The organism is Flavobacterium plurextorum, assembly GCF_002217395.1.
In the GTDB taxonomy this organism is placed as follows: Bacteria; Bacteroidota; Bacteroidia; order Flavobacteriales; family Flavobacteriaceae; genus Flavobacterium; species Flavobacterium plurextorum.
Genome location: NZ_MUHD01000003.1, coordinates 167,403 through 225,073, shown reverse-complemented (window position 1 = coordinate 225,073; position 57,671 = coordinate 167,403). Strand labels below are relative to the sequence as shown.

General features: G+C 34.5%; 43 protein-coding genes (2 of these 43 cut by a window edge). 18 read left to right on the top strand and 25 right to left on the bottom strand.

From position 1 onward, the window contains the following. Positions 1 to 387: the 3' portion of a Pr6Pr family membrane protein gene (locus B0A81_RS01900; protein ID WP_089056435.1), read on the top strand. The gene continues 261 nt to the left of window position 1, outside the view; the window shows 387 of its 648 coding nt (coding positions 262-648); the start codon falls outside the window, past its left edge; its stop codon occupies positions 385 to 387. A gap of 123 nt (positions 388 to 510) precedes the next feature. Here the strand turns inward: B0A81_RS01900 and B0A81_RS01895 are convergent, their stop codons facing one another. The 6 genes from B0A81_RS01895 to B0A81_RS01870 form a co-directional block, all read right to left on the bottom strand. After that, the gene (locus tag B0A81_RS01895) at positions 511 to 1,845 is read right to left on the bottom strand and encodes a hypothetical protein (RefSeq protein WP_089056434.1); all 1,335 of its coding nucleotides are present in this window, start codon (positions 1,843 to 1,845) and stop codon (positions 511 to 513) included. Between the two features lie 33 nt (positions 1,846 to 1,878). Beyond that, on the bottom strand, positions 1,879 to 4,248 hold the full coding sequence (locus tag B0A81_RS01890; RefSeq protein ID WP_089056433.1) for a TonB-dependent receptor: 2,370 nt from the start codon (positions 4,246 to 4,248) through the stop codon (positions 1,879 to 1,881). 318 nt (positions 4,249 to 4,566) lie between these two features. Then, positions 4,567 to 5,574, bottom strand: coding sequence for an FAD:protein FMN transferase (locus tag B0A81_RS01885; protein WP_089056432.1), 1,008 nt, complete (start codon positions 5,572 to 5,574; stop codon positions 4,567 to 4,569). 247 nt (positions 5,575 to 5,821) lie between these two features. Continuing rightward, positions 5,822 to 8,005 carry a PepSY domain-containing protein gene (locus tag B0A81_RS01880; protein ID WP_089056431.1) on the bottom strand — a complete coding sequence of 728 codons (2,184 nt, stop codon included), beginning with the start codon at positions 8,003 to 8,005 and terminating at the stop codon, positions 5,822 to 5,824. 97 nt (positions 8,006 to 8,102) lie between these two features. Further along, a complete protein-coding gene (locus tag B0A81_RS01875) occupies positions 8,103 to 8,585 on the bottom strand; it encodes a DUF2271 domain-containing protein (protein ID WP_089056430.1) in 483 nt (160 codons plus the stop codon). A 112-nt stretch (positions 8,586 to 8,697) separates the two neighbouring features. Continuing rightward, complete coding sequence (locus tag B0A81_RS01870; RefSeq protein WP_089056429.1) at positions 8,698 to 10,197, bottom strand: ankyrin repeat domain-containing protein; 1,500 nt, start codon at positions 10,195 to 10,197, stop codon at positions 8,698 to 8,700. A 724-nt stretch (positions 10,198 to 10,921) separates the two neighbouring features. Here B0A81_RS01870 and B0A81_RS01865 point away from each other — a divergent pair. Then, positions 10,922 to 11,896 carry a ribonucleotide-diphosphate reductase subunit beta gene (locus B0A81_RS01865; RefSeq protein WP_089056428.1) on the top strand — a complete coding sequence of 325 codons (975 nt, stop codon included), beginning with the start codon at positions 10,922 to 10,924 and terminating at the stop codon, positions 11,894 to 11,896. Positions 11,897 to 11,911: 15 nt separating this feature from the next. Then, positions 11,912 to 13,609: a ribonucleoside-diphosphate reductase subunit alpha gene (locus B0A81_RS01860; RefSeq protein WP_089056427.1), complete on the top strand. Its 1,698-nt coding sequence runs from the start codon at positions 11,912 to 11,914 to the stop codon at positions 13,607 to 13,609. Between the two features lie 174 nt (positions 13,610 to 13,783). On the opposite strand, the gene B0A81_RS01855 is transcribed toward B0A81_RS01860, so the two are convergent. Next, positions 13,784 to 14,356: a Crp/Fnr family transcriptional regulator gene (locus tag B0A81_RS01855; protein WP_199170230.1), complete on the bottom strand. Its 573-nt coding sequence runs from the start codon at positions 14,354 to 14,356 to the stop codon at positions 13,784 to 13,786. Position 14,357: 1 nt separating this feature from the next. Continuing rightward, complete coding sequence (ribB, locus tag B0A81_RS01850) at positions 14,358 to 15,020, bottom strand: 3,4-dihydroxy-2-butanone-4-phosphate synthase (RefSeq protein ID WP_089056426.1); 663 nt, start codon at positions 15,018 to 15,020, stop codon at positions 14,358 to 14,360. 326 nt (positions 15,021 to 15,346) lie between these two features. On the opposite strand from ribB, the gene B0A81_RS01845 reads away from it, so the two are divergent. From B0A81_RS01845 to B0A81_RS01825, 5 genes are all read left to right on the top strand, one after another. Further along, positions 15,347 to 16,948, top strand: a complete 1,602-nt coding sequence (locus B0A81_RS01845) for a Na+/H+ antiporter (protein WP_089056425.1) — start codon at positions 15,347 to 15,349, stop codon at positions 16,946 to 16,948. A 296-nt stretch (positions 16,949 to 17,244) separates the two neighbouring features. Further along, positions 17,245 to 18,276 carry a methionine ABC transporter ATP-binding protein MetN gene (gene metN / locus B0A81_RS01840; protein WP_089056424.1) on the top strand — a complete coding sequence of 344 codons (1,032 nt, stop codon included), beginning with the start codon at positions 17,245 to 17,247 and terminating at the stop codon, positions 18,274 to 18,276. Further along, complete coding sequence (gene metI / locus B0A81_RS01835; RefSeq protein ID WP_089054837.1) at positions 18,269 to 18,922, top strand: methionine ABC transporter permease MetI; 654 nt, start codon at positions 18,269 to 18,271, stop codon at positions 18,920 to 18,922. Before metN ends, metI begins: the two co-directional genes overlap by 8 nt. Positions 18,923 to 18,963: 41 nt before the next feature. Continuing rightward, positions 18,964 to 19,782, top strand: a complete 819-nt coding sequence (gene metQ / locus B0A81_RS01830) for a methionine ABC transporter substrate-binding lipoprotein MetQ (protein WP_089056423.1) — start codon at positions 18,964 to 18,966, stop codon at positions 19,780 to 19,782. Positions 19,783 to 20,025: 243 nt separating this feature from the next. Continuing rightward, the gene (locus tag B0A81_RS01825) at positions 20,026 to 20,625 is read left to right on the top strand and encodes a murein L,D-transpeptidase catalytic domain-containing protein (protein ID WP_089056422.1); all 600 of its coding nucleotides are present in this window, start codon (positions 20,026 to 20,028) and stop codon (positions 20,623 to 20,625) included. 216 nt (positions 20,626 to 20,841) lie between these two features. On the opposite strand, the gene B0A81_RS01815 is transcribed toward B0A81_RS01825, so the two are convergent. From B0A81_RS01815 to B0A81_RS01775, 10 genes are all read right to left on the bottom strand, one after another. Further along, positions 20,842 to 21,288: a CopD family protein gene (locus tag B0A81_RS01815; protein WP_089056420.1), complete on the bottom strand. Its 447-nt coding sequence runs from the start codon at positions 21,286 to 21,288 to the stop codon at positions 20,842 to 20,844. 50 nt (positions 21,289 to 21,338) lie between these two features. After that, the gene (locus B0A81_RS01810; protein WP_244281227.1) at positions 21,339 to 22,067 is read right to left on the bottom strand and encodes an anaerobic ribonucleoside-triphosphate reductase activating protein; all 729 of its coding nucleotides are present in this window, start codon (positions 22,065 to 22,067) and stop codon (positions 21,339 to 21,341) included. After that, positions 22,009 to 22,176 (bottom strand): anaerobic ribonucleoside-triphosphate reductase, encoded by a 168-nt coding sequence (gene nrdD / locus B0A81_RS21930; protein WP_123922147.1) that lies wholly within the window; start codon positions 22,174 to 22,176, stop codon positions 22,009 to 22,011. Before nrdD ends, B0A81_RS01810 begins: the two co-directional genes overlap by 59 nt. Continuing rightward, on the bottom strand, positions 22,157 to 24,280 hold the full coding sequence (locus B0A81_RS01805; RefSeq protein WP_089056419.1) for a ribonucleoside triphosphate reductase: 2,124 nt from the start codon (positions 24,278 to 24,280) through the stop codon (positions 22,157 to 22,159). Before B0A81_RS01805 ends, nrdD begins: the two co-directional genes overlap by 20 nt. An 11-nt stretch (positions 24,281 to 24,291) precedes the next feature. Further along, on the bottom strand, positions 24,292 to 25,023 hold the full coding sequence (ric, locus tag B0A81_RS01800) for an iron-sulfur cluster repair di-iron protein (RefSeq protein WP_089056418.1): 732 nt from the start codon (positions 25,021 to 25,023) through the stop codon (positions 24,292 to 24,294). A gap of 23 nt (positions 25,024 to 25,046) precedes the next feature. Beyond that, positions 25,047 to 26,561, bottom strand: a complete 1,515-nt coding sequence (gene nadB / locus B0A81_RS01795; RefSeq protein WP_089056417.1) for an L-aspartate oxidase — start codon at positions 26,559 to 26,561, stop codon at positions 25,047 to 25,049. 18 nt (positions 26,562 to 26,579) lie between these two features. Then, positions 26,580 to 27,512: a quinolinate synthase NadA gene (gene nadA, locus B0A81_RS01790; RefSeq protein WP_089056416.1), complete on the bottom strand. Its 933-nt coding sequence runs from the start codon at positions 27,510 to 27,512 to the stop codon at positions 26,580 to 26,582. A gap of 244 nt (positions 27,513 to 27,756) precedes the next feature. Continuing rightward, positions 27,757 to 29,751, bottom strand: a complete 1,995-nt coding sequence (locus B0A81_RS01785) for a TonB-dependent receptor domain-containing protein (protein WP_089056415.1) — start codon at positions 29,749 to 29,751, stop codon at positions 27,757 to 27,759. Positions 29,752 to 29,830: 79 nt separating this feature from the next. Next, positions 29,831 to 30,682, bottom strand: coding sequence for a FixH family protein (locus B0A81_RS01780; protein ID WP_089056414.1), 852 nt, complete (start codon positions 30,680 to 30,682; stop codon positions 29,831 to 29,833). An 80-nt stretch (positions 30,683 to 30,762) separates the two neighbouring features. Further along, a complete protein-coding gene (locus tag B0A81_RS01775) occupies positions 30,763 to 31,134 on the bottom strand; it encodes a C1 family peptidase (protein WP_244281226.1) in 372 nt (123 codons plus the stop codon). Between the two features lie 125 nt (positions 31,135 to 31,259). Between B0A81_RS01775 and B0A81_RS01770 the strand changes: the two genes are divergently transcribed. The 7 genes from B0A81_RS01770 to B0A81_RS01740 all read left to right on the top strand — a co-directional run bounded on the left by B0A81_RS01770 (position 31,260) and on the right by B0A81_RS01740 (position 37,959). Next, a complete protein-coding gene (locus tag B0A81_RS01770; protein ID WP_089056412.1) occupies positions 31,260 to 31,736 on the top strand; it encodes a c-type cytochrome in 477 nt (158 codons plus the stop codon). A 34-nt stretch (positions 31,737 to 31,770) separates the two neighbouring features. Continuing rightward, a complete protein-coding gene (gene nosZ, locus B0A81_RS01765) occupies positions 31,771 to 33,744 on the top strand; it encodes a Sec-dependent nitrous-oxide reductase (RefSeq protein WP_089056411.1) in 1,974 nt (657 codons plus the stop codon). Positions 33,745 to 33,806: 62 nt separating this feature from the next. Then, a complete protein-coding gene (locus tag B0A81_RS01760) occupies positions 33,807 to 34,814 on the top strand; it encodes a nitrous oxide reductase accessory protein NosL (RefSeq protein WP_089056410.1) in 1,008 nt (335 codons plus the stop codon). A 33-nt stretch (positions 34,815 to 34,847) separates the two neighbouring features. Beyond that, on the top strand, positions 34,848 to 36,080 hold the full coding sequence (locus tag B0A81_RS01755) for a nitrous oxide reductase family maturation protein NosD (RefSeq protein WP_089056409.1): 1,233 nt from the start codon (positions 34,848 to 34,850) through the stop codon (positions 36,078 to 36,080). Beyond that, entirely contained in the window at positions 36,077 to 36,799 is a 723-nt protein-coding gene (locus B0A81_RS01750) for an ABC transporter ATP-binding protein (protein WP_089056408.1), read from the top strand. The genes B0A81_RS01755 and B0A81_RS01750 overlap by 4 nt, the downstream gene beginning before the upstream one ends. Further along, positions 36,783 to 37,550 (top strand): ABC transporter permease subunit, encoded by a 768-nt coding sequence (locus B0A81_RS01745; protein ID WP_089056407.1) that lies wholly within the window; start codon positions 36,783 to 36,785, stop codon positions 37,548 to 37,550. Before B0A81_RS01750 ends, B0A81_RS01745 begins: the two co-directional genes overlap by 17 nt. A 37-nt stretch (positions 37,551 to 37,587) precedes the next feature. Next, positions 37,588 to 37,959: a group III truncated hemoglobin gene (locus B0A81_RS01740; RefSeq protein WP_089056406.1), complete on the top strand. Its 372-nt coding sequence runs from the start codon at positions 37,588 to 37,590 to the stop codon at positions 37,957 to 37,959. A 152-nt stretch (positions 37,960 to 38,111) separates the two neighbouring features. Here B0A81_RS01740 and B0A81_RS01735 read toward each other — a convergent pair whose 3' ends face one another. After that, positions 38,112 to 38,708: a Crp/Fnr family transcriptional regulator gene (locus B0A81_RS01735; RefSeq protein WP_089056405.1), complete on the bottom strand. Its 597-nt coding sequence runs from the start codon at positions 38,706 to 38,708 to the stop codon at positions 38,112 to 38,114. 548 nt (positions 38,709 to 39,256) lie between these two features. Between B0A81_RS01735 and B0A81_RS01730 the strand changes: the two genes are divergently transcribed. Together B0A81_RS01730 and B0A81_RS01725 are read left to right on the top strand one after the other, a co-directional pair. Next, complete coding sequence (locus tag B0A81_RS01730; RefSeq protein WP_089056404.1) at positions 39,257 to 41,071, top strand: type VI secretion system Vgr family protein; 1,815 nt, start codon at positions 39,257 to 39,259, stop codon at positions 41,069 to 41,071. Positions 41,072 to 41,116: 45 nt separating this feature from the next. Next, positions 41,117 to 42,094, top strand: coding sequence for a hypothetical protein (locus B0A81_RS01725; RefSeq protein ID WP_089056403.1), 978 nt, complete (start codon positions 41,117 to 41,119; stop codon positions 42,092 to 42,094). 761 nt (positions 42,095 to 42,855) lie between these two features. On the opposite strand, the gene B0A81_RS01715 is transcribed toward B0A81_RS01725, so the two are convergent. The 3 genes from B0A81_RS01715 to B0A81_RS01705 are packed head-to-tail and all read right to left on the bottom strand — an operon-like array spanning position 42,856 to position 44,906. Further along, positions 42,856 to 44,085, bottom strand: a complete 1,230-nt coding sequence (locus B0A81_RS01715) for an MFS transporter (RefSeq protein WP_089056401.1) — start codon at positions 44,083 to 44,085, stop codon at positions 42,856 to 42,858. Positions 44,086 to 44,090: 5 nt separating this feature from the next. After that, positions 44,091 to 44,300, bottom strand: coding sequence for a hypothetical protein (locus tag B0A81_RS01710; protein WP_089056400.1), 210 nt, complete (start codon positions 44,298 to 44,300; stop codon positions 44,091 to 44,093). A 12-nt stretch (positions 44,301 to 44,312) separates the two neighbouring features. Then, a complete protein-coding gene (locus tag B0A81_RS01705) occupies positions 44,313 to 44,906 on the bottom strand; it encodes a TetR/AcrR family transcriptional regulator (RefSeq protein ID WP_208861296.1) in 594 nt (197 codons plus the stop codon). Between the two features lie 226 nt (positions 44,907 to 45,132). On the opposite strand from B0A81_RS01705, the gene B0A81_RS01700 reads away from it, so the two are divergent. Next, positions 45,133 to 45,534, top strand: coding sequence for a DoxX family protein (locus tag B0A81_RS01700; protein ID WP_089056399.1), 402 nt, complete (start codon positions 45,133 to 45,135; stop codon positions 45,532 to 45,534). Between the two features lie 90 nt (positions 45,535 to 45,624). Here the strand turns inward: B0A81_RS01700 and B0A81_RS01695 are convergent, their stop codons facing one another. The 3 genes in view from B0A81_RS01695 to B0A81_RS01685 are tightly spaced (at most 28 nt apart) and all read right to left on the bottom strand, a layout consistent with a single transcriptional unit that may run on beyond the window. Further along, complete coding sequence (locus B0A81_RS01695; protein WP_089056398.1) at positions 45,625 to 47,553, bottom strand: OmpA family protein; 1,929 nt, start codon at positions 47,551 to 47,553, stop codon at positions 45,625 to 45,627. Positions 47,554 to 47,564: 11 nt separating this feature from the next. Next, positions 47,565 to 48,488: a PorP/SprF family type IX secretion system membrane protein gene (locus B0A81_RS01690; RefSeq protein WP_089056397.1), complete on the bottom strand. Its 924-nt coding sequence runs from the start codon at positions 48,486 to 48,488 to the stop codon at positions 47,565 to 47,567. Between the two features lie 28 nt (positions 48,489 to 48,516). Then, positions 48,517 to 57,671, bottom strand: partial view of a PKD domain-containing protein gene (locus B0A81_RS01685; RefSeq protein WP_244281219.1) — the 3' portion only. It continues 802 nt past the right edge of the window; the window shows 9,155 of its 9,957 coding nt (coding positions 803-9,957); the start codon falls outside the window, past its right edge; its stop codon occupies positions 48,517 to 48,519.

The window sequence follows — 57,671 nt, the reverse complement described above, 5'->3', positions numbered from 1 at the left end:
ATTACCGTTTATATTTTGATTGTTGGAATCGTTTTTAATTTACTTCTTCGTTCAATTACTGATTTAAAAGGACATCACCGTATCGTGAGTGAAATATTTCATGCGGTTGTCCCTATTTTATTTTTCTTTTATTGGCTGTTTTTTGTAAGCCCAGAAAAAATCTCTTTTAAAGTTATTCTCTATTGGCTGGTATATCCAATCTTGTATATGATTTATACAATATTTCATGGCTTTTTATCCAGCTTTTATCCTTACCCTTTTATAGATGTTACTAAATTGGGATTAAAAACGGCTCTTGTAAACGGATTATTTGTTCTAATTGCTTTTATAATTTTGTCCTTGATTTTAGTTTCAATTTCTAAAATCAGAAGTAAGGATTCTGCTTAATTGTTTTTGTAAAAGCAATTTTTAGAAACTATCAAAAAAAAATATTCCGCCCCAAAATAGGAGCGGAATATTTACCATTTAAAAAAAAATCAAGAATTATCGCTATAACTCAAGTTATCGTTCTTAGAAAACACCAATGTAGTGGTTTCCTGGTTTGTTTACCAATTTAGCACCTTTAGTAACTGCGCCTGTTGGAATATCAATAATATAGATGTTACCGTCTTTACCAACTGGTGTAACTGCAATGTATAAATCGTTTCCGTCTACTACAAAACCTTGGTATTGACCAAAATCTAAAGCAGCATCATATGCAATACCTTCAACTAATTTAGCTGTTTTTGCATTAAGGTCGATTCTTGCAACAAAACCTTGTCCATTAGATGCATCATGAGTATATAAAGCATAAGCAATTCCGTTTCCAGCATATCTCCAAGCATCAATATAAGATCCTTTAACTCCAAGTGCAGTATCTAAACTGAAAGAATAAGAGTTGTCGTATTGATTGCTTTGGTTGATTTTTAAGATGTATGATCCGTTTTTAGTATCTCTTTGAGTAGCTTGATAAATATTACCATCAGTACCTACAAAACTATTAAAACTTCTGAAACCGCTTGTGTCACCAAATGCAACTGTTGAAGTAATAATTTGAGGGTTTTGTAATGATGGGTAATCAACAACTATTGACTTAGAACCTAAACGATCAAATGCAGCTTCGATTTTTCCTGTTGCAGGATCAGTTTTACGCATCCAAGTACCGATGATTAGTTTGTTTCCAGCTTTATTAAGTGTAGGAGCATCTAAACGGAAAATGTGGTGTCCTTTTGCTTCTTCTTCAGCTGCTAATGGAAGTTCATATTGTTTGAATGCTGAGATTAAGATATTTTGTAAATCTAATGATAAAACTGTAGCTGTACCTCTAGTGTATTTGTACGTTTTTCCATCTGCTTGCGTAACTACAGCCGGTGCTGTAACATTTACTGCTACTCCTGTTTTATCTCCGTCAAAAAGTTTGTTCCATCTTGGAGAAGTTCCTGCATATTGTGAAATATTTACTGTAGTTCCAGATTGAACAAAGTTTTTAGCTCCGTTTACTTTATAGGTCATAAATTCACCTCCATTAGCTCCAGTATAAGTAATATTGAAAAGCGTGCTTCCATCTACAGATGATTGTAAACGTGCTGTTCTGCTAGATTGTACAGGTGCTCCATTTTCGTAAACGTCGATAGAAAAGTTTGGATTTTTTGCGTCAGCTTTACTTACAGAAAATACTTTAGTTCCTCCGTTACCATCACCTGGTTCCGTTTGCATTAATGCTCCAGCAATGGTTATCCAACGGTCTTTAGTTTCTGGATTTACTGGTGTTTCATTTTTGTTGTCATCACTGCTGCAGCTTGTAGTAAGAGCAAATGTGGTTAAAACCAATCCACATGCAAGTAATTTAAATGTACTTCTTTTCATATTTATAGCATTAAAAAATTAAATAATTAGGTATTAAAACTTGTTTAGAGTATAGTTAAGCTTCAAGTAAAAAGCTCTTCCGGGTTTTTGCACAGCAAAATTGTCGTAGACTTGTTCGTCTGTGATATTTTTGGCATCAAAGCTTACAATGAATTTTTTATTAGGAAATGCATAACTGATTCCTAAATCATGTGGAAACTGCGCTGTTGTTTTGTCTATTTCAAGCCAAGTCGTGTAAAATTCGCCTACATATCCAAAATTGTAATACAGATTTAATTCTGAATTTTTTTGAAGGATATCTTTAAAATTGTATTGTGCATTTCCATTAACAGTAAAATAAGGCTCATTTGGAAGCTGTTTGTCATAATGCGGCAATACATTACCATTGATGTCGTATTTGTCTTTGAAAAGTGAGTTAAACTTTGACATATTCATACCAACAAACAATCTGTTGTTGTAAGAGTATTCGAAAGAAGCTTCGTAACCTATTGACTGCGCTTTTCCTAAGTTTACAGAAGGTGTAGTCTGCAAGGCTTCATTTAAACGATTACTAAACTGACGAACGATTTTGTCTTTTGAGTTTCTCCAAAAACCAGATCCTCCAATGCTGAATTTATGATCGTTAATTTTATAAGGACCAAATCGTAATCCAACATTTAAATTGTTACTTTGTTCTGGTTTTAAAGAACTGTTTCCTATTAGATTTTCTGCGGGATCTCCAAATATTTCATTCTCATTAGGCATTCTAATTGCTTTTTCTGCTGATAAGGTGAACATCATTTTTGGCAGAATAAAGTAAGAAGAGGCAAATCCGTAACCGTAGAAAGAAATGTCATTCTTCTTTACCACTTCAACAATTTTATTTTGACCGTTTTCAGTAACAATAATCGGATCTCTTTCTTCTGTTTTTTGCCCGTAGCGTTTTCCAAAAACATTGACTCTTAAACGTGATTCAAAAGCTTGAAGTTCATAACCCAATGAAAGTACATTTTTTTGTAAATCACGTGTTGGAAGAAAACTGCTTGTTAAGGGTGATAACTCGTCAAATTGCTCTCTCTCAACAGTATAAAGCATACTATTGAAAACTAATCTGTTTTTTTCATTCACGTTATAAATCAAACCTGCTCTTGTGCTGAAAATATTGCTGTTGATGTGTTGTATTGTTTTTGGACCTTGCTGTGCTCCAGTTGGAGATAAAATAGGATCTCCATAAAGACCTAAAGCTTTTTCTCCAAACCAGTTGTAATTCCATTTAACAGTATCGTTGACTACCTCGTTTCTTTGGCTGAAAACAGAGTTTACTGAAAACTCAAGACCTTTAGCAAGAAAATCTTTTTTAGTATAATTAAGACTAATAACTCTTGCAGTTGCTTCAGAAAAACGACCTTTATAAGGCTTAGTCATCGATTGACCATGTTGAATTTCGTTAAAATCTTCTGAAGCATTAAAGCCTATCAAAAATGTATCGGCCCAGCTTACATCTGTAAAACCAGCTTCAACTCGTCCGCCAAAAGAACGGTACGCATCATTGAAACGTTTTGCTTTTACATATTCATATCGTCCGTTTGGTGAGATATTGTAAACAAATTTTCCCCAAACTTCATAATCGTTATCAGAGTAATTATAAAAACCAGAACCTTTTAAAGTGAAACCTGATTTATCGCGAAATGTGGTGTTGAAATTTGATTGTGTAGTATTAAACGAACCATAAGATACAGAAGCGTTCAGGGTATTTTTAGCTCCTTTTTTCAAAATTACATTGATTGCACCGCCTAAAGCATCATCTGCCAAATGAGCTGGAACAACACCTTTATAAACTTCGATGCGCTCAATTAATGCTGGTGGAATACTGTTTAAACTGAATGAAGATCCGTATGTTGAAATTGGAATTCCATCAATAAATATTCGGATTGAATTGCCTGACATTCCATTTAGATTGTAGTTAACGCTGGAACCTAATCCTCCGTTTTGTCTTACTCGAACACCAGCCGATTGCGCTAATAAATCATTAGTTTGAATGTTTCTTTTTGCAGCATCTTGTGTTTCGATTACATTTACAGAAAAACCTTTATCTATAATCTCTTTTTTAGCCGTCTTTTTAGTAATTACTACTTCATTTAAATGTTTAGTATCATTTTTTTTCTCTAATGTAATAGTAACTTGGTGTGAAGAACGATTTAAGTGAACTTCTACCATTTTTGTATTTGCTTCTAATGAAGAAACTTCTAAAGTGTATTTTTTAAAGGGAAGGCCTTTAATTTGAAATTTACCCTCATTATCAACAACAGCGAATTTTTGTGTGCCTGAAACTAATACGGTTGCTCCAAAAGCTGTTTCATGTTTACCAAAAGTTACTTTTCCAGTAATTGTTCCGGTTTGGGACCATCCGGTAATTGTTATCATTAAAAAGATAAAATAAATAAACCTCATAACTGCGTGTACTAAATAAATTGTGCAACAAACTTATGAGTTTATTTAAATTTAATCTAAATAAACGAATTAGAAAATCATTAGAATTACATTAGAAAATCATTAGAACAAAATTAGAGTTTCTAATGTTGGGAAAACAAGGAAAACAGAGGTCTAAAGATAAAATGTAAGTATCTTGTTGTTAGTTTTTTACCTGTTTTGTGTATGGTGAAATAGAGCAGATAAAACGAGAAAACAATTTAAAAAGTATCAATAATCGAATATTTTAATCTTTAAAATTAGAGACTTTCATTAAAGTTTTGTCTTGAAATGTTTAATGTTGAAGTTCTTCGATTTGATTACTTTTCCGTTGTCCGTAATCATAAGGCAGCTGTATTCTGGGAATTTTTGCAGCAGGAGCAGACCGTTCTTTTGACCTAGTATCATTAATGAAGTACTTAATCCGTTTGCAGTTTCTGCATTTGGACCAAAGATTGTAACACTGCATAATCCAGTTACAGGATAACCGGTTGCAGGATTTATAATATGAGAATATCGTTTGCCATTAAAAACTACAAACTTTTCATAAGTGCCTGAGGTAGTTACGGCACCTTGATTTAAAGGCACAACTGCCAAGAGTTTTTCTGGCTTAAACGGATTTGTAATACCTATTTTCCAGTCTTCGCCATTAGGTTGTTTTCCCCAAGTACTCATATCACCAGAACCGTTTATAATACCGGCTTTAATGCCTTTTTCAAGCATCATTGTTCGGCATTTATCAGTTGCATAGCCTTCACCTAAAGCGCCAAAACCAATTTTCATTCCCTTTAGTTTTAGAAAAATAGTCGATTGCACACTGTCGAGAATAATGTTTTTGTAACCTACTTTTTCTACTGATTTTTTTATGGCTTCTGCCGAAGGCATTTCGGTCATCGAGCCGTCAAATTTCCAGATTCTGTCCATAGCAGCAAAACTTACATCAAAACCTCCGTTTGTCAGTTCAGAGAATTTAATTGCTCTTTGCGTGAGTTCAAAAACTTCTCGGTCGACTTTAATTGGTTTTATTCCCGCATTTTGATTGACTTCAGAAACTTGCGAAGTTGATTTCCAATCCGAAATTAAATTTTCAATTCGGGTAATTTCGGCAATTACTTCAGTTATATTTTTTTCAGCAGTTAGAGAATCTTTAGCAACAATACTAATATCAAAACGACCGCCCATAAGAAGTGTAGTTCTTTTACGCAAAACCTGCGAATGTGCAGACAAACTAAATAGTAGGACAGAAAGAATTAAATAAGTATTGAGGTTTTTTCTAAGCATGAAAAATCTTTTTTGATAGCATTTTTTATTTTTAGCGCCAGCGAGCTTGATATTTATAGATAGTTAATCTGTTTGCCAAAAAGAAGCTTCATCAAAACGATATTTAACGATTAAAATATGTCACCCCGATGGCTCTTGGTTGAAATTGAAACTAGATCTATAATATGTCATCCCTCTGGATTTGTATTGTCTATTTCGAAAATCAAGATTTAAAAATCAACCATTACAATTATCAATTATCAATTAACTAATAGCAATCCGTTAATAACTGTCCATTATTTTTATAATGCAGGAGATCTTTGGTTCCATTTACCACACACAATTCATCAAGAATGGTTTCTACATCTTTTTGCATAGCAAGTGAACCACAGATCATAATTACGCCGCCTTGTTTTAGTAAATCTACAAAAAATACAGCATCTCTTTTTATAAGATCCATTACATAAATATGTTCCGCTTCTCGTGAAAATGCCAAATGAAAACTTGACAGCTTTTGTTTCTCAATCATTTCGTCTGTAAACGTTTTGTAACCCGTTACAGTTTCTGTTTCCATTCTAAAGCCACAATACAAATGTGTTTCAGTTTTCTTCTTGTTTTGCTCAATCATTCCAAGAAAAGGAGCAATACCAGTTCCGTTTGATATTAAAGCCGCTTTTGGAGCTTTTATCGGAAAATGAAAAGCTTTATTATTGATGATTCTCGCTTTAATTACATTTCCTGGAGTAAGATCATTTAGATAACCAGAACCCAATCCGTGTGGATGCAATTTTACAACTAATTGTATGTTTCCAGAATGATTTCCAATCGAGTAGAGGCGTTCTCGAGTATCATTAGCGGGATAAACAGCCAATAAATCGCCAGAATTAAATTTGGCGCGCATATTGGCTCGTAATGTTACTAGAAAAGTATGTTCTTCTTCAGAAATTGCGGTTTTATCTAAAACCATTAATTTCTGTAAACCTTTTGGAACATGATTGTATAAAGAAGGTGTTGTGGCTAAAGGAATTCCAGTTTTGGCACTCCATGACTTTACCCAGTTTACAAACTCAACAGCCGACTTGTCATTTACAGTCTGAAGTTCTAAAATACGTTCTGTCCAGTTTTGATTTTCTAAAAGCTGATCGATTTCAACAGCAAACTTGCAAAAATCAGGATATGCCGTAGAACCAAAACCAACTACCGAGAACTTAATCTTTTGCTCTTGATTTTGTTTTTGCAGCAGCGCTTTAAATTTATTTCCGTTTGATGGCGGATCTCCCAAACCATGAGTTGAAGAGAAAACTATAATATGTTCTGCTTTTGGATATACCGAAAAACTATTCAATTCTGCGATAAAAGCTTTTTGTCCTTGATCTATTAATTGTTTATGAATTGCGTTTGCAAATCTAAAAGAGCTTCCGTTTTCAGAACCTACTAAAAGTATGTAATTGCTTTCGTGTGCTTTGAATTTGTTTTTGATTCGGCTTGATCTGCGTTTTAAAGTAATCGCAAAACCCGAGTAAATAAAGAAAAGAATATTAATACAAGCAATTGCTAATATTACAGCCCAAACAGCATTAATTCTTCCTGTATGAAGATCAAGGCTCAAAGCTGCAAATTGAGCAGTTATTGGCGATTGTTTCGCTGTAATTACTGCACCAGTAACTTGGTTTACTTCAATTTCTTTATTTTTTAATGCTATGATATAAAACTCTTCTGGATCATCAGTAAAAGGAAATTCGATTTTTTTTACGTCAGAAAGAAGTGTGGTTTTAAAGATTGAAGTTTTTTTAGCTTCAGCTGAAAGTTCTGTTTTTACAGGTTTAGCTTTTTCATCGCCCATGAAGAAGTTGAATCTTTCAAGCGTTAAATAAGTTCCTGTTAATGCGATAATCAAAATCGGAATTAAAGTCAATCGCCCTAAAACAACATGGTAATATTGAGCGAAATATTCCTTTATGACTTTTGAGAAAAAATTACGAATTCCTCTTTGTCTATTTAGAACAAGCGCAAAGCCGGAAATAGAAATAAGGACTAATAAAAAAGAAATAACACCAACAAAAAAACGACCAGCTTCATGCAGAAATAAAGAGCGGTGAAAAGCAGTTATCCATTGAATAAATTCGCTTTTTTTTGCAGGTGTTCCTAAAGTTTTTCCTGTTCTTGGATCAATGTAAGCGTTAATATCATTTCCATCTTCATCAATTGCCTGAAGTGTTACAAATTGATTATAATCAACGCTCAGTTCTGTAATTTCTGGATACGCTTTTTTTAATGCCGGCAGCGTTTGTTCTAAGGTTATTGCATCAAAATTTTCAACTTTATACGGAAGTGTTTTTTCCTGTACAGCATCAACGGCAAGAATAATACCTGTTACAGAAGCTAAAAGCAGAAATATTGAAGAAAATAGGGCTAAGGCCAAATGTGCGTAACGCCAGAATGAAAGAGTCATTGAGTGTAATCTATTGAAATGTAATCAAATGTTTTAAGCTTTGTCAAAGTTTAAAACCTTGACAAAGCTTGAATTTTGAGCAAATTATTTGCTTGAATTATATTTTATTCAGTCTCACGTATCTGATATAACCTTTACCATCTGTTTTTGCGGCTAAACCTTCAGTAGTAAGAGGAATTTCAAGATCGCTTACATAATATTTTTGATCTTCAACAGCTGATTCAAATCTTAATTTGTAACCTTTGTTTATCTTAGAATTTTCAATTTCTATTGTTGTTATGCTTCGATCTCCGCCAGTTACAGAAGCACCCGTTTTGGCACTAATATCTTCGTTTTTTTTAGTTTGAAACTTATTCCATTCTTTTAACGATTTATACCATTTTTTATCGTCTCCCATTACATAAAGAGTCTTTTCATAGTCGCCGTTAGCATTAACAAGTGATACCACAATATATGCTCCTTCGCCCATATAGTTAGCCATTTGAAGCATGCATTTGTATTTGCTTGTTTGTGCATTTGCCTGGAATGAAATTAGGCAGATAAGAGCGCCTGTAAGAGCGATTTTAAGTATTGATTTCATTGAATTATGAGTTATTTATAAGTTATGAATTATTAGTTTTGATTTATATTTGAGATGAAAAATTTGAATTTATATGTAAACTTACAACTCAAAACTCAAAACTTTTTAAGTGTTATTTTAAAAATTCTACTGAGACGTTATTTTTTGTAAGCGATTCGTTTTCTTTTGCTAATGCGTAAGCACTTTCGTCAAATTCTGTAGTAACCTCTTTTTTAGCACCTGCAGAAACAAGATACTTTAAAATAGAATCATCTTTTGCAACCATAGCTGCTCTGTGCAATGCTGTTAAACCATCTTTGTTTTTAGCATTTACATCAACTTTTAAGTCCGTTATTTTTTTAAGTAGAGAAATATCATTTTTTGGAATTGCTAAATGATACAAAGTATTACCGTCTTTTTGAGCAGCAGCTAAATTTAATCCTTTGTCTTGAAGTAATTTTGCTTTAGCATCAAAAGGATCTTGTTTTGGTGCAGCTTCTCTGTCTCTTCCAGCTGGTCTGTAAGATTGAACAAGATAAACACCTAAATTATTTCCGTCTTTATCAGTAACATTTACATCAGCACCTTTACTCAATAATAAAGATACAGCTTCAGGAGTTCCTGAACGTACAGCATAAGTTAAAGCCGATTCTCCTTTTAGGTTTTGAGAATTTACATTTTTTGCAAGTGGAAGCAACAATTCTAATATAGAAGTATCTTTTGCCGAAGCAGCAATCATTAATGGTGTTGTACCTTCTTTATTCGCCTTATTTGCATCTGCACCTTTGCTTAAAAAGTATTTTACAATTTCAGTTTGATTTGGTTTTCCAGCCAAGAAATGAAGTACATTTTCGCCTGCTTTGTTTTCTGTAGTAGCTTTGATTTTTACTTCTTCAACTAAATATTTATAAGTTTCAAGAGTGTTAGATTCTCTACGACTTCCTTGCGCTGCAAAAAGCAAAGCATTGTCAGTAGGTTTTACACCTTTTGCTAAAAGTTTCTTTAAAAGATCAATATTTCCAGTTCTTGCTGCATAAGTAAAAGCAGTGTTTCCGTCGTTGTCAACATCTTTAAGAGACATTCCTTTAGTAGTAAAATAGTCAGCCGCTTTTAAATCTTTATCAGCAGGAATAGCTAAAAGTAATAAGTTAGCACCTCCTTGGTATTTTTTCTTCGGATTAACACCTGCTTTAAAGAAAGCTTCGTACAAAGCAGGATCAGATTGACCATTTGATGCTGCAAAATCAATTGGAGTTGTACCATGACTGTCTTCATAATTTACATCAGAACCTTTTGCAATCAAATATTGTACTAATTCTGTATTACCTCTATATGCAGCCCAATGCAGGTAAATACGGTTATCATGAGTCATTTTATTTATCGGATTCCCAGATTGGTCTAATAAGAATTTGATGGTTGCGATAGGAGCGTCGTTGTTAATCGCTAAAGTCGTAACATCAAAAGCATTTGCATTTGCTTCTGCAGGATTGCTGCCTTTTGCTATTTCTGCTTTTACTACAGTTACATCAGGTGAGTTTTTCCAGAAAGATTGCTCTAGTAAGGTGTTTTTTTGCTGTGCATTAACATACAAAACAGCTGTTAAAGCCAATGAAATAAAAAGATTCTTTTTCATAATTTATTATTGTTGTTTAACGTCCCTTTATATATGGGGGATAATGGTCTATTTAGAATAAATAAAAATAAAGGACAAATGTAAAGATTTATAACTTTAAATCAAGTTTTATTGCTGTCAAAAAAAATAATTCTAATGATTTTTTAATGTTGACTTATTAGACGCTTTTATAAAACAGTAAATTCTCTTTTTTAGAAAGCTTAGATGTAAATAGCATAGTTTGGTTTAAAGAGATTTATCTGTTTTTTACTTTTTCAATTTAAATATTTGATATATAGTAATTTAAGTTTTTTATTTTCTGGATCAGCGGATCTTTATTTGGTCTGCATTTTACAAATTTGAGATACTTTTTGATACTATTATTGACGTTTGGATTTTGTTTGATAACAGATTTTTTGAGAGAAAATTTAAGGTAAGATGTTGATAAGTGTTTTTGAAAATTGGATATTATTTGAAATTTAATTGTTGAAAACTCTATTTAGATTTAGTTTAAATAGCTGATATGTCAGCAAGTACTGAAAATTATGCGGCTGTTGATAAGTAGTTTTTTTACCACTTTTTTGGACTGCTTTCGGCTGTTGATAATTGATTGGTTTTTTAACATCAATCTTTGGTCAAAAATGGAACTGTGGGTTAATTTTGTAAGTATAAAAAATAAAGTAATTACCACTTCTAGACTTTCGTTTTTTATCTTTTTTTAGTCACCACTTAAATAGTATATATTATGTCTATATTTGATAAAAGAGTCAATTATAAGCCTTTTGAATATCCAGAGGTTTTACAATTTACCGAAGCTATAAATAAAGCGTATTGGGTTCATACAGAAGTCGATTTTACTGCTGACACTCAAGACTTTCATGCACATTTAACGACTGCAGAAAAGACTGCAGTAAAAAATAGTTTATTAGCAATTGCACAAATTGAGGTAGCCGTAAAAAGCTTTTGGGGAAATATCTACGAGCACTTTCCGAAGCCTGAATTCAATGGTTTAGGAAGTACTTTTGCCGAGTGCGAATTCCGACATTCGGAGGCATATTCCCGCCTGCTTGAAGTGTTAGGATATAATGATGAGTTTGAGAAACTTTTAGACGTTCCAGTTATTCGTCGACGTGTAGAATATTTATCAGATGTACTTAAAGATACTCGTTCGCAGGACAACAGAAAATATATGGTTTCGCTGATATTATTCAGTATTCTAATCGAAAATGTTTCTTTATTCAGTCAGTTTGCGATTTTACTTTCTTTTACACGATTTAAAGGTTACATGAAAAATGTGAGCAACATTATCGCGTGGACTTCAATCGATGAGCAAATTCATGCTAATGGCGGAATTTACATCATTAATAAAATTAGAGAAGAGTTTCCTGATTATTTTGACGAAGAAACGCTGACACTTGTTCGAGAAACTGTAAAAGATTCAATTGCGGTTGAAGCAGATATTTTAGATTGGATATTTGAAGAAGGTGAGATTGAAAGCATCAAAAAAGGCGATTTGGTTAATTTCATGAAGTTTAGAATTGATGAAAGTTTAAAGCAAATTAATATTCCGACGATATTTGATGTAAAAGTTGAAGATTATAAAGCTTTGGCTTGGTTTGAAGAAGAAGTTTTTGCTAACAGTTTGGATGATTTTTTTGCTAAACGTCCTGTAGAATATACAAAACACGACAAAAGTATAACAGCAAACGATCTTTTCTAAAAGCAAAAAATACATATGAATACAATAGACATAAATGAAGCAAATAATCTTCCGCAGAATGAAAATGGAAATAAAATGTGGTGGAAGAATTCAGAGAGTGAACAAATTTTAAATCGTGGTTATCTTTTAAAAGGTGAAACTGTTGAAGGTGCAATCGACAGAATATGTACGGCAGCAGCCAGAAGACTTTATAAACCGGAATTAAAAGAATCTTTTGTTGAAATGATCGAACGCGGCTGGATGAGTATAAGTTCTCCAGTTTGGGCAAATATGGGAACTGAAAGAGGACTTCCAATTTCTTGTTTTAATGTACACGTTCCAGATAAAATTGAAGGAATTACACATAAACTAGGAGAAGTGATTATGCAAACCAAAATTGGAGGAGGAACTTCTGGTTATTTTGGTGAATTACGTGAGCGTGGAAGTGCTGTAACAGATAACGGAAAAAGCAGCGGAGCAGTAAGTTTCATGAAGCTTTTTGATACTGCAATGGATACGATTTCGCAAGGAGGAGTGCGCCGTGGTGCATTTGCTGCATATTTAGATATTGATCATCCGGATATTGAGGAATTTTTGAAAATTAAAAGTATCGGAAATCCTATTCAGAATCTGTTTACTGGAATTTGTGTTCCTGATTATTGGATGCAGGAAATGATTGACGGTGATAGTGATAAGAGACAAATCTGGGCAAAAGTTTTAGAAAGCCGTCAGCAAAAAGGATTGCCGTATATTTTCTTTAGTGATAATGTAAATAAAAGCAAACCACAAGTTTATAAAGACAAGAATCTAAGAATTAACGCTAGTAATTTGTGCAGCGAAATTATGCTTCCGTCAACAAGCGATGAATCGTTTATTTGTTGCTTGTCTTCAATGAATTTGGAGCTTTATGAAGAATGGAAAGATACTGAAGCTGTAAAACTGGCTATATTTTTCTTAGATGCTGTTTTGCAGGAATTCATCGAAAAAACAGAAGGGAACTATTATCTTTCCGCTGCCAATAAATTTGCAAAAAGACACCGTGCGCTTGGACTTGGCGTTTTAGGATGGCATTCATATTTGCAGAAAAATATGATTCCGTTTGAAGGAATGGAAGCAAAAATGAAAACGACAGAAATTTTCAAACATATAAGTGATAAAGCTGATAAAGCGACGCAGGAATTGGCTAGAATTTATGGCGAACCAGAATTGTTAAAAGGGTACGGAAAACGTAATACAACAACAATGGCAATTGCTCCTACAACATCTTCATCAGCGATTTTAGGACAGACATCTCCAGGAATCGAACCATTTAGCAGTAATTATTATAAAGCTGGTTTGAGTAAAGGTAATTTTATGCGTAAGAATAAATACCTGAAGAAACTGCTTGAAGAAAAAGGTTTGGATAATGAAGAAGTTTGGAGAGAAATTATGCTAAATGGCGGAAGTGTTCAGCATATGACACAGCTTTCTCAAGCAGAAAAAGATGTTTTTAAAACGTTTAAAGAAATCAGTCAGCTTGAAATTGTACAGCAGGCAGCAATTCGTCAGAAATTTGTAGATCAAGGACAAAGCTTAAATCTTAATATTCCGGCAGAACTTCCAATTAAAGAAGTAAACCGTTTAATGATCGAAGCATGGCAGCTGGGTGTAAAGAGTTTGTACTACCAAAGAAGCCAAAGTGTTTCTAAAGAATTGGTAACAAGTTTAGTTACCTGCAGCAGCTGCGAATCATAAAAAAGCAAAAAAGCCGAATCTCATTAAGATTCGGCTTTTTTGTTGATTGAAAGTTTTACGCAGATTTAAACAGATTTGAGTAGATTTTTAAGCAAAAGTGTTTGCATACTGTTTGTCATGTCGACGTAAGGAGAAATCTCCGCAAGTAGCTTAACAATCAAAATCATACTAAATTTAAACTTTAGATTTCAATCTGCTCAAAGTTTCCTGTGAAATATTGATATATGATGCCACAATTTTATTTGGAAGCCTTTTTACAATTGTTGGATTGATTTTTAAAAGCTGATTGTATCTTTCCAAAGCATCCATTGTTGTAAACGACATTAATCGATTGGCATTATTTACATACGCTTTCTCTAAATAATTGCTGTAAAATTCTCTCCATTGCGGAATGATTTTCATCAAATGATTGAAATCTTCATGTGTTATTGCAAGCAATTCAGATTTTTCGATTACCTGAATATTTTCTACGGCAGGCATTTTGGTTATAAAACTAACTAATGCGGTTGCAAATTGATTTTCAAAAGCAATATATCGAGTGGCGTCTTTTCCTTCTTCATTAATAAAAAAGATTCGGACACAGCCTTTACCAACAAAAAAAGTCTGCTGACTAGTTTGTCCTTGTTCGAGCAGTATCTCATTTTTGTTTTTCTTTAAAGGCTTAAAATAGGAGAATATCGTTTTTAAATCTTCATCAGAAATAGCGATGCTTTTTCTAATATAATTGCCAAGCTGTTCGTATATCATTTTAGTTGTAATCTCGCACGAATTTACGGTAATAGATAATATCTTCTATCGATAGAACTACTAAATCATGCTGTTGTGCAAAGCTAACGATTTTGTCAAGTTTTGCCATGCTGCCGTCTTCATTCATTAATTCACATAAAACGGCTTCTGGTTTTAAATTGGCTAATTTCATTAAATCGACACTTCCCTCAGTGTGGCCGTTTCTTTCTAAAACTCCATTATCTCTGGCACGAAGCGGAAATATATGTCCTGGTCTTGCTAAGTCTTCGGGTTTTGCGTTTTGTGCAACAGCCGTTTTAATTGTTGTAACTCTATCAGCAGCAGAAACTCCTGTAGTAACACCGATTTTTGCTTCAATTGTAATTGTAAAAGGTGTTTGAAAACTGCTGGTGTTTTCTTTTACCATGTACGGAAGATCTAATTGATCTGCTTTTTCATTAGGCAGACAAAGACAAACAATTCCGCTGCATTCGCGAATCATAAGCGCCATGTCTTTTACTGTAATATGTTCGGCCGAAAAGATTAAATCGCCCTCGTTTTCGCGGTTTTCGTCGTCGGTTACTATAATTCCTTTTCCGCTTTTAAGCTGTTCTAAAGCATTTTCTACGCGTTCTTTGCTTGTAATTCCAAATTGAACTAACGAACTTAATTCTGTAGTGATCATTTTACTGTATTTTGAAATTGTTTTAGAAATAATTGAATCAGCAAATCTAAAGTTGTTTGTAATGTAAAAGTTTGATATAGGTCAATAAATGAATGGTGCTTTAGATTTGTTTCAGCATGACGCATTACAGTAAAAACAAGTTTTCCTGACTAATATACCTACGAGATACTTATAAAATATTTCCTGTAAAGACGAACTGCAGTGCGTCTCCATTCAGATAGAAATTCAATAGATTATTTTTTTATTAAGCGCCTCTAATAATTATCATAAAATCTTAATTTAGCAACCAGAAATTAGAATCAAAAACCACTAAAAATCAGTTGTAAATGGAAAATGTCACCGTAATTATAATGCTGCTGTTTGGCGTCGCTTTTCTGAGTCTTGTAAGCAAAAGATATAATTTTCCGGTTCCAATAGTGCTTGTTCTCTGTGGTGTAATAATAAGTATTGTTCCTGGACTACCAGTAATATTACTAAGTCCAGAAGTTGTGTTTATTATATTTTTACCTCCTTTATTGTATCATGCCGCTTGGTATACAAGCTGGTCAGATTTTAAACAATCCATCCGACCTATAACTTTGGCAGCAGTTGGATTGGTTTTATTTACTACAGTTGCGGTTGCAATTGCAGCACATGAATTAATAGAAGATGTCTCTTGGCCGTTAGCTTTTTTGCTGGGAGCAATCGTTTCTCCTCCCGATGCCGTTTCAGCAACTTCGATTACCAAAGGTTTAGGGTTGAATCCGAGACTTATTGCAATTCTTGAGGGAGAAAGTCTTGTTAACGATGCGAGTGGTCTGGTGGCTTATAAATATGCACTTACTGCCATCACAGCTGGAAATTTTGTACTGTGGCAGGCTGGATTAAATTTTGTGCTGATGTCGTTAATTGGAATTGCGATTGGTTTGGCTGTTGGTTTTATAATGAGCTATATTCATAAACGATTTGTTTGCGACGAAATAATCGAGGTTACTCTTACGCTTTTAACTCCATTTGCATCGTATTTACTGGCAGAGCATTTTCATGGTTCCGGGGTTTTGGCCGTCGTTGCTACAGGACTTTATTTATCGGCAAGATCGGGAACTATTTTTACTCATGAAAGCCGAATTATGACTGGGACAATTTGGAGTGTTTTAACTAATATTTTAAACGGTTTGATTTTTATTTTAATCGGACTTCAGTTAAGACAGATTATGGCGGGAATTAGTAATTATTCAGGAACGTCATTGTTGCTGTGGGGAGCGGCAATTAGTGCAGTTGTTATTTTGGTTCGTTTTTTATGGGTTGTTCCCGCCGTTTTGATTCCCAGATGGCTTAGTAAACGAATTAGACAGAAAGAGGAGTTTGACTATCGCAATATGATTATTTTTGGCTGGTCTGGAATGCGCGGCGTTGTTTCTATGGCGGCGGCATTGGCACTTCCTCTTATGCTGAATGAAACGGAAGAATTTCCACTTCGAAATTTGATTATTTATCTGGTTTTTTGTGTCATCGTTTCGACTTTAGTAATTCAAGGTCTTACGCTTCCTTGGGTCATTAAAAAGTTAAAAATCGAGCGATATTCTATACTTGCTGAGGAATATAATATTCGAAATGTAATTGTCTCAGAAACTATTACTCATATCGAAGATAATTTTTCATTATTGGATGATGATCTATTGCACAATATTAAAAGCAAATATGAAGTTAAGTTTAATCGTTTGCAAAAGACAGAACTGCCAGCTAATTTTTTTGGAAATGGAAAAATGCTTGGAGGCGAAATTTTTAATGACTTTACAAAACTTCAGATTGATCTTTTAAATGTAGAGCGTGGGAAACTTGAAGTTATGCATAAAGGAGGATCTGTTAATGAAGAGATTTTTAGAAAAATTGAAAAAGAACTCGATCTTGAAGAAACCAGATTGTGGATGGAAATGTACGAGGAGTAGTTTTCTTTAAGAAAACAGAATAACCTATTATTTTGATAGGTTAATAAAAGTTTTAATGTTTTTTGCTTTTTATTTCAAAATAACTCTTTAAATTTGCCGCACCAATGAAAAATTATAACCAGAGAAAAAAATATTATAGCTGCAGCATGATGATGTGCTGTATGACTGCTGTGAGATTTATTGATCTGGCTTGTATATAAAAAATAATGATATTTATTTTAAAAGCCTTTCATGATTTAATTGAAAGGCTTTTTTATTTAAAATTTCCATATTCTAAGTAAAATTGAATAGACAAAATGATTGAATTAAAAAATGTAACTAAAACTTTTCATCAAAAAGACAGGATTGTAACTGCTTTATCTGATGTTTCGCTTACAGTTCCGCCAGGAAAGATTTTTGGTGTAATTGGGACTTCTGGAGCAGGGAAAAGTACGCTGATAAGATGTGTGAATCTTTTAGAAAGACCAACTTCAGGGGAGATTGTTGTAGATGGGAAAGCATTAATGCAGTTATCAAATGCTCAACTGGCGATTGAAAGAAGACAAATAGGAATGATTTTTCAGCATTTTAATCTGCTTTCTTCGAGAACCGTTTTCGAGAACGTAGCTTTTCCTTTAGAACTTGTTGGAACTTCAAAATCAGTTGTAAAAACACGTGTTTTAGAGTTACTTCAATTAGTAGGTTTAGCAGAAAAAGCAAATGATTATCCTGCTAGTCTTTCTGGAGGTCAAAAACAAAGAGTTGCTATCGCAAGAACATTAGCTAATAATCCTAAAGTTTTACTGTGTGATGAAGCAACAAGCGCACTTGATCCCGCAACAACACGATCAATTTTAAACTTGCTGAAAGATATAAACCGTCGTTTAAATATCACGGTTTTATTGATTACACATCAAATGGAAGTTGTAAAATCGATTTGTGATGAAGTGGCGGTAATTAGTCACGGAAAATTGATAGAGCAGGGAAGTGTTGGAGAAATTTTTGCAGATCCGAAACATGATTTAACAAAAGAATTTATTGCATCATCGCTGCATCTAGATGTTCCTTCGGTTTATCTTGAAAAATTACAAAAAGAAGATAACGGAAATTTAAATCCGTTATTAAGACTTGAAATGACTGGAAAATCAGTTAATGAGCCTGTTATTTCAGAAGTTTCCAGACTTTTTGATACTAATTTTAAAATTGTAAGCGCTCAGATGGACCAAGCGGGAGATGTTAATTTTGGTGTAATGCTGATTGAATTATCTGGTAAAAGGGAGAACTACAATGCTGCTATCGAATATTTTATTTCAAAACATATTAAAACAGAAATCATAGGTTATGTCTGAATCCATTATTGACTTATTATTAAAGGGAACGTTGGAAACTATAGTGATGACATTTGTGTCTGGCTTTTTTGGCTTTTTACTAGGTCTTCCAACAGGAATTTTACTTTTTCTTACTCGAAAGAATCAAATATTAGAACAACCCGTTTTAAATAGAATATTGTCTGTTTTAGTAAATGTATTTCGTTCTATTCCATTCATTATTTTAATCGTTTGGATGATTCCGTTTACACGTGCAATCGTAGGAACTTCTATAGGTGTAAGTGCAGCTTTGGTTCCATTAAGTATTGGTGCCGCACCGTTTATTGCCCGTCTTGTAGAGAACAGTCTTTTGAGTCTTCCTTCAGGATTAATTGAAGCCGCAAGAGCTTTAGGGGCAACTCCTTTACAGATCGTATATAAAGTATTACTTCCAGAAGCATTACCGTCATTAATAAACGCTGCATCTATAACATTAATTACACTTGTGGGGTATTCTGCAATGGGTGGTGCAGTTGGTGCCGGCGGTTTAGGGCAGGTAGGTTATCAATATGGATATATTGGTTATGATGCTGTAACAATGAATTCAGTATTAGCGTTGTTGGTACTCTTGGTATTCTTGATTCAGTTTGCTGGAGATGCTTTATCGAAACGATTTGATCACAGATAATTTCAATTAAAAATTAAGAATTAAAAATTAAAAACATAGGAATGAAAAATATAAAAAGTTTTATTAAAGCAGGTGGAATTATAGCATTGTCATTAGTTTTATCAAATTGTGGAAAGAGCAAAAATAATGATCCGCATCATATTAAAGTAGGTGTTGCGGCTGGACCAGAATTTGCTGTTGCTCAGGCGGCACAAAAAGTGGCTAAGGAAAAGTACGGATTAGAAGTTGAACTCGTTACATTTAATGATTATGTGATTCCAAATGAAGCTTTGAGTCAAGGTGATATTGATGCAAATGCTTTTCAGCATAAACCTTATCTTGACGAACAGTCTAAACAACGTGGTTACAAATTGGCTATAATTGGTAAAACATTTGTATACCCGATTGCTGGTTATTCTAAAAAAATAAAAAGTCTTTCTGAATTGAAAAACGAAAGCACAGTTATTATTCCAAATGATCCAACAAATGGAGGTCGTTCATTATTGCTTTTAGAGAAAAATGGCTTGCTGAAACTTAAAGCAGGTATTGGTTTATTACCTAAAGTAACAGATATAGTAAGCAATCCTAAAAATCTGAAAATATTAGAATTAGAAGCGCCACAATTACCTCGTGCTCTTGACGATCAAAATGTAACGATTGCAATTATCAATAATACATTTGCTTCTCAGGCTGGATTAGTTCCTGCTCGTGATGCATTGTTTGTAGAAGATAAGGATTCGCCTTATGTGAATCTTGTTGTAAGCCGCGAGGACAATAAAAATGAAGAAAAAGTAAAGCAGTTTTTACAAGCTTTTCAATCACCAGAAGTAGAACAGGCAGCAATTCGCGAATTTAAAGGCGGCGCTGTAAAAGGCTGGTAAAAAAAACATAAAAAACTATTATTTTAAAGGCCTTTAGAGGCCTTTTTTTATTTCTCATTTTTTGAAATTGCGCTGATAGAACTTCTTGATATAGAATGATATAAATCTTATTTTGTTGTTTTTCAGACGTTTGCGGGCCGTGTTAATTATGGTTTACTTTTATTTTTGCTGCTGATAAGAATGATTTAGAACGTTCTGAATCATTTTAAATGAAGTAAAAAGTTAATCTTAATTAATTCTGTTATGAAAATATTCAATTTAACACTATTCTTTATCGTAAGTTTTTTTAATGCTCCTACAGAAAACGTAAACGACAAGCCTGCCGCAAATATTGAAGATGCAAGACTGACGCAGCAGCTTACTGAAGTAAAAGCATTACTAAAAAATCGTGCTGAGTATAATGATAAGATTGTTTTTCTGGTTGATATGAAAATCAAATCTGGGTATAATAGGTTTTTTGTTTATGATATAGCCAATAATAAAATTTTAGATAAAGGGCTTGTAGCTAATGGTTCAGGGTCTGAAACGGCTGTAAAAGGAGATTTGAAATTTAGTAACGAACCCAATTCTAAATGTACTTCGTTAGGCAGATATTCCGTTGGTAAATCTTATAAAGGAATGTTTGGAAAAGCCTATAAATTAAGCGGTCTTGACGAAACTAATAGTAACGCAGCTAAAAGAGCAGTAGTTTTACATTCATATTCTGCTGTTCCAAACGATGAGCAGGAGTATTATATCTCCAATAGTCAGGGTTGTCCTATGGTAAGCGAAGTTTTTTTTAAAAGATTAGAAAAGATAATTGATGGTTCAAAATCGAATATCATCTTGCATATTTTTTATTAATTGAAAGCTTTGAGGCTTTTTGTTACGGAGTTTCGTATGCAATTTCTTTCCCGAAGCCTCGGGATCGAAATGACAAACTTTGAGTACTATGTATTAGAAAATAGTTTCTTTCAATTAACTTTTTTTGAAAAGAAAACCCATACTGATCTCAAAACTTGGGGACAAGGCTGTCTTTTTAAATAAAATAGTTAGAGCCAGTTAAATTGCATCTAAGTATTATATGCCTCCATATCGAACGCTTGATCCTAAAATAAGCATTGTTACACCTATTAAAGAAACACTAATAATAAGGACTGCCATTTTGTTGATATTATGTTTGCTAAGATTTGGAATGACACTAAATTGAGCAATCAGTGCAAGTAAAAAAGTAAAGAGTAATAATAAGAGTTTTACAGAAACTACCTTTTCGATTCCGCTGGAAAAACTAAACCAAGAATCAAAAGAAACTCCAAAATCATACGCCATCATAATTCCTGTAATAATTAGTAAAAGAAGAGAGCTCATGCCTAGCGCTTCAAATTTTTTCTCGTAGTTTAAAATAATACTAGGGTCTTTTTGTTTTAAAGCTGAAGGCAGGTATCGAATACTTAAAACAAGATGTCCGCCCACCCAGATTGTTGCTGAGATAAGATGAATTATTAAAAGAAAATGATGCAGTTTCATGAGCTTTTTAGTTTTAGATTGATAAAAAGTAAGAGTGATTTTTTTAGAAATTATTCTCTAAAAACAATTTTTACTTTTGATGCAGAAAAATCGGCAATATTCATTTTTTGATCAGAATGACCTATAGAAGCGAGTGTTGGCACATTGTTTCTAAAATGTTGAATATAATAGTTTCCTTCAAAATTTTGAGTTTCAAGATAGGTTCTCATCTTTAATAATTCTGATTTATTTATAAGATTTGAATGTATTGTGGTGCGTACTTCAAATAGAATGGAAGACGTTATTAAAAGTAATAAACTTTCTTCAAATTCTGAAAATAGATTTGATTTCGTAATCTGTTTAAAAGTATCAGGAAGGCTTTTAAAATCTAAAGCAGCATAATCTATTAGTTTTTCAGAAATCAGTTTTCTCAGAACGTTTGGTTTCGAACCGTTAGTATCAATTTTGACAGTAAAACCGAGCGCTTTTATTTCTTTTATAAAAGGAATTATGTTTTTATGCATCGTACATTCGCCGCCGCTTAGTACTACACCGTCTAATAATCCTTTACGAGTTCTTAGAAATGCAAGAACAGTTTCAAAATCAATCTTTCCTTTACCTAGAACAATATCAGGATTGTAACAATATAAACACCGCATATTACAGCCTGCAAGCCATACAATGCAGGCTGTCTTATCCGGATAATCTAATAAAGTAAAGGGCGTGATGTTGTAAACTGCCTTATTGGATAATGCTCTCCTTGAAATGGGTACGTTGTTGATGTTCGCCTTTTTTTCCAATATTAAAACTTTCTACAGGTCTATGATAACCCATTACTCTTGTGTAAACTAAACATTTACTTCTCTTAACATGCTGTTGTGCTAGAATTTCATGACATTGTGTTTTCATATATTTCGGATTTTTGATTATTCTCGCTGAGTAAAATTTCGTCGCATTTCGGGCAGTATTCATGTTCGCCATTAAGATATCCATGAATAGGGCAGATGCTGAAAATTGGTGTAACTGTTATGTAAGGCAGTTTAAAATTTGTCAATACCTTTTTTACAAAGTTTTTACAAGCTTCGGGACTGCTTATTTTTTCTCGCATATAAAGATGCAGTACCGTTCCGCCGGTATATTTACATTGTAATTCGTCTTGAAGTAATAAAGCCTCAAACGGATCTTCGGTATGATCTACAGGAATCTGTGAACTGTTTGTATAATAGATATTGCTGTTTTGACCTGCCTGCAAAATTTCTGGAAAACGCTTTTTATCTTCTTTTGCAAAACGATAAGTCGTTCCCTCGGCAGGAGTAGCTTCTAGATTGTATAAGTTTCCTGTTTCTTCCTGGAATTCTTTCATTCTTGATCGAATATGATCTAGAACTTCAATTGCAAAATGAATCCCAGAATTAGTGGTAATATCTTGTTTTCCATCAGTAAAATTAAGCACCATTTCGTTCATTCCGTTAACGCCGATGGTTGAGAAATGATTTCTGAAATGTTCCAAATAACGCTGCGTATAAGGATAAAGTCCGCGATCGTACATTTTTTGAATAAAGATTCTTTTTTTCTCCAAAGTCGATTTCGCTTTCTGCAGCAGTTCATCTAAATGATAAAATAGTTTTATGATATTCCCTTTATGTAAATATCCCAAACGAGCCATATTGATGGTTACTACGCCAATGCTTCCCGTCATTTCGGCACTTCCAAATAAACCGTTTCCTCGTTTTAATAATTCACGTAAGTCAAGCTGAAGTCTGCAGCACATACTTCTAACAGCATTTGGTTTATAGGCTTCTGGATTTTCTATTCGGTTGCCATTTTCATCTAATACATATTGGCTTCCAATGAAGTTTTGAAAGTATGAAGAACCAATTTTGGCTGTGTTTTCAAACAATAAATCTACATTTTCACCTTCCCAGTCAAAATCCTCTGTTATATTAACCGTAGGAATTGGGAACGTAAAAGGCTGTCCATTTGCATCACCTTCAGTCATAATGGTATAGTAAGCCTTATTAATCAAGTTCATTTCCTCTTGAAAATTGGCATATTTTAAATTCGTTAAAGCTGTAACACCTCTTTCGTTTGCCTTTTTAATCAAGATTGGATCATTTGCAGTTAGAAATAAATGTTCGTTATTTCTAGTTGGAATCTGCTCTTTCAAATCATCAGGAGCGATCCAGTCTAAAGTTATATTTGTAAAAGGAGATTGTCCCCATCTTGCAGGCACATTCAGGTTGTAAACAAAACTTCGAATCGCTTTTAAAACTTGATCGTAACTAAGCTGGTCTTTAAAGACGTATGGCGCAAGATAAGTATCAAATGAACTGAAAGCCTGAGCACCTGCCCATTCGCTTTGCAGAATTCCTAAAAAGTTAGCCATTTGTCCAAGCGCCTCTCTAAAATGTGATGGAGGTTTGCTTTCGACACGACCGCGTACACCGTTGAATCCTTCATTTAATAAAACACGAAGACTCCAACCGGCACAATAACCAGTTAAACAATCGAGATCATGAATGTGTAAATCACCATTTCTATGTGCAAAACCTTCTTCTTTATTGTAAATTTTGTCCAGCCAGTAATTCGCAATTATTTTTCCTGCAGTATTATTAACCAATCCTGCATTAGAATAGGAGGTATTGGCATTGGCATTAATGCGCCAGTCAGATTGGTTGATATATTCTTCAATAGTTTGCGTACTGTCGACATACGTTGTGCTGTCATTGAAACCATCAATATGCTCTCGCTGCAGTTTTCGAGTATGGCGATAGATAATAAAAGAACGCATGGTTTTAAAATAACCATTTTCAAAAAGAACTCTTTCTATAATGTCCTGAATTTCTTCTACCGGCCAAGAGTATTTTGATTCAAGACCTAGAGAAACCAGTTTGTATATCTTTTTATCAACAGGCAGATTTACGCTTTGAAATGCTTTTTCGATGGCGTCTTTAATTTTATAGGCTTCAAAAGGTTTGTAATCGCCGTTACGTTTGATCACATATTTTTCCATGTTTTGTATGTTTAAGAAACTTTCTCAAATTTTTTCTCGAGACTAATAGCTTTTGGAAACAGTATATTGTTTTCCATATGAATGTGTTTGTGCAGATCGTTTTCAAATTCCTCCAGCATTGCAAATGTGACTTTGTAGGTATTGCAGGCATCAGCAGGAGGAGAGTAATTGTTGGTCAAAGCTGCAATTTTTTTAAAACGATCACCTTCAGTATTATGTTCCTGCTTCATCATCGCAATAGGATTTTCGATAGTTCCAAAATGCGGCATTTCTAGAAAATCCCCTTTTATTTGAGCTATTTTCATTTTTCGGATAAAAGGAAAAAGTATGACCTCTTCTTTTCTCATATGCGCTGAAAGATCTGCAGCTGATGCAGAGAAAAGAGAATTAATATCGAATAATTCTGGATGCCTTTCCCCGTGAACATTACATAGTTTGTTTAAAAACTGAAATATTACGGGCGTTTTTTCTTTTACATAACGATGATGTGTTTTTTCTATATAATCTGTAAGTAAGTCTAGCGGCCAGGTTTTATAATCAAACGATTGATTTGCTTCGCTTGTTCGGGTTCTTTCAATTTCTGCAATTAATAACTCTTCATCAATAGCTCTTTTTTTGCATACTTCTTCGATCGTGCGATGTCCTTTACAACAAAAATCAATACTGTATTTAGAGAAAGTTGCTGCTGTTCTGAAATCATCTGCCACGATTTCGCCAATTGTATTTTTTGGTGTTATTTCCATTTTCTTTGAGAGGTTTTAGTCATTCAATTTGTTAGAATGGGTTCTTTTATTTTTTTACATTGTTTAATGATAATTAAGGCTGTGACAAGCATATTGCTGAATTCAATAAAAGGAATTGCGATTTTGTCTTTTTCAATTAGAGAAACTGCTGCATTTTTCAGCATTTTTATTTTTTCTACTGCATGATCTTTATCACGAGTTTCGCTGGTATAAAAAACGGTAACTAATACTTGCAGTTCTTTTTTTAGAATAGCAAAAGCTTCGCAAGTACTTGTGTCTATTTCAGAAAACTTTGGATTAGGTATTTTTGATGAGAATGCAAAATTTTGTATTGTTTTATCTATTTGTTCTGAGGCTTGATGTGCAAAAACTAAAGCTTCTAAAAGGGAATTGGAGGCTAAACGATTTTTGCCATGTAATCCTGTTCTGGCGCATTCTCCTATGGCATATAGATTTTGAATTGCCGTTAAACCATTATGATCGACTTTTATTCCGCCGCACTGATAATGAGCTGCCGGCACAATTGGAATTAGATCTTTTTCGGGCTTTAAACCTGCTAGATTGCATTGTTTTGCAATTACAGGAAACTCTTTGTAAAACTCGACTGGATCTAAGTGACGACAATCAAGATAAACGTGTTTTTTATTAGTGTGCAGCATTTCGCTGTTAATGGCATGAGAAACGATGTCACGTGTTGCTAATTCGCCTCGTGAATCATATTTAAAAAGGAATCTTTTTTGATCTTCATTAACAACATAAGCGCCAAAACCGCGAACTGCTTCCGAAATTAGAAAAAACGGATTTTTGCTGCCGGCAAACAAGGCGGTGGGATGAAACTGGATGTATTGGAGGTCTTCAATTTCGATCCCAGCGCGGGCAGCCATTGCAATACCGTCACCCGTGGCAATTTCAGGATTGGTTGTGTTCTCAAAAAGCTGGCCGCAGCCGCCTGTACTCAATATGATGGTTCTGGTTTGTATGTATCTTACAGAGTTGCTTTTTTTGTCATAATAAAAAGCACCAGTGCAAAGATTTTCTTCTCCAATTTTTTCAGTATTCAAATCAATAACTTGATGATTTTCGAGTAACTGTATGTTTGAAAGTTCTTTTATACTATTCAGAAGTTTTTTTTCAATTTCTAAACCAGAACTGTCTTTATGATGCAATATGCGATGAGTAGAATGACCGCCTTCTAAACCCAAATTCCACTGTCCGCTTTCCTCTTTATCAAAAGAAGTTCCAATATCTAAAAGCTCTTTTAGTCTTTCCGGCGCCTGCTTAATTACCATATTTACAATAGTTTCATCACAGTTTCCGTCGCCAGCTTGCAGTGTATCTTTAATGTGCTGGTCAAAGCTGTCTTTTATCAAATCGGTTACAACCGCAATACCGCCTTGTGCCAATTGTGTATTTGTATTTTGAGCACTTTCTTTGGTCATAATTACAATTGACAAATCGGGTCTTTTTTGAGCTGTTTTCATAGCTAAAAAAAGTCCCGAAATACCTGAGCCAATTATTAAGATGTCAGTTTTAAGCATTTTGTTGTTTTTTGGGTTCTATGATAATTCAAGCATTCTTTCAATCGGCTGCAGGGCTTTAACTCTTAAGGGTTCAGATATTTTAATTTCTGGACTTTCGTTACTGAGGCATTGCAGGAGTTTTTCAAGGGTATTAATTTTCATAAAAGCACATTCACTGCAGGCACAGCTGTTGTCTTCTGTGGATGGGGCCGGGATCAGCGTCTTATCAGGTACAGTTTTTGAAAGTTGATGCAGAATGCCGGCCTCCGTAGCCACGATGAAAACGGAAGCAGGATCCGTTTTAATAAAGTTAATAATACCCGAAGTAGAGCCAATATAATGCGCCGTTTTCAAAATATGACTTTCCGACTCCGGGTGAGCGGCAATTTTTGCCGTTGGATTTTTTATATAAATTTCAATTAATTTGTCTAATGAAAAGGCTTCATGAACCACACAAGAACCTTCCCAGAGAACCAAATCACGCTGAGTTTCTTTTTTAAGATAATTTCCCAGATTTTGATCGGGAGCAAAAATTATCTTCTTGTTGTGAGGAATAGATCCTATTATTTTTTTTGCATTTGATGATGTGCAAACGAGATCGCTCATCGCTTTTATTTCGGCAGAACAATTAATGTAGGTTACCACAACATGATCAGGATATTTTTCTTTGAATATTTTAAAATCTTTCGGGTCACAGCCATCAGCAAGTGAACAGCCCGCGTTTAAATCTGGAAGCAGTACTTTTTTTGACGGATTAAGGATTTTTGCCGTTTCTGCCATAAAATGAACTCCAGCAAAAACAATAACATCTGCATTGGTTGCCTGTGCTTTTTTGGATAATTCTAAACTGTCGCCAACAAAATCTGCAATATCTTGAATGTCTTCATTTTGATAATAATGAGCTAGAATGACAGCATTTTTTTGCTGTTTTAGACGGTTTATTTCCTGTATCAAGAATTGTTTATCCATTTTTTTAATCTGTTTTTTTGAAAAAATCAAGGCGCACTAAAGAAATACTGCAGTTGGTAAAACTGAAGATTTTAAAGAATTGGGTGTTTTTTAGGATGCTTGATTGTAAATTTTAATAGCGTAAATATATTGTCATCAAAATTTTCAAACTATGATTCCAATCATACTGTGTTATTTTTATTTTTTTATGTTCTGTTTTAAAAATCAAACCTAAAACTGGAAAAAAATGAAGTTCGAAATTGGTTTATCTAAAGCTGAAAGTAAGATTCACAAAGACGTTGCGTCCCATTCGCGGAATTTTATTCCAGTCTGAAAAAGTGGTGTAATATTTATCAAAAATATTTTCGACACCAGTTTGCAGTTTTATTAAATTTTGATTGTAATGAAACAGATATCCAGCATTGAAATTAAAAATCAAATAATCCGGCGTTTTTGTTTGACCGTATGTTGCTGCAAATTCTTTTTGAGCAAGATTTCCTAAAGCCGAAATACCTAAATTTAAGTTCTGTTTTTTATAATCAATTCCTGCACTGTATCGTATTGGACTTATAAAAGGAAGATTGTTTCCTTGATTGTCTTTGCCTAAACTATAAACCAGCTGCGTTTTTAAAAGCCAGTTTTGAAATAGAGAATATTCTAAATTTAAATCGGCATTAAAAATAGAGGCATAGCTTATAGCTTCGTATTTTTTTACACCAGACGCTCCAATTGTCATGGGCAGAATATTAGGATCAATTTGACCTACGATAAAATCATTTATATGAAAGTATGACGCTGTAATTTTTGTGCTTAATTGATTTGTTTTATAACCCAGTAAAAGATTGGCTTCTAAAGCTTTTTCGTTCTTTAAAAATGGATTTCCTATATAGTCATAAAAATCACTGCTGTTATAAAGATAAAAACCATAACCTTCAGAAACAGAAGGAGCTCTTTCTGCATAAGCACCTCCAAAACCATATTCAAATCTGCCTTTTTTTTGAGTAAAGTTTGCAGAGAAACTTTTTAGAAAACGGTTTTTTGAAGCCTGCATCTCGGGATAGAAAATACGAAGGCTCTGCAATCCAAAATCATTTGCAACATCATTAGAATGAAATCCAACGGAAGTTCCAATTCTCAAAGTAGTTTCTGAAGCTATTTTGATATAATCTTCAAGCGATAAACCGTTATAAAAAGTTCGTACATCTGGCCAAGTGTACATAAACATTAAATTTTCTTTGGGATCAGCAGGATACATTGTCATTTCGGCAATCGATTTGTTGTAGAAAGCATTTAAGTCTGCTGTAAAATCATGTATTTTATATTTCCCTTTTAGTTTAGAGTAAAATCCATAGGTGTCAGACCAGCCTGGCATATCCATATGAATGGGAACGGCAGGTCTTTTGGTATCATCCATTTTATGAGTTATGCTGTTTCCGTAAACCTTTGTTTCCCAGTTTGAAATAATACCAGAATCGGGAGTATAACGATAGCTTAAAGACATAATTTCGGCTTTAGCCAGTGAAACATCCATTGGCAGAGCGGGATAACCTACATTTGTTGCGTTATCATAAATTAGTGAAGCTTCCAGATTATTTCTCTTATTTATAAAATATCCGGCAGTCGAAGCAATGTTGTATTTTGTAAATTGAGAAAAATTGATTTCTCGGTTTCCACCAGCTTTGTAATTATCAGCATCACGATGCATAAAATCCGCATGAGCGTAAAACTTTTCATTATTGTAGCCCAATGAACCTCCAATAATTTTTTGCTGATTATTACTTTCATAACCAGAGTTAAAACTGCCATTCCATCCCAAAGTATTTTGACTAAAGACAGAACGTTTTAGATCTATAGAGCCGCCAATTGCTGCACCATGACAGCTTGCCTGCTGACCAGAAGCAACTGCTGCTTCTGATAAATTTGAAACTTCGACATAAGAGGTTATAGGATCCATTTTATCAGTACAGGCTCCAAAAATGCGCATTCCGTCAATAGTAATAACAGTGCGTTCTGTAGACATGTTGTTAATTGTAGGTTCCCAGGCATAAGCGCCTCTTTTTATCATATTTACTTTTGTAGATTTTTGCAGATAATCTTCTACAGAAGTCAATGATTTTGGCTGTTTTTGATGTAAAGCTGCTTTTTTTCCAATAACAATAATTTCATTTAAATTTTGAGCCGAAAGACTGTCCTTTTGTTGTTCTTGTCCCCAGCAGATTGTTGAAAAAATAGTTAGAATACATGCTGTTATCTTTTTCATCACTAGATAAATTATAAGAAAGAGACAACTAAAATTGCCTCTTTCTTGTTAATAATGAATGCTTATTAATAATGAATGCTTAAAATTCAATTTCAAAATAAAGACTGCTAGAAGGATTTTCTGTTGTTACAGGTTCTCCTTTTAGCACTTCGTCTGAGGCATTTAAAAGCTGCATGTTAATTTTCCAGTATCCAGTCATCGTCAATGAAAGTTTTCCTTTATAGAAACCTCCTGCTTGAGATTGTACTAAATCGGTGTTGTTTGGTGATCCGTGATTTCCCATACTTGGCATTCTAGGATCTATTTTTATTTTAAAATTGTTTACTGCAGTAAACGTCATCATATCTTCCATTTTATAAAGTCCAACAGACGCATCGTTTACGGCTACTTTCGGATTTTCGGGTGCGATATAAGCTAGTACATATTTGTTGCCGCTATTGTCTTTAAATGAGGTTACAGTACGTTTTGGTGATGCAGTTACCGCAATAGTATCTGCAACGGTGTAAACAACATTGTTGATTGTATAATTAATTTTAAGTTCCCAAAATTCCTTATCATTTTGTGCCATCTGAAAAATAATATCACCTGAGTATAAGGTTTTTTTATCAGCAGTTTTGGTCACAGCTGATTTTGGACATGAATGCTGCATCGAAGTCATATGCATAATTGGTGTCCAGTCAATTTTTGCATCTGTAATATAAGCACTGCTTTTTTTGTCTTTTATTCTAATGGTAACAGCATTGTAGCCTTGAATTAAAGTGCCCTTTTTTGAGTACAGTTCAACGACATGATTGTCATTCGTTAATTCTTGAATTTTTTGAAGTCCAAGTGTTTCATCAGCAGGAATTGAAGTTGAAGAATCATCATCAGAAGAACATGAGATATAGGTAATTGCTAAAAGGAAAAGGGTAATGTATTTTAAAGTTTTCATAGAATATTAATTTAAATAAGGATAATACGATTTCTGCCGAAATAGATTTCGGAGAAAATAAAGTGTAAAACATTGAAAAATTAATAGTTGAAAGCCGGTGGACGAAAGACAGAAACTGCGTCTAAATGGGAGTATAGGTTTTTGTAGACTGAGTTTATTTTTAAGCGGGTTGTATGAGCTGTTTCAAAGCAGAATACTGGAAGGTTTACGATGAAAAGCACAACTGTTTCAGCAGTTTCTATTTTTTTCTCGTTAGACGCAGGAACATCATTTTTATACGCTTTTGCCAGTTCTTTTTTCAAATGACATTTTCCATTACAGCTTAGTTCTGGAGCATTTTTGTTTTCGCATAATTCGGTAACAATGTAATGGTAGTTTATCACATAATCCAAAAATGGAAATGCAGGTCTGAAAACCACTGAAAAGAGAAATATGTAAACAAAAAACTTCATCTGTTTATTTTAGAGTACGAAGGTATCATGAACTTTTTCGGGATAGTATGATCGTAATCATAATTTAAGAAATACATGTTGTGGAACTTTGACCTGTAGTTTAACAAATAAAAAAAAGCAAACACATGAACAAATTATTTTTAATAGCAATGTTTGGCATTTTCTTTTTCGTGTCCTGCGGAAAGGATAAATCAAAAACAGATGAAGATTTTTCGACTCCGCCGCCAGCAGAGAAAACTGCGGAAGCTGAATCATATGATCCTAAAAGAGGTCTTGGTAAATACTCGACTGTAGAATTAGGAGCTTCATTAGATAAAGCAATGGCAGAAAAAGGGCTTAAAGCTGCCGAAGTAAAATGTACTTCATGCCACAAACCTACAGATGAGAAACTTGTTGGTCCGGGATGGAAAGGTGTAACGGAACGCAGAACACCACAATGGATTATGAATTTTATCACAAATCCAGATCCTATGATTGATAAAGATCCAGAATTGCAGGCTCAATTAGAGCTTTGCATGATTAGAATGCCTAATCAAGGTTTAAGTGATGACGAAGCTAGAAGCATTCTAGAATATATGCGTCAGAATGATGGGGTAAAATAAACACCAAAATAATCGAATTCTAAATAATAACCTTATGAAAAATAACTTTTTAAAATCAGTTTTTGCCATTACTTTGGGCTGCGCTTTTTTTGTTTCTTGCAAGCCCAAAGACTCTTCAGATACTGTTGACGGCGATGTAGCCAGTAAAGTATATGTTGCTCCCGGTAAGTACGATGAGTTTTACAACTTTGTCTCTGGCGGATTCAGCGGTCAAGTGAGTGTTTACGGGCTTCCAAGCGGGCGACTGCTTAGAGTAATGCCTGTATTCTCTGAAGATCCTCAAAGCGGCTACGGCTATAGTGAGGAAACAAAACCAATGTTAAACACTTCTCACGGATATGTGCCATGGGATGATCAGCATCACCTTGATTTGTCACAAACAAATGGTGAGGTAGACGGACGCTGGCTTTTTGCCAATGCAAACAATACACCTAGAATTGCACGTATTGACCTTAAAACTTTTAGAACGGCTGAAATTATCGAACTTCCAAACTGTGGAGGAAATCACTCTTCACCATTTATTACTCAAAATACAGAGTACGTTGTTGGAGCAAGCCGTTTTAGTGTGCCTGCTGACAATGATAATGGAGATGTGCCTATCAATACGTACAAGAAAAACTTTAAAGGGCACTTAAGCTTTGTAAAAGTTGGGAAAGAAGGAGAGTTAGATCTTGCTTTTCAAATTGTAACGCCTGGAGTTAATTTTGATCTTAGCCACCCAGGTAAAAAAGAGTCTCATGGATGGTTCTTTTTCTCTTGCTATAATACCGAACAAGCAAATACATTACTTGAGGTAAACGCATCTAAAAATGATAAAGATTTTATCATGGCGGTTAACTGGAAAAAAGCAGAGGAATATATTAAAGCTGGAAAAGGAAAACGTGTTCCTGCAAACTATGCTCATAATACTTGGGATGAAAAAACACAAACAGCAAAATCTGAAATTAAAAAAGAGGTGCTGATTCTTGATGCTGCAGAACTTAAAGATATCTGCTATATGATTCCTTGTCCAAAATCACCTCACGGTTGTGATATTGATCCAACAGGTGAATATATTATTGGAAGTGGAAAACTAGCAGCTTTGATTCCTGTATTTAGTTTTACAAAACTGAAAGCCGCGATTGCTAATAAACAATTTGATGGATCTTATGCTGGTATTCCAGTTGTGAAATATGAAGCTGCACTGCACGGTGAAGTTCAAAAACCAGGATTAGGTCCTTTACATACTGAATTTGATGGTAAAGGAAATGCATATACAACAATGTTTGTTTCGTCAGAGGTTGTAAAATGGAATATTAAAGATCTTAAAGTTTTAGATAGAAAAGCGACTTATTATTCTCCAGGTCACCTTATGGTTCCAGGTGGTAATACAGAAAAACCATTTGGAAAATATATGGTAGTTTATAATAAAATTACAAAAGATCGTTTCTTGCCAACAGGTCCTGAATTAGCACAAAGTGCGCAGTTATTTGATATCAGCGGAGATAAAATGAAACTGCTGCTTGATTTTCCAACAATCGGAGAACCGCATTATGCACAAGGAATTCCAGCGGATAAGATTCGTAACAACGGACAGTTGAAGTTTTACAAAATGGCTGATAACAAGCATCCTTTTGCAGCCAAAGGAGAAAAAGAAACCAAAGTGGTTAGAGAAGGAAATAAAGTACATATTTATATGACGTGTATTCGTTCTCATTTTGCTCCAGATAATATCGAAGGAATTCGTGTAGGTGATGAGGTTTATTTCCATGTTACTAATCTTGAACAAGATTGGGATGTTCCGCACGGATTTGCCATTAAAGGAGCTAATACTGCCGAATTGCTGATTATGCCGGGAGAAACACTTACTTTAAAATGGACACCTCAGAAAAAAGGAATATTCCCATTCTATTGTACCGATTTCTGTAGTGCATTGCATCAAGAAATGCAGGGTTATGTTAGAGTTTCACCAGCAGGAAGTAACGTTCCAATTAGCTACAGTCTGGGAACTAATTTACCAAAAGAATAACTACTAACCAAGTAAAGGGGGACAGAGCATATTCTTTGTTCCCTTTTTTATTTTGAATTATTATGAGAAATAATACACTTTCAAGATTTTCTAAAATAGTACTCTTGTTATCAGGATTACTGTTTATTGGATCCATTTTTGTGCCCATGTGGAAAATTGAATTAACTGCACCTCAATATCCTGAAGGATTGGTTTTAAAACTTCATGCTTCTAAAATTGCGGGTGATGTAGAGATTATAAATGGGCTTAATCATTACATTGGAATGAAAACCCTGCACTCCGAGGATTTTATTGAGTTTACAATTCTTCCTATCATTTTAGGCTTTTTTGGTGTTATCGCTTTGGGCTGTATATTTTATAAAAACGAAAAGATTTTATATACACTCTTTGGTTCGTTTGTTCTTTTTGGAATTGCTGCAGGTCTTGATTTTTACCGATGGAATTATGAGTATGGTCATAATTTAGATCCAAATGCTGCAATACGCGTACCCGGAATGGCATATCAACCACCTGTTTTAGGTTATAAACAACTGCTTAATTTTGGTGCATACTCTATACCAGATATTGGCGGATGGATGTTGATTACTGCTGGAGTTTTGCTTTTTCTTGCTGTGCTAAAACAAAAGAAAATGTTTTTTTTCAAAACAAAAACAGTATTGAGTATCGCAATATTGGCCGTTTTATTTTCTTCATGTGCAAATGATAAACCAGTTCCAATTAAACTGAATACGGACAATTGCGATTTTTGTAAAATGGGAATTACAGATGGAAAACATGGTGCCGAGATTATTACTGAAAAAGGCCGAGCCTATAAATTTGATGATATTGCTTGTATGGTTAATTATACGAAGGAAAATCCAGAACTAAAAGTTAAGGGATACTACGTTCATGATTACACTTTAGAAAATGAATTGATTCCTGCCGAAAAAGCTTTCTATGTCTCTGGAGGCGCAATTAAAAGTCCAATGAATGGAAACATTGCTGCATTTACTAATAAAAGTCAAGCAAAAGCATTCGAAGCAGAATCCCAAGGACAAGAAAAAGAATGGAGCACTTTTATTGAAAAATAAGGGAACAACAACTCAAAACACAATTAAAATAATATGAAATTATTTCTCTGTCTTTTTCTATCACTGTTTTATTTAAATCTGCAGTCACAGACTATTGAGGTTGGAAAAAACAAGGTAATAAAAAGTATAAAAAAAGCTATTGATCTGGCAAACCCTGGCGATACAATCTTGGTTTATAAAGGAGTGTATCGCGAGGGAAATATCGAGATCAATAAAAGAATTGTGCTGCAAGGAAAGGATTTTCCAATTCTTGATGGACAAAGAAAATATGAAGTGGTTTCTATCAAAGCTGATAGTGTTGTTGTATCTGGTTTTAAAGTAATTGATTCTGGTTACGGTTCGCTGAACGATCCTTGCGGAATTAAAATTTACGACAAAATTGGTGTAACGGTAAAGAATAATATACTTGAAAATAATTTTTTTGGCATCTACGCTCAAAAAGGGAGCAGCTGTGTAATTGAAAATAACACGATAAAAGCGCATCAAAAAGAAGAACAACGTATAGGAAACGGAATTCATTGTTGGAAAAGCGATAGTATGAAGATTATCGGAAACAGAATTTCCGGGCATCGCGACGGTATTTATTTTGAGTTTGTTTCGAATTCAATTATCTGGAGAAACATTTCTAAAGGAAATATTCGATACGGACTGCATTTTATGTTTTCTAATGACGATTCGTACATCTCAAATGTATTTAAAAACAATGGGGCAGGAGTGGCAGTAATGTTTACCAAAAATGTAAAAATGTTTAACAATTATTTTGAAGAAAACTGGGGAGACGCCGCCTATGGTTTACTGTTGAAAGAGATTGCAGACAGCTATATTATAGGAAACAAATTTATACGTAATACTTCTGGAATCTATATGGAAGGAACGAGCAGAGTAATGCTTAATCATAACATATTTAAAGACAATGGCTGGGGAATGAAGATTCAGGCAAGTTGTATGGATAACGAAATCTCATTCAATAACTTTCTTGCCAATACTTTTGATATCAGTACCAACGGCAGTCTCGTTTTAAATCATTTCAATAGTAATTATTGGGATAAGTATGAGGGATATGATCTTAATAAAGATGGAGTTGGTGATGTGCCTTTTCATCCATTGAGTCTTTTTGCTGTTCTTACCGAGAATAATCCTTCGGCAATGCTTTTATTCAGGAGTTTTATGATTACGCTGCTAGACAAATCAGAGAAAGTACTGCCAAGTATTACGCCTGATAATTTTATTGATGAAACCCCATTTATGAAATCTCTCATTTTATGATTACTATAAAAAATATAAGCAAAAAGTTTGGAAAACTTCAAGTGTTAGAAAATGTAAACCTTGAATTTAAAAAGGGAGAATGCATTGCATTGATTGGTCCTAACGGATGCGGAAAAACAACTCTCATTAAATCTATTCTTGGAATGGTACTTCCTGATAACGGTGATATTTTGTTTAATGAAAATTCTATTTTAAAAGAGTTTAATTACAGAAATAAAATCGGGTATATGCCGCAGATTGGGAGATATCCTGATAATATGGAAATAGGCCAGATAATCAGTATTATTAAAGAAATTAGAAATTCAAAAACAGTTTTAGACGAAGATTTGATAAAAGCCTTTAATCTTGACAAAATGTATGCTAAACAAATGCGCACGCTTTCTGGCGGAACAACGCAAAAGGTAAGTGCAGCACTGGCTTTTCTTTTTAATCCTGATGTTCTTATACTTGATGAGCCTACAGCAGGATTAGATCCATTAGCGTCTGAAATTCTCAAAGAAAAGATTCTAAAAGAACGTGACGCTGGAAAATTAATTTTAATAACATCACATTTATTAAGTGAACTCGATGATATGATCACTCAGATTATTTTCATGCAGGATGGAAAAGTACATTTTCATAAAACCATCAGCGATTTACTTGAATACACAGGCGAAAGCAAAATCTCAAAAGCCATAGCCGCAATCTTAAAAGAGAAACATCATGAACAGAATAATTAAAATTGTTTTACTAGATATACTTAAAAATAAGATTGTTGTTAGTTACACCATTATTTTAGCGTTACTTTCTTGGGGATCATTCGGATTAGAAGACAATTCAGCCAAAGGACTGCTTACTATATTGAATGTAATTTTGTTTACAGTACCTTTAGTATCGATATTATTTTCTACGATTTATCTTTATAATAGTGCCGAATTTATTGAACTTTTACTGAGTCAGCCTTTAAAGAGAAAAAAAATCTGGATTAGTTTATTTGCAGGTCTTTCGATTGCAATGGTTACCGCATTTTTTCTTGGAGCTGGAATTCCGCTTTTAATTAATGCACCAGGTATAGTTGGATTTATGATGCTTTTGGTGGGTTGTCTCATTTCAGTAGTTTTTGTCTCATTGGCTTTTTTGAGCTGTATTTATGCAAGAGACAAAGCAAAAGGAATTGGAGTTGCTATAATGTTCTGGCTTTATTTTGCCATGCTTTTTGATGCCGTAGTATTGTTTTTGCTTTTTCAGTTTTCCGAATATCCTATTGAGAAAGCTATGGTAGGTGTAACCGCATTGAGTCCTATAGATTTGGCACGTATTCAAATATTACTGCATCTCGATCAATCGGCAATGATGGGATATACAGGAGCCATTTTTAAAGATTTTTTTGGAACAACAATTGGACTGATACTATCGTTTTTATTATTGCTGCTTTGGATAGGAATTCCGTTTTTTATTTCTCTTAAAAAGTTTAATAAAAAAGATTTGTAAAAGTATTTTGAACACAAATGAAGAAACAAATAGAAAGATGAAAACAGATATTAAGGGAAAAGACGATATTATAATACTGGTAGATGCTTTTTATCTAAAAATTAGAACTGATCCTACGATTGGTTATTTATTTACTGAAGTAGCTGCTGTGAACTGGGAAAAACATCTTCCGATAATGTATGATTTTTGGGATAATATTCTTTTTCATACAGGAAACTTTGATGGAAACCCAATGATGAAACACCGAATGTTAAATCAGAAGAGCCTTTTGACCGAGGCACATTTTAAACACTGGACGAAATTGTGGAAAAAAACGGTCGATGATTTGTTTGAAGGAGAAAAAGCTAGAGAAATTAAAATTAGAGCTGACAATATCTCAAAAGCAATGATGAATAAAGTAATAAGTTAAAAAAGCGGGAACTTTTGTAGTTCCCGCTTTTTTACTTTAAAACGTTATGAAGTTTGAATTAATAATTTATCATTTAACCTTTCCTCAAAGGACGTGAATATTTGGAGCATAGATTATGATTTGAGTCATACAGCAACAATTTTTTAGACGTTCTAGTAGAATAATTTGTGATCAATGATTTCAATTTTTTTGTTCTTTTTCATGAAAGTCAAAGTTCTAATTACGGTTTCAACTCTTAATCCGGTAAAATCAGCAATTTCTTGGCGGGTATAAGGAATTTTTATTTTTTGATTCACTTTTGTGCAATGCTGTCTTTTAAAATTATCCAAAAAATATTGTATGCGATGTTCCGGCTTATGATTGATTATGTTTTTTGAGAAGACAATTTTATTATAAATTCTTGAGGCAAATAGTTTTAGTATTTTCTTTTGCGCTTCAGGATTTTCTTCCAGAAAAGAAAAGAAATTAACTCTAGAAAGTTTTAAAATGACACAATCTGTTTGCGCTAAAGCTGATGCAGGATATGGCTCACCAATAATTAGCGGCGGTTCTCCAAAACTGTCACCTTCTTTAAATACACCAATAGTTAGATCTTTGCCGTCTTCGTTAGTATAACTCATTTTCACCGTTCCTTCTAAAATTTGAAAAAATGATAAAGCAGGATCATTTTCATAAAAAATGATGGCATTTTTTGGAACCTTTTTGGCAACTGCTCCCCAAGTATACAGCAAATCAGTATCAATGTGCATTTTTATCAATATTTACTTTATTAATAAACGATGCGTGATTATCTGTTTTTTTAATTCTATGCTTACTACTCTTATACATTATGCGGTGGTTGGTTTGTGGTATTTGTTGAGTCACACAAAGGAATGAATTTATTAAAATTCAAAACATGATAATTGTTAGTTTCTTAAAGTAATTGATAGCGTGAAAATATTTGTAATTTGTTAATTATTAGTTTTTTATGTAAAGTCAGTTATACTGGGTTTTCTTTGAATTGGAGGAACATTAAAAACATTTTTTCGGAGTACTTTCTGTCTTTTAAAATACAAAAAAGATCTTATTTTTAGGTTTACCGCCTACAAACAAATAAAAAACTCCTACAAATAATGCAGGAGTTCTTGATATTAATTTGCATTTACACAATTGGTATTTTATATGATTGTGTCCTATTCTGTTATTCTTTTGCCTTTTACGGGCGTTTATTAGTTTGTTAGAACTTTATATTTATTTAATCGATTTCGTTTCAAAACGAATCAACCATTTAAATAGCTAACCTCTATTCTAACTAATTATGGCACATTTCTCAGATCAAGTTCATATTTCAATAAGTTCCTTTGAAAAAAATGTTATTTATTACGATTTGCAGCTTTCACAAAAAATGGCAGATCATCATCATTTTTCATTTGTCTGGCAATATACAGGTAAAGCAGTTATAAATCCCGTTGATCAGGCGCAAGCCATGCGAAAATACATTGGTGATGAAGTTATTTTTACTTTCAAAAGTCTGACTGGAATCAGGCTGATGAGTAAAGGAATCATTACTGAGGTCGCTTCAATAGACAAGCACGGCAGTGCCGTTGGTCTGCATATTACAGGAATAAGCCACAGCAAAGTAATTGACGATGTGCCAAAATCCAGAACTTATCTAGAAAGAGGAATGGATGATATTGTTGTAGATCTATTATCAGAAGGGCCAACAGAATTTTATCAGAGAGATGCTATTAGATCTACTTATCTGAAAGAATTCAATTATATGGCGCAGTACAATGAGACCAATTTTGAATTTCTTAAAAGACTGGCAGCCCGATATGGACAATGGTTTTATTTTGACGGAATGCGCATGCAGTTCGGACAACTTAAAAACTCCAAGGTTAAACTCATCAACGGAGCGTCCATGCATAGTTTTAAGATACAAGCCAATATGATTGCGCATAACATTTCATTAGCAGGTTATGATTATAAAAATGCAGCAGGCATTCGTGACGCATCAGAAAGAACCGCTACAGGTAGTAAAGACAGTTTTGCTTCTATTGTAGGATTTAACCAAAGCACCGTAACACAAGGCGAATTGAGTGTTGGAGCATACACCAACAATGCACAAAATAAAGAAGAAATACAAGAAATGATCACACTGCAGACAGCAGGAAGTGATGCAAACAGTGTGTACTACAGCGGAATCTCTTATTTTCCTTTAGGATTAGGACAGACTTTTATCATTGTAAACCAAACCATAGAACACCATTTAGTTTGTATAGAAGCCATACACCACTCAGAAGTACATGGTAATTATACCTGCGAGTTCAAAGCAATTCCAGACGATGTTTCGGCACCACATTATACCAATACAAAAGTTTTTGCAAAAGCAGAAACACAACCAGCCAAAATAAGAGACAACAACGATCCCGAGGGACTTGGGCGAGTAAAAGTAGAATTTTACTGGGCATCAGGAACCAAAACAAGCCAGTGGATTAGAATGATTCAGCCACATACTGGAGCAGGAAAAGGATTTTACTTTATTCCTGAAATTGGCGAGGAAGTTTTAGTAGGTTTTGAAGGTGGAAATGCACAAGATCCTTATGTTATGGGGGCGCATTATAACGGGCAGGCGAAAAGCGGTTATGCTACTGAAAAGAATGATTTAAAAGTAATACAAACCCGAAGCGGAAACAGAATTATTTCTGATGATGCTACTGGTGACATAACAATTGAAAGCCAAAAAGGACAGACAATAGCAGTGATTCATGGAGACGGAAACATTAGGTTTAAAGCTCCAAAAAATATCGAATTAGATGCAGGAGAAGATGTTATCATTAGAGCAGGAAGAAGTATTACATCTACCGCAGAACAAGATATTACAGAAAGTGCGGGAGTCAATAAATCTACAACAGTTGGAATGATGCAAACCACTAAAGTAGGTGGAGACAGTATGCTGCACATAAAAGGAAAAGCACACGAACAGATTGATGGAGATTTTCATTCAGAAGCTAAACAAGATCGAAATGTAATAAGTCATACTGAGATTGTTTCTCATAGTGATAAAAATGTAGAGTTTCATTCAAAAAATGATATTAAAAATAATAGCACTGAGAATACCACGCAAAATTAGAAAAGAGTAATTGATTGGAATTCAGATGATTGTATAAATAAAATTATGTCTAGAACACGAATTGTAAAAGGAAAAATAACTGAAATAACAGGAGGAACTTTAAGATATTTTGGTAACAGTATTAAAATTAATGCTGGTGGGAGTATTGATTATTATGCTCCGAAATATACATATGGAGATCCCGAGGATCCACCAGAAAATAAAATGCTTGAGCGTATTATTAGTGTAAATGGGCATTTTTACAATAAAGAAGGAACTTTTGAAGGAAAAATAAATGAACCTGATTTTGAAGGAAGTGTGGAGGATGTTTATGTGTGTGATGGAAAAACGATGCAAAAAGATAAAAATGGAGATAATTTCACTACATATAATAATACAGAGTCGCTGAAAATTAAAAATAATGTGTTTCTTAGAATAGCTGGTTTAGCTTATTCGGAATCGGGCTTTTCATTAGATGTTATAAAAGCTATACCATTTATAATTATGAATCATCATAAACAATTAACTAATTCTAATGTTTCTAAATATAGAAATAATTGGAGCTTGAATAGTACTTTAATTAAAATGAGAAACAAATGGGATGATATTACTTATGCCCATACATTCCATTACGGAGCACAAGGAAATCCTGCATTTCGAAATTTCTTAAATATTGAATTGAATGAAATTATTGATTTTGACAAAAATTCCGAGGGTAGAAATAATAATGTAAAAATGAAAAGTTCTATTGAATATACTATAAAGGCAGTGAAATACTTCAATAATGAATATCTAGATGAAGATTATTCAGATGGAGGTATCGGTTGGCAAGGAGCCGATATCTGTACTAATGAAAATTGGAAAGAATGGCTTTTTATACACCCAGATCATAAAAAAAATGCTTTTAAAAATTGGTCAAACTATAATATTCTTGAGAAATCAATTTTTGAATCAGTTTCAGTATCCAAAGGAGATTTTGGAACAACCATTATTTATAAATCAACAGAATTTAGTTTTAAGAATAGTTCAACAGGTAAATTATGAGAATAGCAACGTTTTTTTTCTGTCTTTTTTTTAACATAATAGTTGCGCAGAATAATACATCTAATTTTATTAAAAAGGAAATAGAATCATGTAGAATACCAATTAATGATTCTTTAAGTGTCTATTATATTCACGAGAATCTGTATAACAATGAGATAGTTTTTTTTCTTAAAACTGAAAATGTAATTGCCTCAAAGTGCCATAAACAGGCACTAACAAAAAAGTTAATTGAAAAATTAGAATTTTCTCAAAATGTACTAATAGAGATAAATAATTATAATGTTAAAAATATCGTTATCGAGGATTTTACAAATCTAATCCCTAATAAGATTATAGCATCAAAGAAATTAAATTATACGAGTATTATAATTGAAATAAATAGTTTTTCATATTCGACAATAGGCAATGGGTATATTTATATATGTTTTAAAGTTGATCAGAAGGGAAAGGTAATTAAGAAAAAAATATTTGAATCAAAACTGTCTCTAAAAACAAACAAGTACAAGAAAATCTTCTAAAGCCTATTCCTTTTTATTTGGTGTGAACATTTCTCTCGTGCAATATTCCGTTGGATTGAAATTAAAGTGTGTTCACGAACGAAGCGCTCTGACAGGTAAAGTGTTATTCTTTTAAAAAATAGGAAAAGATGTAAGTTATTGTTATAAAAAACTACAAACAAATAAAAAACTCCTACAAATAATGCAGGAGTTTAAAGTTTTTAGTTGAGGTTTTATTTTGCTTAAAAAAAGCTTAGAACTGTATCATTTTTTGTATACAATTTTACTTACGCGAGAGACTAAATAAATGCTTACAAGCATAATAACAGAAGCAACCATTGCTAAAGTATCATAATGTTCCAGCGGTGCATAATTGTCTTTTTGAACAATGATTAATCCAGCGATCATAGCACCAAAACCTCCTGCCATTTGTTGTAAAGAAGAGTTAATACTCATAAAAGCTCCTCGATCCTGCGGTTCTGGTATTGCTGAGGTTAATGTTGTTGAAGGCACCATTCTGCTCATGATTGCCATCATCATTAAAATGTTGGTAACTAATACAATCCAAAATGGAGTAGCGGCAAAATGTGCATAAACATTCATTACAATTATAGCAAACAAAGTGGCAAAAGCAAAAAGTTTGAATTTGCTGAATTTATCACTTAGTTTCCCTGCAATAGGCATGGTAATTAGTGTTGCAACACCAGTAATCATAAAAAGTAAAGGTAACTCATCATTAGTTACTTTTAGGTTGTTTATGGCAAAGGCACTTCCAAATGGCATCATCATAAAACCACCAATAGAGAGAAGGGCAGTAGACAAGAAACCAACTTGATAGTGTGGTTTTGAAATAGTATGCCACAAGTGCTGAATTGGTGTTTTTTCTTGTTTTAAACTTAAATGCTCAACAATTGGCTGCAGTTTAAAGGATAAAACCAAAGTTATAATTGCGGCCATAGCGGCAATCCATAAAAAAGGTACGTGCCAGCCCCAAGCATTAGCAATGTACAGACCAATAGGAATTCCTAAAACTTGACTTACTCCAAATCCCATTTGTATAAATCCCATTACTTTTCCTCTTTGCTGCAGGTTGAATAAATCGGCAACAATAGCCATAGAAATAGAACCAATTACACCGCCAAAAATACCGGTAAAAATACGAGCGGCGACAAGTAAAATAAAGGTTGGTGCTATAGCACAAAATATAGTTCCTATTGTAAAGCCAATATAGAAGAAAAGTAAAAGTTTTTTTCGGTCAAATTTATCAGCGAAACCTGCTGTTAAAAGTCCTGAAATTCCAGCACTAAAGGCGTAAGCCGAAACGGCGATGCCAAATTGTGATGCCGTAATTTTTAATGTTTTCATCATAATATCTCCAAGTGGCGACATTACCATAAAATCAAGCACAACTGTAAATTGTGTTAAGGCTAATAGAAATATGACAAGTTTTTGATAGCCATTAAAACCTGTTTTGAGTGTTTGTTTTTCGTTCATATATTTTAAAGTTCTTTGCAGTCAAAGTCAAGAAAATTCAACATTTCGATTATTTGACCAGCGTTTAGATTTTTACTTATAATTCTAAGTACACAATCAATATCTTCTTGATCGATACTCCATTGCAGGATAGATTTGTTTGTATTGAAGAATGCTGCAATTTTATTTTTGCTAGTTTCTGTTTTTATATTAGTAGCAAATATCATGACATTCATAGCTGTTAATTTTTAAGGGGTTAGTGCTTTGATTACTAAACGTAATGCTTCTTTTTGTACATCATCGGTTAATTTAAACGGAGTGGTTCCGCCCAATCCTTTTCCTTTTTCATGAAAACGCAGTAAATTGTATAAAGGTCCGTAAGCGATACTCCAAAAGACTTCTTTTGAAACTGGTACAATTTCTTTTCTCTCGATGGCGCCATTTAGAAACTTTGTCATAATTTCTTTTAGCTCCATCAAACTTTCATTTACTATAAAATCGCCGTAGTTTGAGTTTTGAAGAATTTCCCAGCAAACTAGTTTATCAGTGTTGTTCATCATAAATGAAGACCGATTTTCCCATTGCTTAGCGAGACCTACTGTAAAAGGCATATCTGGAGTGAAATCTTTTAAAGAACTTTTAAAAAAGAATGTTCCCATCTCAATTCCTATTTTTTTTATGAGATCCTCCTTATCTGCATAATAAATGTAAAGGGTTGCGACAGAGATACCGCATTCTTTTGCCAAACGATTCATTGCAAAGCCTTCAATGCCATACTTTACAATCATTTCTATCGTTTTTTGCTTAACTAATTCTTCTTTATTACTATCTCTAGTTCTCAAATGAATGGATGTTTAAATTGAAAACAAAGATATAATAATAAGTGAACGTTTGCTTATTTATGATAAAAAAAAATTACTAGACTTTCGATAAAACAAAAAACAGATTTTTTTTGACAGATTTAGATTGTATGTTTTTTTTGCTATTTTTACTACCAGCAGTTATCGTGCAAAATGAAAAAGTTTGCACATAGAACTGGTTTGTCTGACTAAATTTAATTCTTAAAAAATGAAAAAAAACAATGATTTTGGCCTGTTGATACTTCGTATTACAATTGGATTATTAATGCTTTTGCATGGTTTTGCAAAATTTAATGGAGGTTTAGAATTTATATCAGGTATGCTTGTCGAAAAAGGTCTTCCAGGTTTCTTATCGTATGGTGTATTAGTGGGAGAAATTCTAGCGCCAATTGCAATAATAATTGGTTTTAGAACTAGAATTGCGGCATTAATCTATGCTTTTAATTGTTTTGTTGCTGCATTAATGGCTCATAGCGCGGATATATTTAAAATGAGTGATCACGGAGGCTGGGCTTTAGAATTACTTGGTCTTTACTTTTTTACTGCACTTGTTTTGTTTTTTACAGGAGGAGGGAAGTACAGCTTTTCTAAGAATAATAATTGGGATTAAATATAATTTTGATAAAAGCTCAAATAAAAAAAAACGGTTTATGACCGTTTTTTTTTTATTCAAAATTGTAGTTTTAGACTTTTACAAATATTACATTTTTGTAATAATGAATTCGCTTCGTCTGTTCATTTGATGTTGTGCTTCGGTGCAGGGAACGCCGTTTGAGCAATTATTGATAAGCTGGGTTTCGCCGTAGCCAATTGCGCTTTCAATTCGTTCAGGGGCAATTCCTTGGGATATTATATAATCTCTTGTTGCTTTGGCTCTTCGATCAGATAATTCAAGATTGTATTGATCATCGGCTCTTGAATCTGTATGAGATTCAATTTTTATAATTACGGTTGGATATTGATTCATTAATAAAACAACTTTATTAAGTTCTATTGCCGCATCGTATCGTATATCTGATTTGTTGAGGTCGAAGAAAATAATTCCGATTTTGATTTTTAAAATTCCGTCTTTACGTTCTATAAGAGTTGGATCAAGTCCAATTGGCACTTCGGTTATTGCAGAATTCTCGGCAGTAACGATTGCTTTTGATAAGGTTGTAAAATTATCTTTAGCAGCTTCTACAGCGTAAGGTGTATTGCAATTGATGTTTTCTTCAAACTCAAATTTTCCATCTATTCTAGAAACGGTTTGCTGTAATTGCTGGTTTTCATTGTTTTTGAGTGTAACTATAGCACCTGGAATTTTTTTATTCGAAATGGCATCAAAAACATAACCTTCAATAGATTGTGTACAGCTTCTTTCGAACGAATAAATATCATCATCGCCTTTTCCTGTTTTTCTGTTTGAGCATACAAAACCTTTGTTAGTTTCTTCATTTACAATATATCCAAAATCATCTAAACTGCTGTTTAAAGGCGCGCCAAGATTAACTGGTGAATCGAAAACTTCATTATTTAATCGGCTTTCAAAAACGTCAAGACCTCCTAAACCTAAAAAACCATCTGAGGCAAAGTACAGCGCTTTGTCTGTTATAAACGGAAACATTTCTCGTCCGCTTGTATTTATTTTTTCGCCTAAGTTTTTAGGATTTGAATATTGGTCTTCGCCCAAAATGTCTACCATAAAAATATCTGTAGAACCAATTGTTCCCGGCATATCAGAAACAAAATACAGTTTTTTACCGTCTTTGCTTACAGTTGGCTGTCCAACAGAATAGCTGTCACTGTTAAACGGAAGTTCTTTTACATTTTCCCATCGAACAGTACCATTGCTGTTTTCTACTGCTTTGGCAGTGTATAATTTTAAATTATTAACGCCTTTGTCGTCTCTCTTAAGTTTGCCGTTGTAATTGTTTCTAGTAAAATAGATTGTTTTTTCATCGGGTGAAAAAGCGACACAAGCTTCGTGATATTGGGTTGTAATTTCTTTTGCAAAACGTTCTTTAAAAGTTACGTTTGTTTGTGTCGGGCTTATTTTTCCGAGCTGCATATTTAAATACGGCTGATCGTTCCATCCATATTTTGCTGTTTTTAAATAAGAGGAATCTACTGTTGTTGAGTAAACTAAGTCGCCTTTGTAAAACATTGGACCAAAATCGGAATAAGCCGAATTGATTTCTAAATTCTCTAGGATAAACTGCGGTTTTATTTTCTTTATATCTTCGAGAGTTACTGTTTTTAGAGAGAAGTTTTGAGCTCTAGAATCAGATGATTTTTGTTTCTCGGAGAAATTTTTTATCCATTTTTTTGCCAGATCATAATTCTTGATTCCCTGCAAAGATTGTGCATAGCGAAAGTAATATTCTGCTGAAACTTCGGCAGAATAATCAGCAAGCAGTTTGCTGTACCATTTGCTGGCATCTTGCATTTGGGTATTAAAATAGTGCGCATCTCCTAAACGCTGCAAAATTTCTTTTGAATTATCGCCATTTTTTACGGACAGTTCATATGATTTTGCGGCATCTATATAATACATTTTATCAAAAAGAGCATCGGCAGTTTTGTTCTTTGTTTGCGAATTAACCATTTGGATGATTAGCAGGGCGAGTATAATAATTCTTTTTTCCATAGCTGCTAGTATTAAAAGAATCTAGGAGATTTTAATCCCTTTTTGCGTGATACTAATTCAAATCGAAGCATAATTTCGTGTGTGCCGCTATTGTAGTTTTGTAATTCGGTAGTAGTATAATCATAAGCGTAGCCTACAAGAAATTGCGGTGTGATTTGTAACGATGCGAGAGCACTTACAGAATCTCCTGTTCTATAAGAAACGCCAAGTGTTACGCAGTTATTAAACATGAAATTAGCTGAGAAATCGGCAATTAATGGAGCTCCCGCTACATATTTTACCATTGCGGCTGGTTTAAACTTGGTGTGAGCTGAAAGATCAAAAACAATTCCACCAATAAGATAAAGATGCATTCGTTCATTGACTAGATCATCGGCAATATCATCATAATTGTATCGTTCTCTGGTCATAAAATTTGGAATAGCCAATCCGATATAATCTCTTTCGCCATGCCAATATAATCCCGCACCAACTACTGGAAGGAATTTATTGGTGATGTTTTCACGAAACTGTACATCTGGATCTCTATAACTTCCTTTTGTCCAGTCAATATTTATTACTCTTCCGCCGCCTTTAATTCCAAAAGACAATTTATGGGTTTGTCCTGATGGAATGGTGTAAGAGAAGTTAGCATCTAGATATTGCTCTTCTGAAGGGCCTATTTCTTCACTTACTACAGATAAACCTAAACCCACGTTTTTTCCAAGAGGAGTATCGAGCGTAAAAGATTGCGTGTTTGGCGCTCCTTCAAGTCCAACCCATTGTGTTCTATATATACCAGTTATAGCTAAATGCCCTAATGAGCCGGCATACGCAGAGTTAACACTAAGCGTATTATACATATACTGTGTGTATTGGGGATCTTGCTGAGCTATCGCACCAAATACAGAAAGCATTGTAAGGATCGTGAAAATCTTTTTTATACTTTTAATCATAGCCAATTCTATTTTGGTTATTGCTATTTTATTTTAAATAAAGCCATCCAGATGTTTTTGGAGAACCATTTCCTAGATCAAGAATGTAGAAATAGGTACCTTCTGGAAGTGTTTTTGCAGAGCCGTCTGCCTTGCCGTCCCAAGTGTTATTGTACCCTTTCTTGTAATACACTAAATTACCCCAGCGATTAAATATCTCGAGCTGATTGTCTGGATATTGTGAGATACAGTCGATGTAGAAAGTATCATTTTGTCCGTCATCATTTGGAGAAAATTCATTGAAAATTTTCAAACAATTTGGAGCAACAGTTGCGCTGTCTTGGTTATTTGACGAGTTGCTGTCTATTTGATCCATTTTAACAAAATGAGCCGTGTTTAAATAGTCATTAAAATCAACCACTTTTGCCGTAATAGTCAAAGTTTGAGAACCTTTTACAGCTACAGACGGAATTGTCCAAGTTCCTGTTGTACTGTTGTATACTCCAGCTGATACAGTGAATGTATCTAGTTTATAACCTTTAGGAAGTACATCTTGAACTTCGACATTTGTAGCAGTTAGGTTTCCAAGATTTTCTGCTGTAATAGTAAAGGTTACGGTGCTGTACATTGGCACATCTGTTTTGTCAACCTCTTTGTTTATAGCAATATCTGTTGATGAAATGTTGATGAATTCTGAGTCTTCATCATCTTCACTTTGATCACCATTATCGTTATTTGGTTTACTGTCTGGATCGTATTGATCACTTGCCGTTACTTGGGCAATATTTAAATAATCGTAACCTTCAAGACCATGCGGACTCGCAACTGTAACTTGATAAGTCAAAGTAATACCTCCAACGGGAACAGTTAAATTGGCCCATTTTATAGTGTTGGCTCTAAATAATCCACCGTTTGAGATATTAGTAATATTTCGATAGCCTAGTGGAATTATATCATCAACGGCAACTCCTGTTGCTTGACTTGGTCCTTCGTTGTTAAGCTTTAATGTAAAGGTTATTATCTCATCTACATTTGGATTTTTATTGCTTACTGTTTTATCTAAGCTTAAATCAGCGATTGAAACATTGATTTGAATGCTGTCATAGTCGTCTTCTGTTTTAACTCCGTTATTTGGTGTTGAATCAGGATCAGGCATATTACTGGCTGTAATTTCTGTTTCATTAGTATATTCATTAGCTGCACCTGTCGGCGGATTTACTTTGGCATAAATATCCAAAGTTTGAGTTTCTCCATTAATAACGGTTCCAGTAGTCCAGATTCCCGTAGCATAATTATAAATTCCGCTTGTTGCCGAATTGGTTAGATAAGTAAATCCAGCAGGAAGTAAGTCTTTTACTTTCACACCGCTTGCATCACCCGGACCGTCATTTTTTACTGTAATATTAAAAATAACTGTCGAACCAATTTCATACCTTGTATTACCTGTTTGCGTAGTTTTACTGATCGATAAATCGGCCATAAGAACTGAAGGAGTTACAAGCGCAGTTGCATAATCATCTTCAGTAGTCACTCCGTTATTTGGAGTTGAATTAGGATCAGGCATGTTGCTCGCCGTTACTTCGGCAATATTGAGATAATTTCCTGCAGCGTTTACTATAGCGGTGATTTGCAATGTATGTGAATCTCCATTTACAAAAGAGCCGATATTCCAGATTCCTGAATTTTTATTATAGGATCCTTTTGTAGCGGTAAAACTGCTAAAAGTATAACCTGGCGGAAGTAAATCTTTGACCTGCACTCCCGATGTATTTTGCGGGCCGCTGTTGGTTACAACAATTTCAAAGGTAACTTGCGCTCCAATTAATGGTGTTGGATTATTAACTGTTTTGGTCAAGGATAGATTTGCCGACACATTTGTTGGAGTAGTAGTTGCTGTCGCATAATCATCTTCAGTTGATATTCCATTATTTGGTGTTGAATCAGGATCCTTAAGATCTGCTGCAATTACCTCCGCAACATTAGTATAGTCTCCATTAGGATTTACTGTTGCCATTATCTCTAAGGTTTCAGATTTTCCATTAACCAAACCGCCTACAGTCCAAACGCCAGTTGTAGAATCATAAGTTCCTGTAGAGATCGAATAACCATTAAAAGTATATCCGTTTGGAAGCAAATCTCGAACCTTAACGCCAGTATTATCTAATGGACCGTTATTGCTGATAATAATTTCGAAAATAACCTGAGAACCCACTAAAGGAGCGGCATTGTTTACTTTTTTTGTCAGCGATAAGTCAGAGTCAGTTCCTCTTAATATCGGTACTGTAAATGCACTATCATAATCATCTTCTGATGTTACTCCATTGTTTGGAGTTGAATCAGGATCTGGAAGATCTGCTGCTGTAATTTCGGCAGAATTCAGATAATTTCCAGTTGGATTTATGATTGCAGTTATTTGTAAAGTTTCCGATTTTCCGTTATTCAAGTTCCCTATGTTCCATATTCCTGTGGTCGGATTATAAGTTCCAGTTGAAACAGTGAAACTACTGTATGTATATCCAGAAGGCAATAAATCAGTTACCTGAACACCAGTATTATCTTGTGGTCCGCTATTGGTTACTACAATTTCAAAAGTATCTATTGTGCCAACCAGCGGAGTGGCATTATTTACTATTTTGGATAATGACAAATCTGAAGATTTTTTTATTGGAGTTGTTGTTGCTGTCGCATAATCATCTTCTGTTGTAACACCATTATTAGGTGTGGAGTCTGGATCAGGGACGTCACTTGCTGTAACTTCGGCAACATTTAAATAGTCTCCTGAGTCGTTTACAGTTGCTGTTACTTGCAGCGTTTCTGATTTACCATTTATTAGATTACCCACAGTCCATAATCCTGTAAGCGAATCATAAGTTCCAGTTGTAATTGTATAGGAGTTATAGGTATAACCTGAAGGCAGTAAATCTTTGACTTTAACACCAGTATTGTCTTTTGGACCATTGTTGGTAATTACTACTTCAAAAGTTACTTGAGAGCCAACTAATGGTGTTGGATTATTGACTTTTTTGGTCAAAGATAGATCTGAAACTGCAGCTTGTTGTATTGGAACTATTAATGCTGTGCCATAATCATCTTCAGTTGTTACTCCATTATTAGGTGTTGAATCAGGATCTGGAAGATCTGCAGCAGTTACTTCAGCGATATTGGTGAAATCTCCTGTAGGATTTACAGTTGCAATAATCTGCAGTGTTTCTGATTTTCCATTTATCAAATTACCTACAGTCCATATACCAGTTGTTGCATTGTAAGTTCCTGTTGAAATTGTATATCCATTTAAGATATATCCAGAAGGTAATAAATCTTTTACTTGAACTCCTGTATTATCTTGCGGACCATTGTTTGTCACAATGATTTCGAAAGTTGCTAATGTACCTACCAACGGAGTAGTATTGTTAACAGTTTTAGTTAATGACAAGTCAGAAGATTGATATATTGGAACTGTAGTTGCTGTCGAATAATCATCTTCGGTAGTATTTCCATTGTTTGGAGTAGAATCTGGATCAGGAAGATCTGCTGCTGTTATCTCGGTACTATTAGTATAATTGCCAGATGCATTTACTCGAGCTGTGATTTGCAGTGTTTCAAATTTTCCATTAACTAAATTACCTACAGTCCAAACTCCTGTAGTTGGATCATAAGCTCCAGTTGAGAGTGTGAAATTGTTGTATGTATATCCAGAAGGCAATAAATCAGTTACTTCGACACCAGTATTATCTTGTGGTCCTCCATTAGTAACGATAACCGTAAAAGTGACTAAAGAACCAACAGTAGGAGTGGTATTGCTTACCGTTTTTGAAATAGATAAATCAGATACAGCTGTTACTGGAGTTGTTGAAATTTCGGCATAATCATCTTCTGTAGTCACATTGTTATTTGGAGTAGAATCTGGATCGGGAAGGTCACTGGCAGTTACCTCAGCAGAATTAAGATAAACTCCTGTTGGGTTTACGACTGCAGTAACTTGAAGAGTTTCAAATTTTCCATTTACTAAATTTCCAACAATCCATATACCTGTTGCTGAATCATATGTTCCAGTAGATACTGTAAACGAGTCATAGGTGTATCCTGATGGAAGCTTATCAGTTACTTGTACGCCGGTAGTATCATTTGGCCCATTATTGGTTACTATAATTTCAAAAGTAACTTTGGAGCCTATTAAAGGTGATGATCTGTTTACGGATTTAGTAATTGATAAATCTGCTGTTGGCTGAATAGGAGTAACTATTACATTGGCTTCATCATCTTCGCTTTGATCTCCATCATCGTTATTTGGCGTACTATCAGGATCAGGCAGACTGCTGGCTGTTACTTGAGCAATATTTTTATAAACTCCTGTTGGCAGTACTTTGGCATCAATAATAAGTGATTCTGCAACTCCTTTATCAACAGTACCAACATTCCATATACCGGTAGTATTGTTATAAAGCCCAGCAGAGGAACTATAATTTACAAATTCATATCCTGTTGGAAGTAAATCTTTAACCTCAATTCCAGTTGCACTATTTGGTCCGTCATTTTGTATTATTAGTTCAAATGAAATCTGACTTCCTACTACTGGACTAGTATTTCCTGCAACAACTTTTTTGACCAATGATAAATCTGCCGAAGGCCCAATATAGATAATTTCAGCATTAGCTTCATCATCTTCGCTTTGATCACCGTCATCATTATTTGGTGTACTGTCAGGATCGGGTAAATCACTGGCGGTTATTTGAGCTACATTTTTATAACTTCCTAACGGATTTACAAATGCACTAAAAGTTAAATTGGTATTAGCACCATTTGCCAATGCTATATTTTTCCATTCAAGCGTAGCTGTCGCCACTTGATAGGTTCCTCCAATTGATACAGAGCCAGGAATCAATGTATAACCTACTGGAATAACATCTTGTACAGCTATTCCTGTAGCGTTTCCAGGGCCTTTATTGATTACATTAAGAGTAAAATCTACTTGTTGACCTGACGCTGCAGATGTTGGTGTAACACTTTTAGTAAGCTCTAAATCTGCTGATTTAAGCGTAATATTTGCACTTGCCATATCATCTTCAGGAAGACCATTTCCAGGTGTACTGTCTGGGTCAACTTGACGTGCAGTTTGTATTTCTGCCGTATTTTTGTAATTAGCTGCTGTTGCAACATTGACCTTTGCCGTAATCTGTAATGTGATTGAATTTCCATTGTTCAGATTACCTATATTCCAAATACCAGTAGTACTGTTATATTTACCAGAACCATTGTCGCTGACATACGTATAACCCGGAGGAAGTTTGTCTGAAACCGTTACTCCTGTGGCGTTATTAGGACCGCTGTTAGTTGCTCTAATTGTAAAGATTACATTGTCATTTATACTAACAGAAGTTGGAGAAACTGTTTTTTGAAGTGATAAATCGGCAACGTCTATTGAGACAGAAACACTATCCTGATCATCTTCGGTTTCTATTTGATTGTTTGGCGTACTGTCAGGGTCAAATTGATTAGATTCTACAATTTCAGCTTTATTTAATGTACTTCCAACGGCATTAATAGTAGCTTTGAATGTTAAGTTTAGCCTTCCTCCGTTAGGAATTGTAAGATTGTACCAAGTCAACGTATTATCTCCTACATTATACTGTCCTGATAAATTGGCTGATCCCGGCACTATGGTAAAACCAGTAGGAAGATAATCTCTTACAGCTACACCAGTTGCGGTTACCGTTCCTCCAAGTGAATTGTTATTAAAAATCTGGATCGTAAAGGTTACTACATCTCCCGCACTTCCGTGAGTAGGAGACACAGATTTTGTTAGTTCAAGATCTGAAACAGCAAGTATTGTAAGGGTCATAACATCAGAAGAAACAGCACAATTTCCGTTGCTCACCGTCCATTGAAGTTGATAAGTACCAGAAATTGTACCACTAACAGCCGTTGTTGGCGATGTGCTGTCAACAAAACCTAAAGTACTTGGTCCTGATATTTGAGTCCATACTCCTGTGCCTACTGTTGGAGGTAAAGCGTTCATGTTTACGGGAGAAAATTGTGGGATTATCTGATTTGGTCCAGCATCAGCAGTTGAAGGCTGGTCGTAAATCGTAACGATAACTGAATCTTGAGAAATACAACCATTATTATTTAATGTTGTCACCGTCCACAAAAACTCATAAGTTCCGGGCTGCAGTCCAAGCATTATAGAATTAGGATCATTTGGAGCACCAATATTGGCAGCAGGTCCCGACACCTTAGTCCAAGTACCAATACCAGAAGTTACAGGAACTGCCGCCATAGTAGCTGAATCAGCATTACATAATTCTTGATCTGGGCCTGCATCTGCTTTTGAAGGCGGTATGTCATTAAAGGTTATTGATACTGTATCGACAGAAGGCTGACATGATGAAGGATCAGTAAAAGAACCATTTGTAACCGTCCATCTTAATATATAAGTTCCCAGAACGGTAACATTTGATAAGGTTGTGGTAGGACTGTTTGGGTTATCGATTACAGCTGTACTTCCAGCTGGAACCGTGTCAAAAGTCCATGTTCCAATACCAACTGCAGGCGGTACAGCAGCAGTTTTATATGTGGTTTGACAAGCTGCAGTATCATTTGGTCCTGCATCTGCAATACTAGGCGGGGCATTCATTTCGATACGAACTATATCAGAAAGTGTTCGACAAGATGCACTTTCAAAAACCCATTCTAAAATGTAAAGTCCAGGAACGGTTAAGTTTAATAGATTACTTTTTGGTGCTGACGGTGTTTCAATAACAGCAACACTTCCTGTTGGCTGATAAACAAATTTCCATTGGGCTTTTGTAACATCGGGAGGAGGTGTGTTTCCATCTAAAATGGTTTTACCTCCAACATCAGCAATACAAAGATTTTGATCGGCTCCTGCATTAGGATCAACACTTGCACCGTTAAATACATCTATATTTATTTGATCTGATGATCCAGGACAAACTGGATTGACAGAAGAAGATATGGTATAGGTAAAAACATATGTGTTTCCAGGAACTACTGTAGCATTTGCAATATAACTGTTTGGAGGCGATTGGGTAATAACAACATCATTAACACTTCCGGAAGTAGTAGTAAGTGTCCAAGTTCCAGTAGAGTTTTCGTTTCCTATAAGCTGTATACTGGTTACATCACAATATGTTTTATCAGGACCTGCATTGGCTGCCGGCGAAACAGTTACGATCATGTCATCAAATGTTGGCGGACATAAAAACACGCTTTTTGAATTAATTGTCCATCTAAAAGTATAAGTTCCTTTTACAAGTCCGTTAATAACCGTATTAGGATTAGATGGATCAACAATATTAGGCTGATTTGGCGCTCCAGTTAGCACAGACCATTGACCTTCTTCAAAAAAACTGTCGTAGGCATTTCCAGCCATTGTTACGCTGGTATTATTACAAACATTTTGATCTGGTCCTGCGGCGGCAACGTGTGGTGGAATTCCAACAGTTAAGTTGATATCATCAAAAGCTTCACCGCAAATATTTGCATTTACAGTCCATCTAAAAATATAGTAGCCACTAAATGTAAACGTAAAAACAGCATTTGGGTCAGTGGGATCACTAATAGTATAATTACCCGCTCCAGATATCCTTGTCCAGTTTCCAGTGGCACCACTGCTTACCGTGGCAGCCATAGTTATTACACTACCGCAGATTTCTTGATCAGGACCAGCATTTGCAGCTGGTGGTGTGCCTGCAATAGTTACTTTTACACTGCTCGTACTTGGTATGCATATTCTTGATTTATTTACTATTGCCCAGGTAAAAGTATAAGTTCCATCTGTAGGAACTGTAACCAAAGTATTAGGATCATTTACATCAGCGATTACAACTCCTGCAGAAGGAGTGACCGTCCATGTCCCAAAATCTGAACCTTCGGGTGTATTTCCGCTTAAGTTAAAAGTATTGGTTCCATTAGGATAGCAAGTATCTGGTCCAGCGTCAGAACTCGTTGGAGCAATATTGTTGGTAGTGTATATCAGCACATTATCAGAAACGGAGGCACTACAAGCTGGTCCAGGATGCAGATAAGAAATCGTCCATTTTAACTCATAAGTAGCATTTGAGGTCAAAAATCCTGAAGCAATTGCATTAGGATCATGTATATTAGAGAATGTTATTGTATCTGGTCCAGAGACTTGACTCCATCCACCTATTTCTCCGCTTTCTGCGGGTTTCGCTGTAAGCGGTACATCAGTTTTTGTACAAACCACGTGATCGGGACCTGCATCGGTATTGCTTAACGTACTTCCAGAGACATATATAGTGACAGTCGAAACTGAGAATCCGCAGGTAGCACCGCCGCCTTTTGTTATATATTGAAAAATATAGGTACCGGGAATAAGGCCGCTTACTTGCGTGTCTGTTGCAAAAACATCTGCAATTATAGCTTCATTTGGACCATTTAACTGACTCCAAAAATGCAAGCCATCGTCAGTCACAACACCAGAAAGCATTGTGGTGGTATCGCCGCAAGGTAAACTTACATCAGATCCGGCATTAGAAGGTATTGGAGCACCAGAAACAAGAATGTTTAAAGTATCAAAACCATAATCGCATCCAACATTTAGTGAGCCATTTTCACTTCTAACGAACTCTACAACATAATCTCCCGGAGCCGTAAGGGTTAAGGTTAGTGAATTACCAACATTTTGCAGTGTAGTAGGGAAAGGCGCTAAAGGAGAATTATCAGGTCCATGCGTAATTCTATATTGATTTACTCCTGTACCAGTTACGGTAAGCGGAATTGTAAAAACAGTTGCATTACAGCTTCCTACGATATCCCTGCCATTGTTCGCAACAATAGTTCTTGTGGCACCATTATACTGAACATTATAATCTTTAGTAAAAACACAACCGGTATTAGCATTGGTAAGAGTATATCTAAACTTATAAGGATCTCCCGAATCAGAAATACCTGTAACTAATGTAGTTGGATTTGTTGGTGAAACAATTACAGCACCAGGACCGCCTGCAATTTGTGTCCATTGTACCGTTTCGCCTGCATACAAAGGGGTTTGTGCAATCAGGGTAACCTGAGTGATAGTATTGTCACAAAAGAATATATTTTCATCGCCGCCTGGTAATGTTGTTACATCTTGGGTTGCCGGTGGTACAATAATTGAAACTAAATCATTTCCAGAAGCACAAGGTCCTGTTACTGTCCATCTAAAAGTATAAGTACCTT

What these genes read in the sequence shown, in the direction of transcription:
- ribB (WP_089056426.1), bottom strand. Translation starts at nt 15,020, where the DNA reads ATGATCACTACAGAATTAAGTTCGTTAGTTCAATTTGGAATTACAAGC.
- B0A81_RS01870 (WP_089056429.1), bottom strand. Translation starts at nt 10,197, where the DNA reads ATGAAAAAGAATCTTTTTATTTCATTGGCTTTAACAGCTGTTTTGTAT.
- B0A81_RS01745 (WP_089056407.1), top strand. Translation starts at nt 36,783, where the DNA reads ATGAACAGAATAATTAAAATTGTTTTACTAGATATACTTAAAAATAAG.
- metQ (WP_089056423.1), top strand. Translation starts at nt 18,964, where the DNA reads ATGAAAAATATAAAAAGTTTTATTAAAGCAGGTGGAATTATAGCATTG.
- B0A81_RS01860 (WP_089056427.1), top strand. Translation starts at nt 11,912, where the DNA reads ATGAATACAATAGACATAAATGAAGCAAATAATCTTCCGCAGAATGAA.
- B0A81_RS01815 (WP_089056420.1), bottom strand. Translation starts at nt 21,288, where the DNA reads ATGAAACTGCATCATTTTCTTTTAATAATTCATCTTATCTCAGCAACA.
- B0A81_RS01740 (WP_089056406.1), top strand. Translation starts at nt 37,588, where the DNA reads ATGAAAACAGATATTAAGGGAAAAGACGATATTATAATACTGGTAGAT.
- B0A81_RS01735 (WP_089056405.1), bottom strand. Translation starts at nt 38,708, where the DNA reads ATGCACATTGATACTGATTTGCTGTATACTTGGGGAGCAGTTGCCAAA.
- B0A81_RS01875 (WP_089056430.1), bottom strand. Translation starts at nt 8,585, where the DNA reads ATGAAATCAATACTTAAAATCGCTCTTACAGGCGCTCTTATCTGCCTA.
- nrdD (WP_123922147.1), bottom strand. Translation starts at nt 22,176, where the DNA reads ATGAAAACACAATGTCATGAAATTCTAGCACAACAGCATGTTAAGAGA.
- nadA (WP_089056416.1), bottom strand. Translation starts at nt 27,512, where the DNA reads ATGGATAAACAATTCTTGATACAGGAAATAAACCGTCTAAAACAGCAA.
- ric (WP_089056418.1), bottom strand. Translation starts at nt 25,023, where the DNA reads ATGGAAATAACACCAAAAAATACAATTGGCGAAATCGTGGCAGATGAT.
- B0A81_RS01755 (WP_089056409.1), top strand. Translation starts at nt 34,848, where the DNA reads ATGAAATTATTTCTCTGTCTTTTTCTATCACTGTTTTATTTAAATCTG.
- B0A81_RS01695 (WP_089056398.1), bottom strand. Translation starts at nt 47,553, where the DNA reads ATGGAAAAAAGAATTATTATACTCGCCCTGCTAATCATCCAAATGGTT.
- B0A81_RS01760 (WP_089056410.1), top strand. Translation starts at nt 33,807, where the DNA reads ATGAGAAATAATACACTTTCAAGATTTTCTAAAATAGTACTCTTGTTA.
- B0A81_RS01710 (WP_089056400.1), bottom strand. Translation starts at nt 44,300, where the DNA reads ATGAATGTCATGATATTTGCTACTAATATAAAAACAGAAACTAGCAAA.
- B0A81_RS01775 (WP_244281226.1), bottom strand. Translation starts at nt 31,134, where the DNA reads ATGAAGTTTTTTGTTTACATATTTCTCTTTTCAGTGGTTTTCAGACCT.
- B0A81_RS01780 (WP_089056414.1), bottom strand. Translation starts at nt 30,682, where the DNA reads ATGAAAACTTTAAAATACATTACCCTTTTCCTTTTAGCAATTACCTAT.
- B0A81_RS01855 (WP_199170230.1), bottom strand. Translation starts at nt 14,356, where the DNA reads ATGATATACGAACAGCTTGGCAATTATATTAGAAAAAGCATCGCTATT.
- B0A81_RS01730 (WP_089056404.1), top strand. Translation starts at nt 39,257, where the DNA reads ATGGCACATTTCTCAGATCAAGTTCATATTTCAATAAGTTCCTTTGAA.
- B0A81_RS01785 (WP_089056415.1), bottom strand. Translation starts at nt 29,751, where the DNA reads ATGAAAAAGATAACAGCATGTATTCTAACTATTTTTTCAACAATCTGC.
- B0A81_RS01865 (WP_089056428.1), top strand. Translation starts at nt 10,922, where the DNA reads ATGTCTATATTTGATAAAAGAGTCAATTATAAGCCTTTTGAATATCCA.
- nadB (WP_089056417.1), bottom strand. Translation starts at nt 26,561, where the DNA reads ATGCTTAAAACTGACATCTTAATAATTGGCTCAGGTATTTCGGGACTT.
- B0A81_RS01885 (WP_089056432.1), bottom strand. Translation starts at nt 5,574, where the DNA reads ATGCTTAGAAAAAACCTCAATACTTATTTAATTCTTTCTGTCCTACTA.
- B0A81_RS01700 (WP_089056399.1), top strand. Translation starts at nt 45,133, where the DNA reads ATGAAAAAAAACAATGATTTTGGCCTGTTGATACTTCGTATTACAATT.
- B0A81_RS01895 (WP_089056434.1), bottom strand. Translation starts at nt 1,845, where the DNA reads ATGAAAAGAAGTACATTTAAATTACTTGCATGTGGATTGGTTTTAACC.
- B0A81_RS01715 (WP_089056401.1), bottom strand. Translation starts at nt 44,085, where the DNA reads ATGAACGAAAAACAAACACTCAAAACAGGTTTTAATGGCTATCAAAAA.
- B0A81_RS01725 (WP_089056403.1), top strand. Translation starts at nt 41,117, where the DNA reads ATGTCTAGAACACGAATTGTAAAAGGAAAAATAACTGAAATAACAGGA.
- nosZ (WP_089056411.1), top strand. Translation starts at nt 31,771, where the DNA reads ATGAAAAATAACTTTTTAAAATCAGTTTTTGCCATTACTTTGGGCTGC.
- metN (WP_089056424.1), top strand. Translation starts at nt 17,245, where the DNA reads ATGATTGAATTAAAAAATGTAACTAAAACTTTTCATCAAAAAGACAGG.
- B0A81_RS01845 (WP_089056425.1), top strand. Translation starts at nt 15,347, where the DNA reads ATGGAAAATGTCACCGTAATTATAATGCTGCTGTTTGGCGTCGCTTTT.
- B0A81_RS01805 (WP_089056419.1), bottom strand. Translation starts at nt 24,280, where the DNA reads ATGGAAAAATATGTGATCAAACGTAACGGCGATTACAAACCTTTTGAA.
- metI (WP_089054837.1), top strand. Translation starts at nt 18,269, where the DNA reads ATGTCTGAATCCATTATTGACTTATTATTAAAGGGAACGTTGGAAACT.
- B0A81_RS01750 (WP_089056408.1), top strand. Translation starts at nt 36,077, where the DNA reads ATGATTACTATAAAAAATATAAGCAAAAAGTTTGGAAAACTTCAAGTG.
- B0A81_RS01825 (WP_089056422.1), top strand. Translation starts at nt 20,026, where the DNA reads ATGAAAATATTCAATTTAACACTATTCTTTATCGTAAGTTTTTTTAAT.
- B0A81_RS01690 (WP_089056397.1), bottom strand. Translation starts at nt 48,488, where the DNA reads ATGATTAAAAGTATAAAAAAGATTTTCACGATCCTTACAATGCTTTCT.
- B0A81_RS01880 (WP_089056431.1), bottom strand. Translation starts at nt 8,005, where the DNA reads ATGACTCTTTCATTCTGGCGTTACGCACATTTGGCCTTAGCCCTATTT.
- B0A81_RS01770 (WP_089056412.1), top strand. Translation starts at nt 31,260, where the DNA reads ATGAACAAATTATTTTTAATAGCAATGTTTGGCATTTTCTTTTTCGTG.
- B0A81_RS01890 (WP_089056433.1), bottom strand. Translation starts at nt 4,248, where the DNA reads ATGATAACAATTACCGGATGGTCCCAAACCGGAACAATTACTGGAAAA.